The 44,586-nt window shown below is 68.3% G+C and carries 49 protein-coding genes; 7 read left to right on the forward strand and 42 right to left on the reverse strand.

Annotation, left to right across the window (positions count from 1 at the left end; all coding sequences use genetic code 11):
• Window positions 1–266: 266 nt before the first annotated feature.
• The 12 genes from ACOJUJ_RS08090 to ACOJUJ_RS08145 all read right to left on the reverse strand — a co-directional run bounded on the left by ACOJUJ_RS08090 (window position 267) and on the right by ACOJUJ_RS08145 (window position 9,321).
• A complete protein-coding gene (locus ACOJUJ_RS08090) occupies window positions 267–578 on the reverse strand; it encodes a phosphoribosyl-ATP diphosphatase (protein ID WP_069330611.1) in 312 nt (103 codons plus the stop codon).
• Entirely contained in the window at window positions 575–1,345 is a 771-nt protein-coding gene (gene hisF, locus ACOJUJ_RS08095) for an imidazole glycerol phosphate synthase subunit HisF (protein ID WP_420126356.1), read from the reverse strand. The genes ACOJUJ_RS08090 and hisF overlap by 4 nt, the downstream gene beginning before the upstream one ends.
• Complete coding sequence (gene dapF, locus ACOJUJ_RS08100; protein ID WP_420126357.1) at window positions 1,342–2,217, reverse strand: diaminopimelate epimerase; 876 nt, start codon at window positions 2,215–2,217, stop codon at window positions 1,342–1,344. Before dapF ends, hisF begins: the two co-directional genes overlap by 4 nt.
• Window positions 2,214–2,489, reverse strand: coding sequence for a hypothetical protein (locus ACOJUJ_RS08105; protein WP_420126358.1), 276 nt, complete (start codon window positions 2,487–2,489; stop codon window positions 2,214–2,216). Before ACOJUJ_RS08105 ends, dapF begins: the two co-directional genes overlap by 4 nt.
• Window positions 2,490–2,543: 54 nt before the next feature.
• A complete protein-coding gene (locus ACOJUJ_RS08110; protein WP_420126359.1) occupies window positions 2,544–2,966 on the reverse strand; it encodes a type II toxin-antitoxin system VapC family toxin in 423 nt (140 codons plus the stop codon).
• An 11-nt stretch (window positions 2,967–2,977) separates the two neighbouring features.
• Window positions 2,978–3,292: a hypothetical protein gene (locus ACOJUJ_RS08115; protein ID WP_420126360.1), complete on the reverse strand. Its 315-nt coding sequence runs from the start codon at window positions 3,290–3,292 to the stop codon at window positions 2,978–2,980.
• A gap of 165 nt (window positions 3,293–3,457) precedes the next feature.
• Entirely contained in the window at window positions 3,458–4,081 is a 624-nt protein-coding gene (gene hisH, locus ACOJUJ_RS08120; protein WP_420126361.1) for an imidazole glycerol phosphate synthase subunit HisH, read from the reverse strand.
• On the reverse strand, window positions 4,078–4,674 hold the full coding sequence (hisB, locus tag ACOJUJ_RS08125) for an imidazoleglycerol-phosphate dehydratase HisB (RefSeq protein WP_420126362.1): 597 nt from the start codon (window positions 4,672–4,674) through the stop codon (window positions 4,078–4,080). The genes hisH and hisB overlap by 4 nt, the downstream gene beginning before the upstream one ends.
• Window positions 4,671–5,792 carry a histidinol-phosphate transaminase gene (gene hisC / locus ACOJUJ_RS08130; RefSeq protein ID WP_420126363.1) on the reverse strand — a complete coding sequence of 374 codons (1,122 nt, stop codon included), beginning with the start codon at window positions 5,790–5,792 and terminating at the stop codon, window positions 4,671–4,673. The genes hisB and hisC overlap by 4 nt, the downstream gene beginning before the upstream one ends.
• A gap of 132 nt (window positions 5,793–5,924) precedes the next feature.
• Window positions 5,925–7,214 carry a hypothetical protein gene (locus ACOJUJ_RS08135; RefSeq protein WP_420126364.1) on the reverse strand — a complete coding sequence of 430 codons (1,290 nt, stop codon included), beginning with the start codon at window positions 7,212–7,214 and terminating at the stop codon, window positions 5,925–5,927.
• Window positions 7,215–7,314: 100 nt separating this feature from the next.
• Window positions 7,315–8,610 (reverse strand): adenylosuccinate synthase, encoded by a 1,296-nt coding sequence (locus ACOJUJ_RS08140; protein WP_420126365.1) that lies wholly within the window; start codon window positions 8,608–8,610, stop codon window positions 7,315–7,317.
• A gap of 147 nt (window positions 8,611–8,757) precedes the next feature.
• Window positions 8,758–9,321, reverse strand: a complete 564-nt coding sequence (locus ACOJUJ_RS08145) for a hypothetical protein (protein ID WP_420126366.1) — start codon at window positions 9,319–9,321, stop codon at window positions 8,758–8,760.
• Between the two features lie 167 nt (window positions 9,322–9,488).
• Between ACOJUJ_RS08145 and ACOJUJ_RS08150 the strand changes: the two genes are divergently transcribed.
• A complete protein-coding gene (locus ACOJUJ_RS08150) occupies window positions 9,489–11,108 on the forward strand; it encodes a hypothetical protein (protein WP_420126367.1) in 1,620 nt (539 codons plus the stop codon).
• 330 nt (window positions 11,109–11,438) lie between these two features.
• On the opposite strand, the gene ACOJUJ_RS08155 is transcribed toward ACOJUJ_RS08150, so the two are convergent.
• The 6 genes from ACOJUJ_RS08155 to ACOJUJ_RS08180 form a co-directional block, all read right to left on the reverse strand.
• The gene (locus tag ACOJUJ_RS08155) at window positions 11,439–11,888 is read right to left on the reverse strand and encodes a type II toxin-antitoxin system RatA family toxin (RefSeq protein ID WP_420126368.1); all 450 of its coding nucleotides are present in this window, start codon (window positions 11,886–11,888) and stop codon (window positions 11,439–11,441) included.
• Between the two features lie 38 nt (window positions 11,889–11,926).
• Complete coding sequence (locus ACOJUJ_RS08160; RefSeq protein WP_420126369.1) at window positions 11,927–12,310, reverse strand: response regulator; 384 nt, start codon at window positions 12,308–12,310, stop codon at window positions 11,927–11,929.
• 156 nt (window positions 12,311–12,466) lie between these two features.
• Window positions 12,467–12,784, reverse strand: coding sequence for a hypothetical protein (locus tag ACOJUJ_RS08165; protein ID WP_420126370.1), 318 nt, complete (start codon window positions 12,782–12,784; stop codon window positions 12,467–12,469).
• Window positions 12,781–13,551 (reverse strand): lysozyme inhibitor LprI family protein, encoded by a 771-nt coding sequence (locus ACOJUJ_RS08170; RefSeq protein ID WP_420126371.1) that lies wholly within the window; start codon window positions 13,549–13,551, stop codon window positions 12,781–12,783. The genes ACOJUJ_RS08165 and ACOJUJ_RS08170 overlap by 4 nt, the downstream gene beginning before the upstream one ends.
• 40 nt (window positions 13,552–13,591) lie before the next feature.
• On the reverse strand, window positions 13,592–14,992 hold the full coding sequence (locus tag ACOJUJ_RS08175; RefSeq protein WP_420126372.1) for a hypothetical protein: 1,401 nt from the start codon (window positions 14,990–14,992) through the stop codon (window positions 13,592–13,594).
• 55 nt (window positions 14,993–15,047) lie between these two features.
• Complete coding sequence (locus ACOJUJ_RS08180; RefSeq protein WP_420126373.1) at window positions 15,048–15,188, reverse strand: hypothetical protein; 141 nt, start codon at window positions 15,186–15,188, stop codon at window positions 15,048–15,050.
• Between the two features lie 113 nt (window positions 15,189–15,301).
• On the opposite strand from ACOJUJ_RS08180, the gene ACOJUJ_RS08185 reads away from it, so the two are divergent.
• Window positions 15,302–15,508 (forward strand): hypothetical protein, encoded by a 207-nt coding sequence (locus tag ACOJUJ_RS08185; RefSeq protein ID WP_420126374.1) that lies wholly within the window; start codon window positions 15,302–15,304, stop codon window positions 15,506–15,508.
• A 170-nt stretch (window positions 15,509–15,678) separates the two neighbouring features.
• On the opposite strand, the gene ACOJUJ_RS08190 is transcribed toward ACOJUJ_RS08185, so the two are convergent.
• From ACOJUJ_RS08190 to ACOJUJ_RS08200, 3 genes are read right to left on the reverse strand one after another with little or no spacing between them, the layout of a single operon-like run.
• Window positions 15,679–16,170, reverse strand: a complete 492-nt coding sequence (locus ACOJUJ_RS08190; protein WP_420126375.1) for a DUF456 family protein — start codon at window positions 16,168–16,170, stop codon at window positions 15,679–15,681.
• A gap of 8 nt (window positions 16,171–16,178) precedes the next feature.
• Window positions 16,179–17,303, reverse strand: a complete 1,125-nt coding sequence (locus ACOJUJ_RS08195) for a type IV pilus twitching motility protein PilT (RefSeq protein WP_420126376.1) — start codon at window positions 17,301–17,303, stop codon at window positions 16,179–16,181.
• Window position 17,304: 1 nt separating this feature from the next.
• Window positions 17,305–18,387: a D-2-hydroxyacid dehydrogenase gene (locus ACOJUJ_RS08200; protein ID WP_420126377.1), complete on the reverse strand. Its 1,083-nt coding sequence runs from the start codon at window positions 18,385–18,387 to the stop codon at window positions 17,305–17,307.
• 737 nt (window positions 18,388–19,124) lie between these two features.
• Here ACOJUJ_RS08200 and ACOJUJ_RS08205 point away from each other — a divergent pair.
• Window positions 19,125–19,313 (forward strand): hypothetical protein, encoded by a 189-nt coding sequence (locus tag ACOJUJ_RS08205; protein WP_420126378.1) that lies wholly within the window; start codon window positions 19,125–19,127, stop codon window positions 19,311–19,313.
• A gap of 79 nt (window positions 19,314–19,392) precedes the next feature.
• Here ACOJUJ_RS08205 and dapB read toward each other — a convergent pair whose 3' ends face one another.
• The 12 genes from dapB to trpS all read right to left on the reverse strand — a co-directional run bounded on the left by dapB (window position 19,393) and on the right by trpS (window position 28,313).
• Window positions 19,393–20,193 (reverse strand): 4-hydroxy-tetrahydrodipicolinate reductase, encoded by an 801-nt coding sequence (dapB, locus tag ACOJUJ_RS08210; RefSeq protein ID WP_420126379.1) that lies wholly within the window; start codon window positions 20,191–20,193, stop codon window positions 19,393–19,395.
• A 2-nt stretch (window positions 20,194–20,195) separates the two neighbouring features.
• A complete protein-coding gene (dapA, locus tag ACOJUJ_RS08215) occupies window positions 20,196–21,113 on the reverse strand; it encodes a 4-hydroxy-tetrahydrodipicolinate synthase (RefSeq protein WP_420126380.1) in 918 nt (305 codons plus the stop codon).
• Window positions 21,114–21,123: 10 nt separating this feature from the next.
• Entirely contained in the window at window positions 21,124–21,492 is a 369-nt protein-coding gene (locus ACOJUJ_RS08220; RefSeq protein ID WP_420126381.1) for a hypothetical protein, read from the reverse strand.
• A gap of 93 nt (window positions 21,493–21,585) precedes the next feature.
• Entirely contained in the window at window positions 21,586–22,635 is a 1,050-nt protein-coding gene (locus tag ACOJUJ_RS08225) for a TIR domain-containing protein (RefSeq protein WP_420126382.1), read from the reverse strand.
• 253 nt (window positions 22,636–22,888) lie between these two features.
• Complete coding sequence (locus ACOJUJ_RS08230; RefSeq protein WP_420126383.1) at window positions 22,889–23,359, reverse strand: hypothetical protein; 471 nt, start codon at window positions 23,357–23,359, stop codon at window positions 22,889–22,891.
• Between the two features lie 260 nt (window positions 23,360–23,619).
• Complete coding sequence (locus tag ACOJUJ_RS08235) at window positions 23,620–24,264, reverse strand: hypothetical protein (protein WP_420126384.1); 645 nt, start codon at window positions 24,262–24,264, stop codon at window positions 23,620–23,622.
• 131 nt (window positions 24,265–24,395) lie between these two features.
• Window positions 24,396–25,196, reverse strand: coding sequence for an ion transporter (locus tag ACOJUJ_RS08240; RefSeq protein ID WP_420126385.1), 801 nt, complete (start codon window positions 25,194–25,196; stop codon window positions 24,396–24,398).
• A 35-nt stretch (window positions 25,197–25,231) separates the two neighbouring features.
• Window positions 25,232–25,777, reverse strand: coding sequence for a DUF4870 family protein (locus tag ACOJUJ_RS08245; protein WP_420126386.1), 546 nt, complete (start codon window positions 25,775–25,777; stop codon window positions 25,232–25,234).
• 88 nt (window positions 25,778–25,865) lie between these two features.
• The gene (locus tag ACOJUJ_RS08250; protein WP_420126387.1) at window positions 25,866–26,369 is read right to left on the reverse strand and encodes a hypothetical protein; all 504 of its coding nucleotides are present in this window, start codon (window positions 26,367–26,369) and stop codon (window positions 25,866–25,868) included.
• A complete protein-coding gene (locus ACOJUJ_RS08255; protein ID WP_420126388.1) occupies window positions 26,366–26,842 on the reverse strand; it encodes a hypothetical protein in 477 nt (158 codons plus the stop codon). Before ACOJUJ_RS08255 ends, ACOJUJ_RS08250 begins: the two co-directional genes overlap by 4 nt.
• A gap of 35 nt (window positions 26,843–26,877) precedes the next feature.
• Complete coding sequence (locus tag ACOJUJ_RS08260) at window positions 26,878–27,279, reverse strand: DUF7079 family protein (RefSeq protein WP_420126389.1); 402 nt, start codon at window positions 27,277–27,279, stop codon at window positions 26,878–26,880.
• A gap of 68 nt (window positions 27,280–27,347) precedes the next feature.
• Window positions 27,348–28,313, reverse strand: a complete 966-nt coding sequence (gene trpS, locus ACOJUJ_RS08265) for a tryptophan--tRNA ligase (RefSeq protein ID WP_420126390.1) — start codon at window positions 28,311–28,313, stop codon at window positions 27,348–27,350.
• A 185-nt stretch (window positions 28,314–28,498) separates the two neighbouring features.
• Between trpS and hutG the strand changes: the two genes are divergently transcribed.
• Window positions 28,499–29,443 (forward strand): formimidoylglutamase, encoded by a 945-nt coding sequence (hutG, locus tag ACOJUJ_RS08270; protein ID WP_420126391.1) that lies wholly within the window; start codon window positions 28,499–28,501, stop codon window positions 29,441–29,443.
• Window positions 29,440–30,279, forward strand: coding sequence for an arginase family protein (locus ACOJUJ_RS08275; RefSeq protein ID WP_420126392.1), 840 nt, complete (start codon window positions 29,440–29,442; stop codon window positions 30,277–30,279). Before hutG ends, ACOJUJ_RS08275 begins: the two co-directional genes overlap by 4 nt.
• Window positions 30,280–30,410: 131 nt before the next feature.
• Here ACOJUJ_RS08275 and ACOJUJ_RS08280 read toward each other — a convergent pair whose 3' ends face one another.
• The 3 genes from ACOJUJ_RS08280 to ACOJUJ_RS08290 all read right to left on the reverse strand — a co-directional run bounded on the left by ACOJUJ_RS08280 (window position 30,411) and on the right by ACOJUJ_RS08290 (window position 33,951).
• On the reverse strand, window positions 30,411–31,091 hold the full coding sequence (locus ACOJUJ_RS08280; RefSeq protein ID WP_420126393.1) for an OmpA family protein: 681 nt from the start codon (window positions 31,089–31,091) through the stop codon (window positions 30,411–30,413).
• 112 nt (window positions 31,092–31,203) lie between these two features.
• Window positions 31,204–32,472 carry a GGDEF domain-containing protein gene (locus tag ACOJUJ_RS08285; RefSeq protein WP_420126394.1) on the reverse strand — a complete coding sequence of 423 codons (1,269 nt, stop codon included), beginning with the start codon at window positions 32,470–32,472 and terminating at the stop codon, window positions 31,204–31,206.
• A 291-nt stretch (window positions 32,473–32,763) separates the two neighbouring features.
• The gene (locus ACOJUJ_RS08290) at window positions 32,764–33,951 is read right to left on the reverse strand and encodes a hypothetical protein (protein WP_420126395.1); all 1,188 of its coding nucleotides are present in this window, start codon (window positions 33,949–33,951) and stop codon (window positions 32,764–32,766) included.
• Window positions 33,952–34,251: 300 nt separating this feature from the next.
• On the opposite strand from ACOJUJ_RS08290, the gene ACOJUJ_RS08295 reads away from it, so the two are divergent.
• Entirely contained in the window at window positions 34,252–35,949 is a 1,698-nt protein-coding gene (locus ACOJUJ_RS08295; RefSeq protein ID WP_420126396.1) for a RecQ family ATP-dependent DNA helicase, read from the forward strand.
• Between the two features lie 151 nt (window positions 35,950–36,100).
• Here ACOJUJ_RS08295 and ACOJUJ_RS08300 read toward each other — a convergent pair whose 3' ends face one another.
• The 3 genes from ACOJUJ_RS08300 to ACOJUJ_RS08310 form a co-directional block, all read right to left on the reverse strand.
• Complete coding sequence (locus tag ACOJUJ_RS08300) at window positions 36,101–36,976, reverse strand: isocitrate lyase/PEP mutase family protein (protein WP_420126397.1); 876 nt, start codon at window positions 36,974–36,976, stop codon at window positions 36,101–36,103.
• A gap of 79 nt (window positions 36,977–37,055) precedes the next feature.
• A complete protein-coding gene (locus ACOJUJ_RS08305) occupies window positions 37,056–37,559 on the reverse strand; it encodes a methylated-DNA--[protein]-cysteine S-methyltransferase (protein WP_420126398.1) in 504 nt (167 codons plus the stop codon).
• Window positions 37,556–38,995: an Ada metal-binding domain-containing protein gene (locus tag ACOJUJ_RS08310; RefSeq protein ID WP_420126399.1), complete on the reverse strand. Its 1,440-nt coding sequence runs from the start codon at window positions 38,993–38,995 to the stop codon at window positions 37,556–37,558. The genes ACOJUJ_RS08305 and ACOJUJ_RS08310 overlap by 4 nt, the downstream gene beginning before the upstream one ends.
• 273 nt (window positions 38,996–39,268) lie before the next feature.
• Here ACOJUJ_RS08310 and ACOJUJ_RS08315 point away from each other — a divergent pair, with 273 nt between their 5' ends.
• The gene (locus ACOJUJ_RS08315) at window positions 39,269–39,631 is read left to right on the forward strand and encodes an endonuclease domain-containing protein (protein ID WP_420126400.1); all 363 of its coding nucleotides are present in this window, start codon (window positions 39,269–39,271) and stop codon (window positions 39,629–39,631) included.
• A gap of 125 nt (window positions 39,632–39,756) precedes the next feature.
• Here the strand turns inward: ACOJUJ_RS08315 and ACOJUJ_RS08320 are convergent, their stop codons facing one another.
• The 3 genes from ACOJUJ_RS08320 to ACOJUJ_RS08330 form a co-directional block, all read right to left on the reverse strand.
• Window positions 39,757–41,835: an insulinase family protein gene (locus ACOJUJ_RS08320; protein ID WP_420126401.1), complete on the reverse strand. Its 2,079-nt coding sequence runs from the start codon at window positions 41,833–41,835 to the stop codon at window positions 39,757–39,759.
• An 8-nt stretch (window positions 41,836–41,843) separates the two neighbouring features.
• Window positions 41,844–43,193, reverse strand: coding sequence for a M16 family metallopeptidase (locus ACOJUJ_RS08325; protein WP_420126402.1), 1,350 nt, complete (start codon window positions 43,191–43,193; stop codon window positions 41,844–41,846).
• A gap of 392 nt (window positions 43,194–43,585) precedes the next feature.
• A complete protein-coding gene (locus ACOJUJ_RS08330; RefSeq protein ID WP_420126403.1) occupies window positions 43,586–44,161 on the reverse strand; it encodes a hypothetical protein in 576 nt (191 codons plus the stop codon).
• Window positions 44,162–44,586: the final 425 nt, after the last annotated feature.

Below are 44,586 nucleotides of genomic sequence, written 5' to 3' on the forward strand. Positions count from 1 at the left end.
CCCGCGGCATCGATGTGGTGGAAAACCGCTGCCCCGCCATCGAGATCCCGCGCCTCGGCCTCTGACCGATCCGGAGCGAGTGGTCCCGGCGCACGTCCCATGGTGCCCCCGTTCTTCCGGCGACGGACCGCACCGTCAAACCGGGGGATCAGGCCGAGATCCCGCCCCCGGCTTTCATTCTGGCCCAAATATCCCCGCCGGAGGCTCCCACCGGACGACCGGGCGCGAGGCCGGAGGTTCCGGCGCTCATGCAGAAGCCCGGCAGGTCAGCCCCGCCCGGCCTTCTCCGCGATGCCCGAGGTGCCCTCGCGCGTCTCAAGCACTGCCATCACCTCGGCCAGCGTCACGTCCCGCGCCGCGAGCATGACGAGCAGGTGATAGAGCACATCGGCCGCCTCGGAGGCCAGCCGGGCGCGGTCGCCGCGCACCGCTTCGATGATCGCTTCGACGGCTTCCTCACCGAACTTCTCGGCACATTTCTCCGGACCCCGGGCAAGCAGCTTCGCGGTCCAGGAACTGTCGGGATCGGCGCCCTTGCGCGCCTCGACGGTGGCGGCGAGCCGTTCGAGGACGGTCATGCGAGCCTCACGGGGATGCCGGCGGCGGCCATGTGGGCCTTGGCCTCGCCGATGGTGAATTCGCCGAAATGGAAGATCGAGGCCGCGAGCACAGCGGACGCACCGCCTTCGGTCACGCCCTCGACGAGATGATCGAGCGTTCCGACCCCGCCGCTCGCGATGACCGGGATCGGCACCGCGTCCGAGATGGCGCGGGTGAGGGGGAGGTTGAAGCCCGCCCGTGTGCCGTCGCGGTCCATCGAGGTCAGCAGGATCTCGCCCGCGCCCAGCGCCTGCGCCCGCGCGCACCACGCCACCGCGTCGATCCCCGTCGCGTTGCGGCCGCCGTGGGTGTACACCTCCCACCCGCTCTCCGCCGCCTCCGACCGCCGCGCGTCCACCGCCACGACCACGCACTGCGAGCCAAAGTGGTCCGCCGCGCGCTGGATGAGGTCCGGATCGGCAAGGGCGGCGGTGTTGACGGCCACCTTGTCGGCCCCTGCGCCCAGGATGGCGTTGAAGTCGTCGATCGACCGGATCCCCCCACCCACCGTAAAGGGGATGAAGATGCTGTCCGCCGTGCGCCGGATCACGTCCAGCATGGACGCGCGCCCCTCGTGGCTGGCGGTGATGTCCAGAAAGCAGAGCTCGTCCGCCCGCTCGGCGTCGTAGCGCACCGCCTGCTCCACGGGATCGCCCGCGTCACGCAGCCCCACGAACTGGATCCCCTTCACCACCCGCCCGTCCTTGACGTCCAGGCAGGGGATGATGCGCTTGGCCAGGCTCATCCCAGCATCTCCAGCCGCCGCCGCATCCCGTCACTGAAGGTGCCGCGGTAGACGGACTCCACCGGGCCCCGCAGCACCAGGCTCCAGTCGTCGCGCACGTGCACGTGCAGCGTGCCGCCGGGCATGCGCACCTCTACCTGCCGCTCGCTCACCATTCCCCGCCGCACCGCCGCCGCCGCGATGGCGCACGCGCTGCTGCCGGACGCGCGCGTTTCGCCCGCGCCGCGCTCCCACACCCACGCGTCGATGCCATCCGGCTCCACCGGGACGGCGAACTGCACGTTGACACCACGGGCGAACTGCGGGTGCGTGCTGATCTGCGGGGCGCGGCGGCGCAGCGACTCCACGTCCAGCTCGTCCTGAAAGATCACGCAGTGCGGGTTGCCGATGGAGACGGTGTTTACGTGCACCACGTCGCCGGAATCCAGTTCCAGCGGCTCGTTGTCGGTTTCGCGGTCCGGCCCGCCCAGCCCCACGTCGGCGCTGCGGAAGGTGGCGGTCCCCATCTCCGCCTCCACCGACAGCACGCCGTCCGGCGACTGCGCCAGGATCTCCATCCGCACGATGCCGCCCGGCGTCTGCACGGTGAACGGTGTGTTCAGGGCCGCGTAACCGCCTTCCAGCAGGTACGCGGCAAAGATGCGCAGCCCGTTGCCGCTTTTCTCCGCCTCGCTGCCGTCGGGGTTGAAGATGCGCAGCCCGAAGTCCGCCGCGTCGCTGGGCACGCGCGCCAGGATGCCGTCGGACCCCACGCCCGTGTGCCGGTCGCAGATCAGCCGCACCGCCAGCGGCGTGAGCTCCAGCCCCAGCCCCTCCATCTCCAGCGCGATGTAGTCGTTGCCGAGCCCGTGGCCCTTGAAGAAGTCAGTCATCCGTCTCGCCGGTCCACGGGTGGTGTGAGATGCTGATCCGGATTCTCGTCATTCCGCGATAGAGGCTCCTCGTCGAGGTCGGCCCACTCGTCACCATCGAAGCGGATACCGTAGTCAAAGAAGCGCCTGTGGAGATCAGGGCTGATGATGTACGCATCTCCACCCGGACCCGCCACCCGCTGTGGCCATCGATCCGCTTCAACGATCAGTTCACTCCAGCAACGCTTCACATCCTTCAATGCCCATACTTTCTTCTGCCATTCCTGCTGCATCTGGCATCCTCCTTTACCCGCTATGCCTGAGATCCACGTCGCGCCCAGCGCAGGTCAGTCCCTCGTTTCCCCGGACCACGGGTTGATCGTCGGCGCACCCCATCCGGCACAATGCCGCACGTTGCGGGTCACGATGGTGAGGCCTAGCACCAGCGCCGTCGCCACCAGCAGCAGGTCCACGAAGTCGACCGAACGGCCCCTGCGCTTGCCTTCAGCGGTGAGGCGGCCCCATTCCAAGGCAATCGATTCATCGACAGACAACACACGTCCGGCGAACTGCTCCGTTCGCATGTGTTCGAGCCACTGCCGCAGTCCCGTTTTCTTGCGTCCTTCATCCATCATGAGCATGCCTGCCCGGATTTCGCCAAAGCTGAGCGTGCTGACAACCAGTTCCTCCTGCGGCTGCGACCCGATCCATTCTTTGACCCTGACGTTAGGCGCATCCTTCGTCAGTTCCGACAGCAGATTGGTGTCCAAGAGGAACCGCATCAGGCAGCCTGCTCGACCCAGCTGCGTGTCTCATCGTCCCACTCCCACGGCCAGTCTCCATCGCGAACAGCCTCGGCCCACGGAGAGTTCTGCATGAACTCCAGGAGTGAGGCTCCCGACCTGTGCTTGTCCGTCTCTGACCCGTTGCCGTTCCCGGGAGGCGCTTCGCCCGTCAGCCGCGCGTACTCCGCCCCGCTGAGGACTACGACGTCGAGACCTTCTCCCAGCGTCACTCGCTGCGGTGAGTGGTGGACCGCCTGCCGCACGATCCGCGTCAGCTCTTCATCCGCATCCGCAAGCTGCCAACTCTTCATCACGCCTCCCCCTCACTCGATGTGGCCCGAATCGACGGAGCGAAGGCTAATCATGCCTAACGCGATGCGCAACGGGACCTTATCCGCCACAGGCGAACAAACCGAACAGCACATCCGGCGCATTCGGAGCGGGGGCGCTCCCATGCTTCCACACGCGTGCACGCGCTACAGCCGCGCGAAGTTGGCGAGCAGGCGCAGGCCGTCTTCCTGGCTCTTCTCGGGGTGAAACTGGATGCCCCACACGTTGTCGCGGCCCACGATGCTGGCGAACGCGGCGTCGTAGCGGCTGCGGCCCAGAACGTTCTCGTTGTCGTCGTCCAGCACGGCGAACGAGTGCACGTGGTAGAACCAGCGCGGCTCGGGGCCGGCCACACCCGCCAGCACCGGATCGGCCTCGGCGCGGCGGATGAACTCCACGGCGTTCCAGCCCACGTGCGGCAGCGGCAGGTCGGTGGGGAATCGGCGGACGGTGCCGGGAAGCAGCCCCAGCCCCGCCACGCCCGGCGCCTCTTCGCTTCCCTCGTACAGCAGCTGCATCCCCACGCAGATGCCGATGAACGGGCGCCCGGCGGCCACGTGGTCGCGCACGGCATCGGCCAGTCCCGTCTCCTCCAGCCGCGTCATGCACTGGCCAAAGTGCCCCTGCCCCGGCAGCACCAGCCGGTCCGCCGCGCGCGCCACGGCCGGATCGTCCGTCAGCACCACGTCGGCGCCCTCGTGCTCGAAAGCCTTGGCCACGGAGCGCAGGTTGCCGGCGCCGTAATCCAGCAGAACGACCTTCGGCGTCACAGCGCGCCCTTGGTGGACGGAACCTGGTCCGCGCGGCGCGGGTCCAGCGCGGTGGCGGCGTCCAGCGCGCGGGCGGCGGCCTTGAACGTGGCTTCGACGACGTGGTGCGCGTTGTCGCCGCGCAGGCCGTCCAGGTGCAGCGTGATGCGCGCCTCCATGGCAAATGCGCGCCAGAACTCCGCCGAGAGCGCGGCGTCGAACTGGCCGATCGTCGGCTGATCGGCCGGCAGCGGGACGTCGAAACGGATGAACGGCCGGCCGCTCACGTCCACCACGGCGCGGGTCAGCGCCTCGTCCAGCGGCACGGTGGCGTCGGCGTAGCGCACGATGCCGCGCTTGTCGCCCAGCGCGTCCAGAAAGGCGCCGCCCAGCACGATCCCCACGTCTTCCACCGTGTGGTGCGCGTCGATGTGCAGGTCGCCGCGGCACTCCACCTCCAGGTCGAACATCCCGTGCCGCGCCAGCGCGTCCAGCATGTGGTCAAAAAAGCCGATCCCCGTCTGCACCTTTGCCTCGCCCGTGCCGTCGAGGTCGATGCGGACGTGGATCTCCGTTTCGCGCGTGCTGCGCCGCCGCTCGCCCGTCCGGCTCATTGCGCCGTCTCCATGATGCTCCGCAGCCCGTTCAGAAAGGCGTCGTTCTCCTCCGGCGTCCCCGCGTTCACGCGCAGGCACCGGCCCAGCATGGGGTACTTCGACACGTCGCGCACCAGCACCCCGTCGTCGTGCAGCAGCCGCTCGAACACCTGCGTATGCGTGATCGCCGGCGCCTCGACGCGAAAGAGGATGAAGTTGGCGGCGCTGGGATACACGCGCAGGCCGGGGATCGCCGCCATCTCCGCCGCCAGCCGGTCGCGCTCCGCGGAGATGGCGGCGACCAGCGGCGCCAGCTCGCCGCGGCTGCGCAGCACGTGGGCGGCGGCGCACTCGGAAAAGAAGTTGATGTTGTACGGCAGCTTGGCCTTGTTCACCTCCGCCTGCAGCGCGGGGTCGGCCAGCATGTAGCCGGCGCGCAGCCCCGCCATCGCCATCGCCTTGCTGAAGGTGCGCAGCACCATCATGCGCGGGCGCCCTTGCAGCAGCGGGATGGCGTCGTATCCGCCAAACTCCACGTACGCCTGGTCCAGCAGGATCAGCGCGTCCGTCTCGTCGTGGATGCGCTCGATCTCCTCGCGAGTGAGCGCGGAGCCCGTGGGGTTGTTGGGCGTGCAGAGAACCACGACGGCGGCGTCCGTGTCCCGCGCGGCGCGGATGATGGCGTCCACATCGAACGACATGTCATCCGTGAGCGCCACGGAGACGGCGGTGCCGCCATTGACCTCCGTCATCAGCCGGTAGAGCGTGAACGTGGGCTCGGGGATGACGACGGATATGCCCGGGGCCACGGTGACGGCCAGGACGGACTGGATGAGCTCGTTGGACCCGTTCGCCACCAGGATGCCGTCCGCGGGCCAGCGCGTGGCCTCGGACACCGCCTGGATGAAGTTGCTGGCGACGAACGGCGGATAGCGGTTCCACGGACGGCTGCCGAGCTCCGTGTGGATGCGCTCCTTGATCGCTTCCGGAACGTCGTACGGGCTTTCGTTCTGGTTGAGCTTGATGCGCGGCTCGTACGCCTGCAGGGTGTACGCCCCTAGCGCCCGCACCGACGGCTTTACGCGCCGCAGGGCAGACTCGACGTCGTTCGCGGGCTCCGATCGGGTTGTATCCATCACGTCGGTTCTGATTTTCGTCTCGTGGAACAGGCTCCGGGGGCATCCCCACTAAGCTCGTCAACCCCGCCCACCTCCCCCAGGACTGCCCAGGGAGGTTGAGCTTCAATGGCGCACGTCCGTCGTCTCTCGTCAGCCCGGGTCGGGAACGGTGACGCGGGAGATGCGCTCGCCGCGGATCACGACCCTGCGCCCGTCGCCCAGCACGGTCACCTGCTCCATGGTCACGGACCCGTCCGGCCGCAGCAGAAAGCGCCCGGGGATCACCACCGGGCCTTCATTCCTCTCCCCGGCCATGATGCGCTGCGACATCCGCTGGTCTTCCGCGCGGTTGAGCCGCACCAGCACGGAATCGAAGGGGAAGGCGTCGGCGAGGAGGCCCAGCTCCATCTCGCCCCGCCACAGCTGGACGCCATCAGTGACGGAATCCGGCGCGGCCAGGACGGAAACGTATCCCTCGCGGCGGATGTCGCGGTCCGGCCCGCAGACGATAGGGAGCGAGTCCGCCGTGGTCGTGGCGGTGAGCAGCAGCGAGTACCCGCGCAGCGGAGCGTCCACGCCGGGAAAGTACGGATCATCAAGGCTGCGCCACGGGTCCCACTCCGTCGTGGGCGCCGAGCGGGTGCGGGCGAAGAACGTCCGCGGTGCATCCCCATCTACCGAGACGGTGAACCGGTAGCTCCCCGCCAGAGGCGGCTCCACGCGCTTGAGCCGAGTGTGCCGAAGTCCGTATTCCACGTGACTCACCGACATGGACGCGGGAAAGCGGCGCGCCAGGTCAGGGTGCTCCCGGGCCCAGGCCAGGAGGGACAGCGCCGCCGCTTCCTCGTTCGCCTCGTGCTCCTCCCAGAGCGGCAGGACACCCAGAAAATCGAACGCCTGGTCCACGCTCATCACGGCGGGAACGTCCGCGCCGGCCTGCTCGTTCTCCGCCTCCCGCAGCGCCACCTCGAACGTATAGGGCAGGTGGTACGGATTGCCGACGTCCATCGTCGGCAGGCCGTTCACCCACTGCTCCCGTGGGCGCAGGCCGGCCCAGAACAGCCCCCGCGTGCCCGGCTGCACCCAGCGCGCGGTCTCCGTGCGGACCACCGTGCGGCAGTCCGGGCCGTAGTCCCACGCCACCAGCACCACGCGGTCCGTGCCCGCCGGCAGCGAGGCCGCCCGCGATCCCCCCAGCCGCTCCACCCGCACCACCTGCCCGTAGACGGCGCGGTCGCCGCCGGGGCCGGAATGGCCGGGCCCCGTCCCGTACTCCCTGCCGCCGGTGCCGGCAAGCAGCGTGTCGGCCATGGCCGTGCCCACCAGGTACACACCGGGGCGCGACGCGGGAAAGGGCGCAAGGCTGCATGCGTGCGCGCCGGCCGGCACCAGGGCGGCGGCGCAGGCACAGGCGGCGGCCAGACTGCGGATAAGGTTCATCGGGTCCCTTCAGGCGTATGGTTCGCCCCGTCTCTGCAAAACGACGGCGGGCGCAATGAATGCGCCCGCCGTCGGCAACCCACGTCCGGCGGCGGCGCGGCTACCGTTCCACGTGGATGATCTGGTCGCGGCGCGTGCCCACGGAAACGTACCAGATCGGCGTCTCCGTAAGCTCCGACAGGCGGTCCAGGTAGCGCCGCGCGTTCTCCGGCAGGTCTTCCCACCGGCGCGCGTCGGCCGTGGACGTTTTCCACCCCGGCAGCGTCTCGTACACGGGCTCGGCGGTGGCCAGCAGGCCCAGGTCGCCGGGAAAGTCGTCCAGCTCCTCCCCCTCGGCGCGGTAGCTGACGGCGATCTGCAGCTCGTCCAGCGTGTCGAGCACGTCCAGCTTGGTCACCGCCAGGCCGGTAAGGCCGTTGACGCGCGCCGCGTAGCGCACCACGACGGAGTCGAACCAGCCGCAGCGGCGCGGGCGCCCGGTCGTCGCGCCGTACTCTCCGCCCAAGGTGCGGACGCGCTCCTGCAGCTCGTCCATGAACTCGGTGGGGAGCGGTCCCTCGCCCACGCGCGTGGTGTACGCCTTGACCACGCCGATCACGTCGTCCACGCGGGTGGGGCCGATGCCCACGCCCAGCGCGGCGCCGCCGGCGGTGGTGTTGGACGAGGTGACGTACGGATAGGTGCCGTGGTCCACGTCCAGCAGCGCCCCCTGCGCGCCCTCCAGCAGCACCCGCTGGCCGGCCTTGAGCGCGTCGTGGATCACGCGGCCCGTGTCGACGGAGATGGCCAGCAGGCGGTCGCGGATGGACATCAGCTCGTCCACCAGCGCGTCCGCATCCACCCGCTCGTCCGTGTCCAGCAATTCCAGCCGCTGGTTCACGCGGGCGGCGGCGCGGCGAAGCTGCTCCTCGGCGCGCGCGCGGTCGCGCAGGTCGGCCAGGCGAATGCCCTGGCGCGCCACCTTGTCCTCGTACGCCGGCCCGATCCCCCGCCCCGTGGTGCCGATCTTTCCGCTGCCGCGGCTGGCTTCCTGCGCGCGGTCCCACGTCTTGTGGTACGACAGCAGCAGGTGCGCGCGGCCGCTCACGCCCACGCGCCCCTCGGCGTCGATGCCGCGGGCGGTCAGGGCGTCCAGCTCCTGAAAGAACTGGAAGGGGTCGAACACCACGCCGTTGCCCAGCAGGCACCGGCGCCGCGGGTGCAGAATGCCGGACGGGATCTGGTGCAGGATGAACTCTTCCGATCCCACGTGGACGGTGTGTCCCGCGTTGGAGCCGCCCTGGTAGCGCGCGACGACGTCCACCTGGTCGGCGAGCACGTCCACGATCTTGCCCTTCCCCTCGTCGCCCCACTGCGAGCCGACGATCACCACGCACTGGCTATTCCGGTCCCTCATCGCTCCCGTTCTTCCGTCGTCCGTACCGCCGCCGGCCCGGCACCGCACGCAAAAACGCGGTCCCGACCGCAAAGGTGGGACCGCGCCTGACGTATCCTGTGCGCAATCTGCGCCGCGCCGGAGCGGGTGTCAACCAGTCAACCGGGGCTACTCGCGTGGGAGCAGGAGAGCGCGGTAATGGTCTATGGTGCGTACCGTCTGCCGCTGCTCACGCTCGGCGGCACGAATGATCCGCATGATGTCGTCGCCGTGGGTCCCGTTGATGACGGCGGCATGAAGGGATTGGAGCTGGATCGTGGCGAAGAAGTGATCCTTGACCTCTTCCTCCACGACTGGTCCAACGTGGAACACGCTCGCGAAGATCAGGTCCCACGCCTCCGCGCGGGCACTGTCGGCCTGCGTCATCAGTTCGGTCAGCCGTGCGCGCGTGGCGGCCGAGTCCTCCTTCAGCACTCCATAGCCGAACTGCGCGACTGGGGACGCCTCCGCTACCAGCCGCGTCACGGCACCGTCGTAGATGTACACGCCCTCCCAGACCCGGGCGATGGCGTCCATTCGGCTTTTTCCCACATCGCGGTGGACGGCGATCTCAGTCTTGAATACCTCCATCCGCTGGTTCATGAAGAAGGCAAGGATCGCCATCATCAAGGCGATAAGCAGCTTGTCCAGCCAGAAGCCAAACGTTTTCCACGTGGGAGCCGATGCGCTCATAGACGTATCTGAACGGTGCGTGCGTGGGCGAATGTGAACAAAGTCTCTCCTGCGCGCGCCACGCACAAGCGGAAGGCGCGGCGGGCCATACTGTGACAACCTGTTGGCAAGGTGCTATCTTGCGCGCCGACGATCCCACTCCGCCACATCATCCCACTCGCGGTTCCATGCGCGGTAGACGATCCATCATTCCGCTTCTGGCGCTCTTCACTGCGTCCGCTGTTCCCGCCGCCGCGCAGCACCACGGCGGCGGCCAGGCGACGACGCCCGACGACGCGCCGGTCACGCTGTACACCGAGGCGCTGGGGGCCTGGACGTGGCCGGTGAGCACCGCGTCGGCGGACGCGCAGGCGTACTTCAGCCAGGGCGCCAAGCTGATGTACGCGTTCACCCCGCCCGAGGCGCGGCGCGCGTTCGAGGAGGCGCGGCGGCGTGATCCGCAGTGCGCCATGTGCTGGTGGGGCGAGGCGTGGTCGATGGGCCCGTACCTGAACGGCCCCATGCGCCCCGAAGACGCCGCCGCCGCGCACGCCGCCGCCCGCCGCGCGCGCGAGCTGGTGGACGCGCGCGGAACGCCGGTGGAGCGCGCGCTGGTGGAGGCCATGCTCTCGCGCTACGCGGAGACGCATCCGGAGGGCGGTCGTAAGGGGCTGGACTCCGCGTTCGCGGCGGCCATGGAGGGCGTGTACGCGCGCTTCCCGGACGACCTGGAAGTGGCGACGCTGTACGCGGACGCGCTGATGGTGCTGGAGCCGCGGCGCGGCATCTGGCCCGTCAGCAAGCCGTCCGTGGCGCGCATCCACCAGGTGCTGGCGGGCGCGCTGGCGGCGGACGTGGCGCACCCCGGCGCCTGCCACCTGTACATCCACGCGACGGAAACCACGCCCGCCGCGGGCGAAGCCCAGACGTGCGCGGACCTGCTGGTGAACGCCATGCCCGGCGCCAGCCACCTGAACCACATGCCCTCGCACACCTACAACCGCATGGGCCGCTGGGACGACGCGGTGGTGAGCAACCAGATTGCGTGGGCATCGGACCGGCGCGCGGCGGAGGGGACGGCGGTTTCCGTTTATCCCGCGCACAATCTGCACATGCTGCTGTTCGCCGCGGCCATGGACGGCCAGGCGGCGCGCGCGGTCGAGGCGGCGGACGCGTACGGCGCGCTCACCCCCAGCGGCGACGGTGCGTCGCTGCAGGCGCTCACGCGGGTGCGCTTCGGCCGCTGGGACGAGGTGCTGTCGCTGGCCGCCGCGCCGCCGCACGCCATTCACCGCGGCCTGTGGGCGTTCGCGCGCGGCCACGCGCACCTGCGCCTGGGCCGGGCGGACAGCGCGGCGGCGTACCTGGCGCAGGTGGATTCGCTGGCACAGCACACGCCGGAGACCCTCACCTTCCGCGGCCACACGGCGCCCGCGCTGCTCGGCGTCGTCGGCGGCATTTTGCGCGCGGAGTTGCTGCGGTCGGAAGGGCGGATGGAGGATGCGATCGCGGCGCTGGAGCAGGCGGTGGTGCGCGAAGACGCGCTGACGTACGACGAGCCCGAGCCGCTTCCGTTCGCCGCGCGCGACTGGCTGGGCGCTGCGCTGCTGGAGGCGGGCCGCGCGGCGGATGCGGAGCGCGTCTACCGCGCCGCGCTGGACGACCGTCCGCACAACGGGTGGAGCCTGTTTGGCCTGGAGCAGGCGCTCCGCGCGCAGAATCGCACGGCGGATGCGGACGAGGCGCGCGACCGCTTCTACCAGGCGTGGGCGCGCTCCGACGTGTGGCTGCAGGGCTCGCGGTACTGAGTTCACAAGGAGGGGCCGGCTCCGCCGCACGGAGCCGGCCCCTCGATCCTACCGGGTACCTCCACAGGTCAACACGCCATCGCTTCGTCGGACGCCGCGGAATCATCCACCGATCCGCATCTTATCCCCAACAATGCGGATGGCGCCCCGCCGCATTCCATCTGCCTCCCGTTTTTCGACCGCCAAGCCGGCGCGTGGCTCGCCGACCGGCGCGCGAGCGATATCACCTACGATGGCTCAAGCCCCCGCGTGAGCGTTGAGGAAACGGCACGAGAAAACTCCGTTGACCCCGTTGACTCCGTGTGATACCCATTCTGTTGCGGACCTCGATCAGCGCGTCGGCGTCTCCACGAAGCTGCGCAGCCCCTCCAGCCGCTTCCGAACCTCGCGGCTGAAGACGCGCACCAGAACCGGGTTCAGCAGCGGCTGCAGCCAGCGCGGACGCGCCTGGACGGAGTAGCGAAAGATCACGCGCGTGCGCCCGTCCGCCTCGGGCATAAAGCGCCAGGAGCCCGCGAAGCCGCCAATGAACCACGGCCCGCGCGTCATCTTTACCGCCGCGACCCTGGGCGGCGTGAACGACACGTACTCCGTTTCCATCCCCAGCCGATTGTGCGCCACGCAGTACGCGCGCACGCCCGGACCCGCCTCCACCGCGCCGCCCACAAGCTCGGCGGAGCGCAGAAACGGGTCCCATTCCAGCCGCCGCCCGTAATCCTGCGTAAGGGCAAACAGCGCGTCCGGCGTGTCGCGGATGAGGATGGAGTCCTCGAACGTCATCGCTTTCGGGATGTGCGAGGCGAGGCGCGGATCAAGCCTTACGCGGCGGGAGCACCCTGCAGCAGCCGGTTCACGCACTCCAGCAGGTGCGTGGGGTCCACCGGCTTCTTTACGAACAGGTCCGCGCCGGCGCGCCGGGCCCGCACCTGGTCGTGCTCAAATACGTGCACGGTGCAGACGATGAGGGGGATATGCTCGGTGGCGGGGTCGTCGCTCAGCTCGTCCAGCACGCCAAAGCCCGGCCCGTCCGGCAGGCCGATGTCCACCACCACCACGTGGGGGATCAGCTCACGCGCCTTTTCCACGCCCTCGGCGCCGCTCTGTGCAGTCGCCACCTCGTAGCCGCCGTGACGCAGGATGGTCTCGAAAATATCCAGGCTCGCCGGGTCGTCCTCGACGATCAAAACGGTCTTTGTGCTCAACGCCACTCCAGGCGGGGGATACTCATTCGACGACGGAAGGACATCTGCAAGGGCGTGGCCGTTGGCGGGCCACCCGGCGGTGCGGAGCGGGGCCCACCGGGGGAGTACCCGCGGCTGGCGCGGGGGCTCCCCTCTGACGACGTCCGGCGCCTTTCGTCATTCATCCGCGGCCAGCTCGTACTCGTCCACCGGCACATGGTGGCTCACCGTCTCCAGCACCTCCACCTCCACCCCGTCGGAGGCCAGGAAGTAGTAGCCGCAGTGCTCGGTGAACACCGCCACCTCGCGCAGCGCCTCGTCGCGCAGGCAGAAGGCGTCGCGGAAGAACGCGTACGACCCGTCCTCGAACGCCAGCCGCACGCTGGTGTCGCCAAAGTCGTACGCCAGCAGGTGGCCGCGCTCCTCGCCGCGGGTGTCGCGGACGTGCTGGCGGACGGCCTCCATCCAGCGTGCGGGGATCTCGTGAGGATTCATGGCGCTCCTTCGCAGCCGGTGGTCCGGCCCGTAAAGGTGACGGTGATCATCTTCCACGCGCCCTCCACGCGGACGAACTGAAAGGCGTCCATCCCGCAGTGGCTGAAGCGCTCGCCCACGTGAAAGTCGTACGGCGCCCACAGCGTCGCCAGGTCGCCGTCGACCTGCACCCGCGGGTCCCACATCCGCTCGATCAGCTCCCCCGCGGTCAGACTCAGCCCACCGATCCACTCCGCCGCGGACCGCACGGACACCCGGCCGTCGCGGACGGCGACGATCTGGGCGCGCGGGTGCATCAGCGTACGCAGCGCCGCCGTGTCCCGGGTTCGCATCGCCGCGAACAGCGCCTCCGTGGCCTGGATCACGGCGCCCCGCTCGTCCGCCTCGCCCGTCTCTGCGGCGAGCAGCGTCCGCAGGTACACCACCCGCTCGCGCGTCCGGTCCGCGCGGCAGAACGAGTGGATCATCGGCTGCATACTGCCGCCCTCGAACTCCGCGGCCTCCAGCGCGCAGTCGGCGTCGCGCAGGCGGATCCACTGCCGCTGCGCCTCGCGAAGCAGCGGCACGCGCGCCGAATCCAGCCCGGCGATCACGCGCGGATACACCTGGTTCAGCACCGAGTCCGCGGCCTGAAACGCGATGCCTGCGCAGATGTTCATGTCCGTCTGCGTCCGGGGCTCTTCGCACGACGGCGCGTCGTCCTGGGCGCGCAGCACGGCGGGGGCGCAGGCGGCGAGGAGCGTGGCGACGCAAAGGGTGCGGATCATGGCGGACCAGGTGGGTGACGGATGACGATCGGGCGGCGGCTCACGCGGGCGGCGTGCCGGCGCGGGCGTGCTCCCGCGAGAGCGCAAGCTCCCACTTCATCGCGTGCTGGCGAATCTTGCCGTCGTCGCAGGCGCGGCAGAGGGTGCGCTGCGGGCTGCCGACCGTCAGCAGCACGTCCGTGGAGCCGCACGTGCCGCACCAGCCCATGATCCCCCGCCCTTCCGTGGGCAGGAACGCCTGGCGGGGAATGCCCTCCGTGTGCGGCAGCGCCGCGGCCAGCGCGGCCACCTCCTCCAGCGGAAAGCGGTCCGGCACCCTCAGCGTCCGCAGCCCCTTGAGCACGTGCAGCGGCCGCAGCGATCTGTCCTTCACGCGCAGGTGCCCCACAGTCAAGTGAAGCAGCCCCGTCAGCCCGGAAAGCGGCGCCAGGGTGGGGATGGTGTTGAGTCCGCTGGTGACGAACAGGCTGCGCAGCTGCGTGAGCCCCGCGGCCCAGTCCAGCGCCCGCAGCCCCGACACGTCCATCCACACCGCGCGCAGGCTGTCGATGCGCTCCAGCGCCGAGGGATCGCGCAGCGCCGACGCGCCGGGGAACAGGAAGAGCTCCAGCTTCGACAACGCCTCCAGCCCCTCGAGGGTCGGGATACGGCTTTCGTGCAGGTCCAGCGTCCGCAGCCCGGAAAGCTGGCTGATGACGCCCATCGCCCTTGCGTTGGCGCGCCAGAGCACCAGCGTTTCCAGGTGCGGCATCTCCATCAGCCGGGCCAGATCGCGCGCCTTGCCTTCGATGCGGATGAAGCGCGCATCGAGGGGAACGTCCTTCGCCCTGTCCGCCGGCAGGCCGTAGAAGCTGCCGGGCACGGGCCGCGCATACCGCACCCGCCGGTCCTCGGCGGAGCAGGCGGACCAATCGTGGAAGCGGCCCGTATCCGCCGCCGCTGAGAGCGCCTGCGCCAGGTACGCCGGCGGCTGGAACAGGCGCGTCTCGTCCTCCGTCACCCACGCCAGGTCCACGAACACCTCCGCACCCCCGGCCCGCTCCACCGCCCCCTCGCCCAACCACGCGACGGCGGCACGGGCCACGGCCGCGGAACGCTCGGCGAACGCCTCCCACCGCTCGTCTTCCTCGCGCGTGCAGTCCCACGTGCCCGGCCCAAAGCCGAGCAGCGCGGCGAACTTCTTCGCTCCCCCGGCATCCGGCTCCCCCTGGGGATCGGGCACCGGCACCGCCGCGCCGTCCAGCGCGTACACCAGCTGCCCACGCACCACCGCCGCGCCGCCCGCCGCGAGCGCATCGATCACCTCACCGGCGCCGTCCAGCCGGAACGTGGGCTTGAGATCGGTGCGCGGCGCCTCCGTGAGCAACGCACGCGGCCCCGTCAGCTCGGCGCCGGGGACGAGCAGGTGATGCCAGAGGTTTTCCGGCGGCTCGAACCACATCCTGCTCAGGTGGCTGAAGGAGAGCCCGGCGGTCTCGCCGCGCCAGGCGACGGTGTCACACCAGCGCGGCAGTGATGTCCCACATCGATACGACATGAAGGGACAGCCGGCCCGCCGCTTCCGGGTGCAATCGCGCGGCACACGAAGCCGCCCACGCAAGCAATGCCTTTCCGGACAATGACTTGCGGATGCGCATCCTGCTACGGAATGCTGGGGCGAGACACGGCACAGCCGTTGCTTTGGATACGGGCGAACACGGACCGGGGGCAGCCCCGCCGCACAGACGACCGCCCCATCCAAAGCATCCCAATGAAGACCCGTCCCTCTGCTCCCAAGCCCGCGCCCATGAGCGCGGACGCCTACGCCGGCTTTCTGAAGCTCTGGCTGACGCCCACGAACAAGCTTCCCAGGCTGGACGAAGAGATCCGGGCGTACCTTCGCCATGTCAGCGACCGCGAGCCGCTTTCCGGCGACGTGCGCGAGACACTGGGCCAGCCCACGCGCAAAGCCGCCTGACCTTCGCCGATTCCGCCGCCTCGACAGACGTCAGGGCGGATCGGATACGGGGGAGATCAAAGAGGACGCGGAGCGCTGATCCAGACCTTGCTCCGCGTCCTCTTTCTCGTTCAGCGAACTCCCTCCACGTACATCCTTCAGGACCCGCAAACGGCCACCCCGCGCCTGGATCAGCCCAGCGCGGAGAGCAGCGCGACGGCGGCGATGGCGACGCCGATGGCGGATTTGGCCGCGATGGCCACCATCCGCCCCACGAACGCGCCCCACCCCACCCGCAGCGCCGCGCGAATCTCCGGCGAGCGCGTGTACTCCATCAGCGCCGCGCCCGCGAATGCCCCCACGAATGCGCCGATCACGCTGCCGATCAGGAACACCGGCACGCCGATGATGGCGCCCGCGATGCCGCCCAGAATGGCGCCCCACGCCGCCCGCCGGCTGCCGCCGTACTTGCGCGCGTAGCGGCCGCCCAGCGTGAACTCCACCACCTCGCCCAGCGCCGCCAGCACCAGGACCATGGTGAGGGTGGCCCATCCCACCGTCTGAAAGTCCGTGGCAAACGCATAGCCCACCACCCCCAGCACCTGCACCCAGGTGCCGGGCAGGCCAAACGGCACCAGGAGCAGTCCGGCCACCTGCGACAGGGCCAGCAGCGCGTACGCCATCCGCCGCCTTAGAAGTAGTCCTGCGACAGCCCCGCCATCGCCGGGGTCTGCGTCATGGTGCCGGAGCGCGCGGAGAGCATGTTCATCTTCAGCTCAAAGTCGCCGGGGTTGGTGGCGGCCGCCTTGCCCACCGCGTAGTCCACCTGCCCGCTCATCACCAGGTCCATCAGCGCCTGGTCGAAGGTCTGCATCCCGTACGTGGTCTTGCCTTCGGCGATGTGCTCGGGGATCTCGCCGGTGCGTTCGGGGTCGGCGATGCAGTCGCGGATGGTGCCGCTCACCACCATCACCTCAGCCGCCAGCACGCGCCCCTTGCCGTCCTTGCTGGGGAGCAGGCGCTGCGAGATGACGGCCTGCAGCTGCTCGGCCAGGCGCAGGCGCACCACCTTCTGCTCCTCCGGCGGAAAGGTGGCCACCAGGCGGCTGATGGTGGCCGCCGCGTCGCGCGTGTGCACGGTGCTGATGACCAGGTGCCCCGTCTCGGCGGACTTGAGCGCGATGTCGATGGACTCGGTGTCGCGCATTTCGCCGATCAGGATGACGTCCGGGTCCTGCCGCAGCGCCGCGCGCAGCCCCACGCGAAAGTCGTCCGTATCGATCCCCACCTCGCGCTGGGTGATGGAGCAGTTCACGTCGCGGTGCAGGAACTCGATCGGGTTCTCCAGCGTGACCACGTGGCGCCGCATGTTCTGGTTCATGAACCCGATCATCGCCGCCTGCGTGCTGCTCTTCCCCGATCCCGTGACGCCGGTGACCAGGATCATCCCCCGCTCCAGCGCCGCCACGTCCTGCACCACCGGGGGAAGCCCCAGTTGCTCCAGCGTGGGGATCTCGAACGGGATCACCCGCATCACGATCATGAAGCTGCCGCGCTGGCGCAGGATGTTCACGCGAAAGCGGCCCACGCCGGGAAGGCCCCAGGAGCAGTCGTAGTCCTGGATGTCATCCACCCGGGCCCGGTCGCGCTCGTGCGGGATGAGCTTGAGTGCGATGGCGCGCGTCTGCTCGGGCGTAAGGCGCTGCTTGGTGAGCGGCACCAGCGCGCCGTTGATGCGCGCGCGAAACACGTCGCCCGCCTTGATGTGAAGGTCGCTGGCCCCGCGCTGCACGGCGGCCTGGATGATGTTTTCCACCCTAATATCCCGCGTTCTTGTCGACGGTGTTGCGCAGGGGCTCGCCCGCCGCGTACCGCCGGAGGTTGTGCATGATCAGGTCGGTCTGGCGGCGCCAGTACCGGTGTGACGCGCCCGAAACATGGGGGGTCACCAGCACGTTGGGAAGGTCCCACAGGGGCGAGTCCGCCGGCAGCGGCTCCGTGGCGAACACGTCCAGCCCCGCCCCTCGCAGCCGCCCGCCCCGCAGCGCGTCGATCAGCGCCGGCTCGTCCACCAGCGCGCCGCGCCCCACGTTCACCAGCACCGCGCCCTCCGGCAGCATGGCCAGCTCGCGCGCGCCGATCATCGCCCGCGTCTCGGCGGTTTGCGGCACGGCCAGCACCAGGTAGTCGCTGCGAGGGAGGATGCGTTCCAGCGCGCCGGGCCCGCTCAGCACCTCCACCCCGTCCGGCCCCTCCGTTCCCCGCCGCCGCGTGGCGACGACGCTCATGCCCAGCGCCACCCCGCGCCGCGCCACCGCCCGCCCGATCCCTCCCAGGCCCACGATGCCCAGGGTGGATTCCGACAGCTCGCGCACCGGGGCGTCCGTCGTATCGTACGGCGCCTGGTTCCACCGCCGCTCCGCCTGCGCCCGCACGGCGATGTCCAGGCCGCGGGCAAAGTGCAGGATCATGGCGAGCACCGTGTCGGCCATGGGCTGGGCGTAGATGCCCGCGGAGTTGGTAAAGACCACGTTCGACGCGCGCATGGCCGCGTGCAGCGAGCCGCCCACGCCCGCGGAGCCGCTGTGGACCCAGCGCAGCCGCGCCTCCGCCCCCTCCGTCGCCGCCGCGAACAGCGGCTCCGGCACCCCGAAGCCCAGGTAGACCTCCGCGCCGCGCACCGCATCCATCGCCGCGCGCGCGCCGGGCGAGTCGTCGGCCCCGTCGCCGCGCCCGTCCGCCGGCTCCTCGACCACGGTCATCTCCCACCCCGGCGGCAGCGCGGCGCGGATCTCCTCCACCGCCCACTGCGGGATGCTGTACATCGGCCGCTCCTCGGCCATGTTCAGCACCAGCCGCCGCGGCGCGGACGGTTCCGTGGGATTTGTAATGTCGTTCATCAGGAGAATCTACCACCTCCCGCGGGAGCGAGTAAACTCGCCGCAACGACGGCGGAAAGCCCCGCAAACGGCGCGGGGCTTCAACCGCCAGGGCCTCGGCACCGGGTTATCCTGGCGAGAACATGGCGTGGACTCCCAGAGGTGGCGCGGGCGGCAGGCGGTGGCGTGGCTCCCTCGGACTTTACTGCCAACTCACCTGAACCGCCTGCGGCCCACTGTCATCCTGAGGGAGCGCACACCCCTAACTCTCATGACCGCAGAAACTTGTGCGCGACCGAAGGATCTCTGTCGGGTCGTGCAGGTCCCAGCCCTCGGGAGCCGTTCAAGTCGCAGTCAGGCAGACGAGATCCGTTGGTCGGCGTCCAAGATCCTTTGGAAAGGCGAGATGCGGCGCGACTCCTCCCCTTCGAGAAGTCAACGTTGTGGACGGATTGGCAGCACCATCTCGCGCAGTAACGTTCTTCGTCTTGCGTGGGACCGGACCACCAGAATCAGAAGGCTTGTCTTTCGCGCCTTTAATCAACAGAATTGAGGTGCAGGCCCGAGCCCCCATATTGTCCTAAGCAGTTGATCAGGGCGGCTGAACCTGCGGCGAATGCTCGGCGCATCGTACGCTCACATCGTGACTTCGCGGTTCATGTACGCGAACGCCGTGTTGATGCGGATGTGCAGTTGGCATCCGGACGATCCGCGGCCGGACGGCCGCGGAGACTTTCTCCCCACGCAAGGAGATTCGCATGAAAAAGCTGATGCTGGACCCGGACCTGCTGCTCGTCGCCAGCTTCCCCACCACGATGCGCGCGGCGGACCTGCGCGGCACCGTGCGCGGCCACGACGACACCATCGAGAGCGAGTGGTGCACCCAGTACAGGACGTGCAGCCAGCCGCCGTGCGACACCCTGCGCGAGACCTGCGCAACCTGCTGAGCCTGCCATTGGTTGGCGGATGAAAATCAGGGGCTGGGCTCACTGCCCGGCCCCCGATTTCGCCGCCGAAACAGAGGAGCTACAGCCCCAGCACGTCCTTCATGGTATACGTGCCAGGCTCCTTGTCCGCGATCCAGCGCGCGGCCCGCAGCGCCCCTTCGGCAAACAGCGCACGGTCCTGCGCCACGTGACCCAGCGTGATCCGCTCCCGCTCGCCGATCAGCATCACCTCGTGTTCGCCCACGATGTCGCCGCCGCGCACGGCGTGGAACGCCACCTCGCCCCGCGGCCGCTCGCCGGGGCGCCCGCTGCGGCCGTCCACGCGCACGTCCGCCAGCTTTACCGCCCTCCCGCGCGCCACCGCCTCGCCCAGCGCCAGCGCCGTTCCGCTGGGCGCGTCTGCCTTGCGCCTGTGGTGGGCTTCCACGATCTCGATGTCGTAATCATCGCCCAGCACGGAAGCAGCCTGCTCCGCCAGCGCCACCAGCAGGTTCACGCCCACGCTGAAGTTGGCCGCCTGCAGCACCGCGGATCGCCGAGCCTGCGCGCGCAGCAGTTCCGCCTCGTCCGGCGTGAGCCCGGTGGTGCCCACGATGATGGCCTTTCCCGCCAGCGCGTCGCCGTGCATCTGCAGAAGCCGCCGCAGCAGTTCGGGCGCGGAAAAGTCGATGACGACGTCCGCCTCGTCCATCCAGGCGCCCGCCGTCTCCGGCGTCTCCACGATGGCGCAGCCGATGTCGCAGCCGCGCTCCGGCATTCGCCCGATGCCGCCGACCAGCTGCATCCTCCCGTCCTCCGCCATCAGCGCCGCCAGCGTCTGGCCCATGCGGCCCGTGGCGCCGCTCAGCACGACGCGGACGGGACCCTCTTGATCCGCCACGGTCAGCTCCCTCCCAGCAGTCCCAGCGCGCGCATCTCCCGCTCCAGCTCTTCCTTGACCGCGTCCGACACCGGCACCAGCGGCAGCCGCGGCTCGCCGACGCGGAAGCCCAGCATGGCCACGGCGGCCTTGACGGGGATGGGATTGGACTCCCGGAAAAGGGCCGCGATCAGCGGCAGGTAGCGCAGCTGCAGCGCGCACGCCTCACGCGTGTTGCCTTCCAGGAACGCCCTGGCCATCCGCGAGGTGTCGCGCGGCGCCACGTTGGCCAGCACCGAGATGACGCCCTTGCCGCCGAGGGCCATCAGCGCCACCACCTGGTCGTCGTTGCCGCTGTAGAGGGCCACGCGGTCGCCCACGCGGCGCGCGATCTCGGCCACCTGCGAGATGTCGCCGCTGGCCTCCTTGATCCCGGCGACCCGCTCGTCCTCCGCCAGCTGCTCCATGGTTTCGGGGAGGATGTTCACCGCCGCGCGGCCGGGCACGTTGTAGATCACCGTGGGCAGGTCGCCCGCGTCCATTACCGCGCGAAAGTGGGCCAGCAGGCCGCGCTGGGGCGGCTTGTTGTACGGCGGCTGCGCGACCAGCAGCGCGTCCGCCCCCGCCTCGCGCGCCTGCGACGCCAGCCGCGAAACCACCGCCGTGTCGCCCCCGCCGCACCCGGCGATCACCGGGATGCGCCGGTCGCCCGCGCGCACCTCGGCCGCGGCGACCTCTACCACGTGCCGCTGCTCGTCCGGCGACATGGTGACCGCCTCGCCGGTGCTGCCGTTGACGATGAGCGCGTCCGTCCCCTCGCGCAGGTGAAAGCGCACCAGCTCGCGCAGGGCCTCGTCGTCCACCCCGCCGTCCGCGCCAAAGGGCGTGACCAGCGCCACGCCCGCCCCCGTGAAGAGCGTCCTGCCGTTGGGTTCCGTCATCGTCCGCGCGTCAGATGTTGTTCAGGTCCATCACGTCGCCCGGCATCACGTCGCCCTCTGCGTCGTCGGGGTCCAGGTCGCGCTCGGTGCTGTCGCGAAAGTCGTCGGCCGCCTCGTCGCCCACGTTGTCGTGGAACGAGCGGAATACGGTGCCGCCGCACTTTTCGCACGCCATGCCGGGCTCCGGCTGAGTGCCGTCGAAAAAGTAGTCCTTGCCGCAGGTTTCGCACACCAGCGTAAGCACCGTGCCGCGCGGCTCTCCCGCGTCGCCGGCGGGGTTGTCGCGCGGCTGGTCGGCGGCGCCGGCGGCCTGGGCCGGGCCGGCGTCGGTGCCGGAATCGTAGCGTCCCTGCTCGTGGGTCGGGCTAGCGTCAGACATTGTGTCTCCTCGTGAGAAATCGGGTCGGCGGCGAGGGTGCACAACGTGTACCGGGCGTGTGGAGGGGACGGACAAAGCCGACCAACTAGCCTTTTACACCGCCCAGGCTCCACCGCTTTCTGCCGTGCCCTGCAGCGATCCGGCGCGGTGACGCAGCGACCGCAGCAGTTTGTTGAAGCCGCGCGGTTCGAACAGGTTCACCCAGTGCCACGGCGCCAGACGATCCGGGACTGGGCATTCTTCCAGACGTGCAGGGATGATGTAGATCGTACGTTCCGGCTGCTCGCGCGCGGCGGCGATCGCGTAATCGATCTCCTTCTGCACGAACCCCCGCTTGGTGACCGCGTCCGCCGAGAGACAAATGATGGCCACGTGCGCTTCGGAGAGCGCTCTGGAAATTTCCTTTTCCCACTCCCATCCCGGCAGCAGATCCTCTTCATCCAGCCAGGGCAGGTACCCCTCGGCCTTCAGACGCCGATAGAGATGGCGGACGGCAGGCTGATCGGACCTGCCGTGGCAGATGAACACCTTCAGACCTAGCGTGCGACCCTGCAGATTCAACAACGTACCCAGCGGCACGTCCAGGGCCTCCGCGATCTTTTGGAGGTGAAGCACGTTGGGCGAATCGACCCGATTTCTCTCGAGCTTGCTGATGTAGTTTTGCGCGACATCCGCTCGACGGGCGAGCTCCGCCTGGTTCCACTCGCGCTGATTTCGCAGTTCCAAGAGCTTGGCCGCATTGTACGTCCGCACCACGTGCTCCCTACGGCGGAACCTGAGGATGGACCAATCCTCATCGAGCGCGACCTGCTGCGTGCTATCGAACCCCGCTGCGATTACGGGAGCCCAGCCGTGTCTGCGATCAAACTCGCACCTGTACCGCTTCGATGTGCCTTTGGGATACGCGAGATACACCAGCGGATCCCCCGGCGCTTTGAGGAGAACGTTCTCCACAACATTCGCGATCTCCGCGTCCGTCATCACGAACGCCACCACGCATTCCACGCGTTTTAGCCGGGTCACATCCCGGTGGATCGTGACGCCATCGAGCGCATCCAGCTCACGTGCAAACGTCTCAGGGGCATTGAGGACGACGATCTCCTTTTGCCCCTTGAAGGATAGCCCGCTCAGCATCGGCGTCATGGTTGTTCCTGGCGAGACGATGGGTTGCGACCAGTGCGGGAGTTCTCCCGGGCTCAGGATTGCGGATCCTTCTCCGCCACGCGCCCCCCTCACCCTGCTCGGCGGCGGCGCGGCTGGCGTCGCGCTTTATGTTCTTGGTGTGCTCCACAGACCCATCAGCGCCCCGCTAGTTGTGGCGGCTGAAGGCTGGTTCCACCAGTGGAACTTCCACTGGTGGAACTTTGAGCATTGGAACCATGGCAACTAGGCAGGCTCAGGATTGCGGACCCTTCTCCGCCACGCGCGCCCGACCCTGCTCGGTGGCGGCGCGGCTGGCGTCGCGCTTCATCGTCTTGATGTGCTCCACGCGGCGAAAGCGGAGGGCGCTCCAGTCTTCATCGATTGCGACCATGCGCACGCCCTCGAAGCCGGCCGCGCCCATCGGCGCCCAGCCCGTGTCGCGGTTGAACTCGCACTTGTAGCGCTTGCTCGTGCCCTTGGGATACGCGAACCACACCACCGCGTCGCCCTGCGCCTTCGGCAGAATGGCGTCCGCGGCCGCGGCAACCTCCGCGTTGGTGATCACGAACACCAGCGCGAAGTCCACCCCCTCCAGCGTAGTCGCGTCGCGGTGCACCGTCACTCCATCCAGCGCCTCCAGCTCCCGCTCGAAGCTCTCCGGCGCGTTGAGGACGACGATCTCATCCTGCCCCTTCAGGTTCAGCTTGTTGAACAGCGGCGTCATGGTGGCACTCCCGGAGGTTTCCATCGTTCGATCCGACCACACAATACGCGTGCACACGGACGGCGACAACGGACCTTCCACTCACCCGGCCCAAGGCCATTTCCGTCTTCAACGCCTCGAACCAGACTCCGTTAACTCCGTTGACTCCGTGTGAGGCCATTCTTTTTTTCCGGAGCCGGTCGAATCCTCCTACCAAGCCACAGCGGCGCGGAGCCGAAGCCCCGCGCCGCCGGTCCGTCACCCGAAAATCAGCCGCCGCGTCAGATGAAGCGGTACAGCTCCACCCGCCCGTTGCCGGTGATGGTGCCTTCCACGCGAACGTTGTCGCCCGTTCGCAGGCGGTTGAAGTAGTCGGTGGTCACGTTGCCGGGGTTGTACGGCAGCGTCACCACGTACGTGCCCTGCTGCGTCTGCAGCTGAAAGATACCGCGCGCCTGGTCAATCTGCCCCACGCGGCCGTACATCTGCTGCAGCTGCCCCACCGGGCCCGAGCCGCCCACGGTGCCCTGGCCACCCTGCCCCGTGCGCTCCTGCACGCTCTGCTGCACCACGATCTGGCTTACGTACGTCTGCCCCTGCTGCGTCTGCTGCAGCTGCATGGCCACCACGTCGCCGCGCTCCAGCGCCGTGACCGGGTACTGCTGGTTCTGGTAGACCACGGTGGTGTTCTGGTCGAACATCACGTTGCCCTGCTGCCCCTGCTCGGTGCGCACCTGGATCACCTGCTGGCGCGTGTCCACACCCTGCACCTCCACCACCACCTGCCCCTGCTGCCCGCCGCCCATCCCGCCCATGGCGCCGCCCAGGATGTCACCCAGCGCACCCAGGTTGCTGCCCGCACATCCGGAAAGCGCCACGACCGTGAACGCCGCCGCCGCCAGATGGCGGATCGATTGCCTCATCATCGTCATCCCCTGCCTTCAAGGGTTTCCCATCCACCCGTGCGAATGAGCGGGGAGCCAGGGCAAAAGGGATGCCGCGCTACGCCTATCCTGTTGCAGATCCGGAAGATGCCGGTTCGTCCGGCACGCCGGCGCTACAGTTCGGTGCCGCAGTGCTTGCAGAAGGTGGCGTCGGCGTCGTGGCGCGTTACGCCGCAGCCGGGGCACTCGCGCCGCGGGGCCTGCGCGCGCGAGGCGCGGTCCAGCTCCAGCGTGACGATGCCGGTGGGCACCGCGATGATGCCGTAGCCCATGATCATCAGCGTGGCGGCCAGCGCCTTGCCCAGCGGGCTGGCCGGCGCCACGTCGCCGTAGCCCACGGTGGTGAGCGTGACGATGGCCCAGTAGACGCTCTGCGGGATGCTGGTGAACCCGCTGGCGGGGCCCTCGATCAGGTACATCAGCGAGCCGACGATGATCGTCACCGTGATCACCGTGGTGACAAAGACGGTGATCTTGTAGCGGCTGGCCCGCAGCGCCGCCGAAAGCACCGCCCCCTGCTCCACGTATTCCGCCAGCTTGAGGATGCGGAACACGCGCAGCACCCGCAGCGCGCGCAGCACCACCAGAAACCGGCCCGGCGGAAACACGATGCTCAGCCAGGTGGGAAGCACCGAAAGCAGGTCCACGATCCCGTAAAAGCTGCGCGCGTACGCCAGCGGCCGTTTGGCCGTCCACAGCCGCAGCAGGTACTCCACCGTGAACAGGATGGTAAAGAACCACTCCGCCGCGTACAGCGCGCGGCCGTACCGGGCAGAGATGGCGGCGACGCTGTCCAGCATTACCACCAGCACGCTCAGCATGATGGCGACGATCACCACCACGTCGAACGCGCGCTCGGCGGGCTCGTCGTGCTGAAAGATGGTGTCGTGCAGCCGCTGCCGAAGAGATCGCATGCTCAGAAAGTTCGGGTCCGGTCGTCAGGCGCCGGTCAGGAGATCGGCCGCCCGTCGTACAGCGCCAGCGCGCCGCGCACCACGCGGTAGATGTACCAGATCACCAGGCCGATCCCCGCCACGTACAGCAGAAGCGTGCCCAGCAGGGGCGAGTCGGTGATGAACATCAGCGCCGCGGCCAGCATGCCGCTGCCCAGGGCGGTCCAGAAGCTGTTCCAGAAGGTGGCGATCTGCCAGTCAAAGTGCGACTCCACCCAGGTTCCCCGCGCATCGCCGCGCTTTGCGTACGCCAGCACCAGCGCCACGATGCCGGGGACAACGTAGGCGAACGACATCAGCTGCAGCGCGTACCCCACCATCGCGACCGGCTTTGCGGCGGCGGCGCGCGACGCCCGGTCCGCTTCGCGCCGGGCCAGCGGATCGATGGCCACCGCCCGCGCCGCGGCAGGCGCGGCGTACGATGGCGCGGCGTAGCGCGAAGCCGCCGGCGCTGCCGGGGCCATCGGGCGGCCGCAGTGGATGCACGCGGGCGCCGCGTCGGAGACGGAGCGTCCGCAGTCGGCGCAGGTGATCAGGGCCATTCGCGCAGCTCCGCGGCCAGGAAAACGCAGGACGGTCCACACCGGACCCGTCGGGCGCGGAGAGTACGTGGGCAGGGCGAAAAAAGCTTCAGCCGGGAAGGTACTGCCCGGGGATGGGGTTGTCGGCGTGCTCGGAATCCCAGAACACGTTCACCACCCACCAGCGCGTGCCGTCGTGGTACAGCTGAATGCTGTTGATGCCGCGCGCGAACGGCTCCGGGGCGTCCGGCGCGTGGCGGGAGTCGTAGGTGCTCCACACGTGCGCGATGCACCCGAAGCGCTCCACGCGCATGGCGATCTGCACCTCGTGAAAGTCCATCGGCTCCAGCACGGGCGCCGTGGTGCGGATGAACGTCTCGATGTCCATCACGTCCGGCGGGTGCCCGCCCTGGCCGTGGTGGATGGCGCGGTTGGTGGGGATCATCCGGGCGCCGGGAAGGAACAGCGTGCGCAGCCGATCCCAGTCACGCGGCTGCCCCGCCGGCGCCGAGACGGCCGCGTACATGGTGTTGATGATGCCTTCGATGGTGCCGACGTCGGCGCTGGCGGCTACGGGTGTGGCGGCGGGCATGGGGCTGGATACGGGCGTCATGGCTCGGGGGTGATGCGAAGGGAGTCCAGGGCCAGGTGGATGAGGTAGACCCGCTCCTGGCGGACCAAATCGCGCTGGTACTGAAAGATGTCGGGCGGATAGTTCAGCACCACCACGCGCAGGCGCGGATTGCGGCCGCGATCGGCCAGGACGCGGGCGCGGGTGATCTCCCCCACCTCGCCCAGATCGAACACGGCCTGATCCCCCGCGACGCCCTCTTCGGCGACCGCGAGAAAGTAGCGGTGCGTGCAGACCATGTGCGTGTCTTCCACGCACCCGCCTTCATGAGAGATGGAGTACAGCCGCGGGATCAGGTACGGGCTATCGGTGAGATTGCTGATCGCGACCTCCTGCCCGTCGTTCAGCAGCAGGACGAGCATCGAATCCGCCAGCGGCGTGGCGGAAAGCTTCGTCTGCGCGGCAGCGGCGGCCGGCGACATTGCCGCCAGCAGCAGGACCAGGAGGATGCGCATGAAGTTGGATGGCGGGACGAGGATGCAGAGTGGGATCAGCCCGGGGCGCGGATCGCGGCGACCTGGAGGATGACGGATTGGAAGTCCGCCCGCGTCTGGAACGTGTGCCACCGCCGCCCCAGCGGGCTGGCCGACCACCCGTGGAACAGCCAGCTGCCGCGCGCCAGGTACGCGGGGATGCGCTCGCGGAGCCACTCGCGCCCGAACCCCGCCCATTCCCCCGCGACGATCTTCAGGTTGCGGTGGACGACCGGCGCCACCTCGAACAGGTAGATCTGGCGAAGCTCATCGATCGAGAACGGCGACCGCGCCAGCTCGTCCGCGACGCGCTGCAGCATGGGCGTATCGACCACCGTATCCAGGAACAGGTCCGCGATTGCATCCCACACCGGCAGCCGCACCTCGACTTCCACCGCCGACAGCGCCCGCCGCGTCACCCGTTCACCCGTTCACCCGTTCACCCGTTCACCCGTTCACCCGTTCACCCGTTCACCCGTTCACCCGTTCACCGCATCCCCACCGCCTGCCACACCCGCTCCAGCGTCGGCTCGGCCACCGCACGGGCGCGGCGGGCGCCTTCCTCCAGCACCTCGTCCACGTAGCCGGGCTTCGCCAGGATCTCCTCGCGGCGGGTGCGCATGGGGGCGTAGTACTCCCAGATCGCCTCGAACAGCCGCTGCTTGAAGTGCCCGTAGCCCACGCCGCCCGCGCGGAACTCGTCCTTCATCTGCTGCACCTGCTCGGGCGACGCGAACAGGCGGTAGAGGTCGACGATCGTGGAGGAGTCGGGGTCCTTGGACGCCTCCAGCGGCGTGCTGTCGGTGACGATGCTCATCACCTTCTTTCGCAGCGCCTTTTCCTCCGTGAAGATGTCGATGGTGTTGCCGTAGCTCTTGCTCATCTTGCGCGCGTCCAGCCCCGGCACCACCGCCACGTCCTCGCTGATCTTGGCGTCGGGCAGCTTGAGCGTGCCCTCGCCGTACGCCTCGTTGACCTTGATGGCGATGTCGCGCGTGACCTCCAGGTGCTGCTTCTGGTCCTTGCCCACCGGCACCAGGTCCGCATCGTACGCCAGGATGTCGGCGGCCTGCAGGATGGGGTAGGTGAACAGCCCCACGTTGGCGGAAAGGCCGTTCGCCACCTTGTCCTTGTACGCCACCATGCGCTCCATCAGCCCCATCGGCGTAACGCTGGTCAGCGTCCACATCAGCTGCACGTGGGCGGGCACCTGCGACTGGCGCCAGTACACCGTCTGCTCCGGGTCAAGCCCGCACGCCAGCAGGTCGATGGAGGCGGTGCGGATGTTCTCGCGCATCGCCGCGCCGTTGCTGGAGGACGTCAGCGCGTGCAGGTCCGCCAGAAACACGAAGACCTCGCCCTGCCCCTGCAGATCGAGGACGGGCTTGATGGCGCCGAAGTAGTTGCCGATGTGCAGGATGCCCGAAGGCTGAATCCCGGTCAGAATGCGCATGTTGGATGAATGTCGAAGATCGCGATGACGGATGTTGATGCGGCGCGCACCGAATCTGGCCTGGCGCGCCCCAGTATCCGTAAGTTAGCAAGCCGTGCCGAACCCAGACAACCCACGACCTGCGCGAAAGCCGGTCGCACGGGTTTTCTACTTTCGCACTCTCGCACTCTCGCACTGGCCGTCTCGTGACCGATCCCGTCCTCGACCCGCTCGCCGGCCTGCGCGCGAGCCCCGACCCGCGCGATCCCCGCGCGCCCACGCTGCTGCGCCCGTGGGCGGACGGCGAGCCGCTGTACGGCCGCACGGTCGTCCTTGGTTTTCCGTACGACGGCGGCATTCCGTCGCGCCCCGGCGCCCGCTTTGGCCCGCGCGCCATCCGCGACGCCCTCGCCTCGTTCGGCACGTTCGACGGTGAGCGCCACGTTTCCCCCGCGCTGGACCTGGGCGACATCGCGCTGCCGACCATGAACGGCGCCGACGCGCACGCCGCGATCGAGCAGGCCGCGCGGCAGGTGTTCGCGGCGGGCGCGCGCCCTGTATTTCTGGGCGGCGACCACGGAATCACGGGCTCCATCATCCGCGGCCTGGCCGCCGCGCGGCCGCACATCGGCCTCGCCATCGTCAACGTCGATGCGCACCTGGACGTGCGCGAATACGACGACGAGGCGCACCTTTCCAGCGGCACCCCGTTCCGCCGCGCAATGGAGACGCCAATCGTCGACGGCCGGCACGTGGCGATGATCGGCATCCGCCGCTTCGCCAACTCGCAGTATTACATCGAGTTCGCCACGGGCGAGGGCGTGCACCTGTCCACGGTGGAGGACGTTGAAGCGCACGGCGCGGTGACAGTTTCTCGCGCCGCCCTCTATCGTGCTACAAGCGGGGCGGACGCGCTCTACCTCAGCATCGACATGGATGCCGCCGACACGGCGTTCGCCCCCGGCGTAAGCGCGCCCGGCACCGGTGGATTGTCCGCGCGGGAGATGATCGACATCGTCCGCACCGTCACGGCGGACCCGCGCCTGGTCGCCGCCGACATCATGGAAACCTCGCCGCCGTACGATCCCGACGGCCGCACCGCCCGGCTGGCCGCGCGGCTGCTCCTCGAGATTTTGGCCGCCCGCCCGTGAGCGCCGCGCGCCTGATCGCCGTCCCGTACGACAGCGGCATCCGCGGCTGGCGAATGGGCGCCGGCCCGGACCGCCTGCTGGCCGCCGGCCTGGAGGACGCGCTCCGCGCCCGCGGCCACACCGTTTCCGCCGAGCACGTCGAACTCCCCGCCGACATTCCGTCGACGGAGATCGCCTCCACCTTCACCCTTGCAGCGCGGCTGGCGGATCGCGTCCGCGCCGCCCGCGCGGAGGGTGCGCTGCCGGTTGTCCTGGCCGGCAACTGCGCCAGCGCCATCGGCACGCTGTCGGGGCTGGATGGTGCAGCGCCCGCGATCATCTGGCTGGACGCGCACGCGGACCTCAACACGCCCGAGACGACGCGCAGCGGCATGCTGGATGGGATGGCGCTCGCCATCGCCACCGGCCGCTGCTGGGGCCCGATGGCCGCCACCGTCCCCGGCTTTCGCCCCATCCCTGACGAGAACGTCTGCCTGATCGGCGCTCGCGATCTGGACCCCGCGGAGTCAGAGTATCTCGTCCGCTCCGACACGCCGGTGCTCTCGGTGGTGGATTATCCCGAGTGGCTTGCCCCTGCGCTGGAAAGCCTGCGCACCCGTGCAGACACCGTGTATCTGCACATCGACCTGGATGTGCTGGATCCGTCCGAAGGCCGCGCCAACTCCTTCGCGACCGACGGTGGACTGATGCTGCGCGACGTGCTGAAGGTGATCGAAAGGATCCGCGAGCGCTTCCAGATCGGCGCCGTCGCCCTCACCGCCTACGACCCCACCTGCGACCCCGATGGCCGGATCTCGTCCGCCGCCGGAGAAATCATACGGAAAATCGCCGGCTGACGGAGCGCCGACCCAACCGCAGTCCCGTACCTTCGTACTCCCGTACCTTCGTACTCTCGTACCTTCGTACCAAAGAAGATCGCCCCGGCGCCATCCAGGCGCCGGGGCGATTCCGTCCGCGAAGGAGCCGCTTACTGACGGTTCTCGCGCAGGATCTGCTCGCGGTACTCCTCGCTCGCGAAGATGGCGATCTCCACGCGGCGGTTCTGCTGGGCGCCGGCCGGGGTGCTGTTGTCGGCCACCGGCTCCGACTCGCCGCGGCCTTCCACGCGCACGCGGCTGGCGTCGATGCCCTGCGAGGCCAGGAAGTTCCGCGCGCCTTCGGCCCGGCGGTAGCTGAGCCCCATGTTGTACTCGTCCGAGCCCGACGAGTCGGTGTGGCCCACGATGAGGACAGTGGTGCCCGGGTAGTTGCGCAGGCTGGTGGCCAGCTGCCGCAGGTTCTCACGCCCGGCGGGAAGCACGTCCGCCGAGTTGTACGGGAACAGCACGCCGCTCTCGAACGTCACCGCGATGCCCTCGCCCACGCGCTCCACCTCGGCCGCGGGCAGGTTCTGCTCCAGCTCCTGCGCCTGCTGGTCCATCCGCCGGCCGATCACCGCGCCGGCCGCGCCGCCCACCACCGCGCCGATGATGGCGCCGCGGGCCGTGTTCCCCGTCTGCCGCCCGATGATGGCGCCGATGGCGGCACCGGCGCCGCCGCCGGCGGCCGCGCCCTTCTCGGTGTTGTTCATCGAGGCGCAGCCGGTCATCCCGGTGCTTACGGTAAGCGCAGCCAGCGCCACCGTGAACTTGCGATTCAGTGCGTTCATCACCCTTTGCTCCGTCTAGAGACAAGCCTTCTCACATCAGCCACGTTGGCGACATCGGAGGCCGGTCATCTGCAAGGGCGGTGCCGGGTGCTCACTCGACGTGACTCGCTTCTCAATCTTGGGTAAAGATCCGATTTCGCCCCTCAGATTTTGCTCGATAGAGTGCTTCATCAGCCCTACGGAGTATGCGCGCGGCATCATCTCCTTCTAGCTCCGATGTCGCTGCCGCGGACACTCCGCACGACAATGTCACGCGCAACTCTTGGGGTACCGCGCCAACCTCAGCTTCGGGGGATAACCACTCAATTCTTAGTTTCTCAACAGCCTTTCGAACTCGTTCGGCAATAGCGGCCGCCTCAGCGAGCGTTGTATCTGTAAACACCAGTGCTATTTCTTCGCCTCCGTAACGGTATATCCGTCCACCGCGCGCTGCAACTATGCCGATTATAGTATCGCACACTCTACGCAAAACCAAATCTCCCGCTTGGTGTCCATATACATCATTGAACGATTTGAAGTGGTCAATATCCGCCATGCATAAGGCAAGAGGCTGTTCATCCGATGCAGCAGCAAGCGCCGAGGGGAGTTCCCGGTCAAAGTCCCGACGAAGTTGTGCTCCGGTCAGATCGTCCAAGCGCTCTGGGCGGAATCCCCCGGCAGCACTAAGACGTCCACGTACGCGATCATTGGGACACTTACATTGCACGAAACCGCAGTGTTTGCATCTACCGGGATAAACATCCCAGCAGACTTCGGCCAAGTTGATAGACTCCAATCCGAACCACTCCGGAAGCAAATTGGCAAGCGCGAAAATCCACGCCAAGACATCGGCTGCCTCGTTCCTAACTCCCGCTGCCTCTACATGCTCCAAACGACAGGCTTCAGCGAGTTCACCGAGTTCTTCAAGTAAACGAAAAAAGGCATGGTGAACACGGTGTTCAATGGAACTCTGGATGTCCTGCGGCGGAATACCCTGTCTGCCATAGATGTACCTGAACATCCTCTGCCACTCATTCAAATTCCTCGGACGATCAAGGTCGTGAGCTATAGACATTCTCTCAAGCCACTCCACATCTATACTCTCCCGATGAGAGCCACAGCGGCATTGCTTACCTTTGCAATACGGACAAACAAGTGGAAACTTATCCCACAACAGTCGTTCCAAGTCCTGAATCTTTAGCTCTCGTGACAACGCGCAGAACCACGCCAACATCTTTGCCAAAAACTCCTTGGCAGCTTTGCGATCCTCATCTTTCCGTATATGTCGTGCAAAACCCGCAACAACTTCTACTAAGTGCGCGAATAGCCTATACCGGTCACGCTCGATGTTCTTGAGCCCGTATATTTCGTAGAACATCGCATGCCACTCGTTTAGCGGCATGGCAGCCCGGGGAGCAGCAGTAATCATAGATCGTTGTGCCTGAGGTGAATGAGTAAGTTCCTAGTGTCCAACTACAGCGTGGAAATAGGAGTTCATCTCTCGGGAGCCGTAGAACATACCATGAGGAGTCAGCAGCACAGACTGATACTCGAGAGCGGGCAATACCCTGACCCGTGAACCAGAGGCTCGAATATGCTGAAAATACCGCTCCAGCGTACCTTCCAGCAAAGCGTCGCTCGTGAAGAGAATAAATTCCGCCGATTGGGTCTGGGACATAGTTACCTCCTCTAGTTACGGTTTGAAAGTAGAGAGCGCCGAAAACCAGCGCTCTTCCTCTTGGTACGACACACCGAAGTCAGCGAAGAAAGCCCCTGATTTGTTACCATCTTCACTAGGCCAATACGTGAGCCTTCGGCGGGGCGCAGCATATGTTGAAAAATGCGCCTCGGCAGTAGCACCAACGGAGAGACGCCCTTTATATTGAGGACGGTAGATCGCTAGAAATTGCGCTTGGGTGCAGAGAAGAAAATCTCGGCTACGGATATGATCTTCGATCGGTGTGCGTGGTCGAGTCGAAACTCCGATGAGTTCCGACACCATGGACCTAGGGATTGAAATTGGCACGGCATCGGGGAAGACCGCGAGTCGCTCGTGCACATCATCAACAGGCCACCTAGTGCCTTGGCTAATCACCACTGGCCCGTCAAGATCATTATGCTCGAGGAGTCTATTGTGCTCGGCCACTAGGATCATTTCGTCTATCGTTAGTGGATCAAACGCGGTAGCAATTTCCGATACACGCCGCCGCATCCGATCTATGATGGCTCTCGCACCTGGATCACTCCGGATGTTCGTTATGGGAAAGCTCAGATAGCACCGGGGAATTTCTGGTTCGAGCAGAAGGCGACGAAGTGTCTCTTTGTAGTGCTTAACAGCAAACGCCCAAACGTCAATAGTTCTACCTGGAATAAGGTTTTCGCTGAGACTGGTTGCTTCCTCATACTCTAACGTTCGCCATGCCAGCAGTTCGCCAAGAGTATAGTGGCTGTAGGTGTCGTTGTGCTCATTTTTCTGCTCTATTCGTTGCCACACATGGTATATGTCATCAATCAATACAGTAATCGCTCTCGGATCTAAAGCGGCTATTTCACCCCAAGGATGGACCAATCGGATCTGATGATCGCGGTAGAACGTTACGTGAAATCCAACAAGCGCTATCATCGGCCTGTCCGCCTCAATCTTCTGGCGAAGTTTTTGCCAAGCGCCACTCAGCACTCGCTTCTGCTCGGAACGATGAAGCGATAAAAAGGTAGCGGCATCTCTGAACTCCTGAAAATCATGTACATCATAAACCCGGACGTGCTGCTTCCTACTGGACTCTGGAATACCAGCGTAGTCGCAAAGGTAACCCGCAAACGCTTCCAGCACCTCGCGCTTGCCTACGCCTGCAGTGCCTGCAAACAAATAAACAGCAGTCATTGTTGCTCTGTGCTCTGGAAGGAGATGTTGGAGATCATGTTCGACCGAACAATGCGATCTCCCAGCTTAGCTGTCAAGATTTCCCGACTTACGATTAAAAGTAATTCACAACTGAGCCGCGGTTGTTTGGGGCACGAGCATCAGTGCGGCAACCCGGCAGCTCTATGTGCTCGTCGACACCATTTCAGTTCACATGCTTTACACAGGCACGAAGAGGGGTGGGGTCTGTGTGGCCCGGTGCTTGCCCCTCCGCCGCCCGTTCACATGAGTGCCTGATCTACCCCGCGCCACGAGTACGATTTGCCAACCGCTGCGCCGCAGACCGACGCGAACGCGAACCTGCTTCCGTTCCTGAAAGAGCACTTCTCGCTGGACACGTTCCGGGCGGGGCAGGAGGAGACCATCCGCGCGGTGCTGGCCGGGCAGGACGCGCTCGTCGTGCTGCCGACGGGGGCGGGCAAGTCGCTCATCTACCAGCTGCCGGCGCTGCTGCTGCCCGGGCTCACCATCGTCGTCTCTCCGCTCATCGCGCTGATGAAGGACCAGACGGACAAGCTGGACGAGCTGGGTGTGGACGCGTGGACCATCAACTCGGCGCAGTCGGCGCGGGAGCAGCGCGCGGCGGAAGAGGCGGTGGAGGGCGGCGGCGGAAAGATCCTGTACGTGACGCCGGAGCGCTTTCGCGACCGCGAGTTCTTCGAGGTGCTGCTGGACCGCGAAGTGTCGCTGTTCGTGGTGGACGAGGCGCACTGCGTGAGCCAGTGGGGCCATGACTTCCGGCCGGACTACATGATGCTGGGCGGCATCGCCGAGCGGCTGGGGCGGCCGCCGGTGATGGCGTTGACCGCCACGGCGTCGCCGCAGGTGCGCGACGACATCATGCACCAGATGCGGATGCGCGACCCGTTCACCTGGGTGGGCGACCTCATCCGCCCCAACCTGTTCCTTGAAGTTCAGCCCACCGTCAACGAGTCGCAGAAGGACGCGGCGCTGGAGCAGGTGCTGCGCAAGGCGCAGGGGACGGGGATCGTCTACGTGGCGACGGTCAAGGAGGCGGAGCGCATCTACGAGGAGTTCGGCAAGCGGCACAGCCTGGCACTGTACCACGGCAAGCTGGGATCGAAGGAGCGGCACGAGGCGCAGGACCGCTTTATGGGCGGCCAAGTGAAGGCGGTGGTGGCGACGAACGCATTCGGGCTGGGGATCGACAAGCCCGACATCCGCTTCATCGTGCACTACCACTTTCCCGGCAGCATGGAGTCGTACTACCAGGAGGCGGGCCGCGCGGGGCGGGACGCGGAGCCGTCGCGGTGCGTGATCCTGTACCGCGAGGAGGACCGCGGCGTCCAGGGCTACTTCCTGGGCGGCAAGTATCCTGACCTGGACGAGGCCATCGCCACGGCGCGCATCGTCAACCGCATGCCGCTGGAGGAAAAGCGGCCGCTGGACGAGATCGCGGACATGGCCGAGGTGCCGCGCCGCAAGGCGCGTATCGTCCTTACGCTGCTCAAGCGGCACGGGATGGTGCGCGAGCACCGCGGCGGGCTGTGGGAACGGCTCAAGCCCGACGTGGCGGCGGCGGACCTGAGCCGCGAGCTGCAGGACTACGAGTCGCGGCGCGCGCAGGACCGCATCAAGCTGGAAGAGATGGTGCGCTACTGCCGCACCGCAAAGTGCCGCACGCGGATGATCCTGGAGTACTTTGGCGAAGAGCAGGCCGAGGACTGGATCTGCGGACACTGCGACAACTGCGTGGCGCCGCGTGTGGAGGGGATGACCGCCGCCGCCGAGGCCCCCGCCATCGCGATGCGGGATGAGGCCGGGTCAACGGGGGCTTCGGTAGACGACAGCGCCTCCGTGGGCGTGGGGGACGAGGTGACGCACGGCACCTTTGGCGAGGGGCTGGTGCTCGCGATCGCTGGCGACAAGGCGGAGGTGGACTTCGAGCGCCACGGCACGCGGATGATCCGGCTGGATTTTCTCAGCCGAGTCGAATAGCAACGTCTCACGGGCACGGATCTCAAAAGAGGATGGGGTACAGAGGAACACAGAGAAAAAGAGAGATGCAGAGGCCCGAACACGGGTTTGCTCTGTATCTCTCTTTTCTCCTCTGTTCCTCTGTACCCCATCCTCTTTCAGGGATCGAGATTCACGTCGGATCCGGCGATTTCGCGCCCACGCTGGAGAACAGGGCGTTCGCCTCCGGAAAGGTGAGCCCGCCCTGCATCGCCGCATACGTCCCCTGCTCCAGGATCTCCGCGGCGGCGCGGCGGATCTGCGCCATCACCGCCAGCGTGAGCGACGGGCCGATGCTCACGCGCACCACGCCGAGCGCCTGCAGTTCCGCGATGGTGGGACCGGCGCCGCGGCCCGCCATCACGTTCAGCGGCGCGCCAATCGCGGGGACCAGCGCGCGGATGATCTCGGAATCCGCCACACCGGGGACGAAGATGCCGTCCGCACCCGCGCCAGCATAGGCCTGCGCGCGCCGTACCGTCTCGTCGAAGCGGCCCTCCGGCGGCCCGGCTTGGGCGAGATAGGTGTCCACGCGGGCATTGATGAACAGTTCCACGCCTTCGCGCGACGCGGCCTCGCGGGCGGCGGCGATCCGCTCCACCTGCTCGTCGACGTCCATCAGCGTGACGCCGTCGCGGCCGGGCGCATCTTCCAGGTTGATGCCGACGGCGCCAGCGCCGATCACACGGCGGACGGTTTCGGCGACGTCGTCAGGAGTGCCGTCGCCGTATCCGCGCTCCACGTCGGCGGTTACGGGGACTTGGACGACGCGGGTGATCCGCTCGACGGCGTTGATCATCTGGTCGCGCGTAAGGCCCTCGCCGTCCGTGCGGCCCAGCGCCCACGCCACGCCCGCGCTGGTGGTGGCGATGGCGCGCGCGCCCGCGTCCTCGATCAGGCGCGCGCTCATAGCGTCCCACGCGTTCGGCAGGACCAGGATGCGGCCCGAATCCGGCTGGTGCATGCGGCGGAAGGCGTCCGCCTGGTCAGGCTGGTTGGTCCGGAACATCGCTCACCCGTCTGGAAGAAGAGGCGGACGCGGCAATCCGGTGCCGCGTCCGCGATTGAACCTATCGGCCGCGAACCGCTCAGGCAGCCACCGCCCGCGCGATCCGCCCGTCGCGAACGTCGTACCCCTCGAGCCGCAGCAGCACCTGCTTGGCGTCCAGCCCGCCCGCGTAGCCGGTCAGCGTCCCGTTCGCGCCGATCACGCGGTGGCAGGGGATGATGATGGGAATGGGATTCGTCGCGTTGGCGCGGCCCACGGCGCGGGCGGCGCCGGGGCGGCCGATGCGCGTCCCCAATCCACCGTAATCCACCACCTCGCCGTGTCCCAGCGTCCGCAGCGCATCCCACACCGTGCGCTGAAAGTCGCTGCCCGCGGGCGCCAGCGGCAGGTCAAAGTCCGTCCGCTGGCCCGCGAAGTACTCGCGAAGCTGCGTGGCGGCCGCGGCGCAGCGGTCCGCATCCCACGAAACGTCCGCGGGCGGCGCCTGGTGCGCGAAGAGGACGTGGGTCAGCGCGCCGTCCGCGTTCACCACCAGGGTCAGCGGGCCGATGGGCGAGTCGAGCGTGTGCGCGTAGGCCTTCATTGCGGGTCTCCCAGGCTGCTCCAGAGGTGAACGGTTCCCAGGCTGCGGAACGGGGCGAACGGCTCCATCAGTTCGCGCGTCTCCGCGGTCCCGGGGCGGTGGTCGAGATGGTGAAAGCGCTGCAGCGCGGCCGTCAGCCCCGCGTCGCCCACGGGGACGCAGTCGGCGAATCCGCAGCCGCGCATCAGAAAGTAGTTCACGGACCAGGGGCCCAGCCCGCGCACGTCCAGCAACCGCCGCTCCACCGCAGTCGCCATCTCCCGCTCCGCGTCGATCGCCAGCTCGCCGCTTGCGATCATCCGCGCCACGTCGATCAGGTACTCCGCCTTGCGGCCGGAGAAGCGGCGGCTGGTGAGGTCCGTGTAATCAAGCGCGGCGACGGCCCGCGGTGTGGGATGCGCGTACAGCCCGTCCCCCACCGGCTCCCCCGCCAGCTCCGCGACCGCGGCGCGCAGCGCGTAGGCGAAGGGCAGGTTCACCTGCTGGCCCACGATGGTCCACACCAGGCACTCCCACGCCGTCGCCGTCAGCGGAATGCGCATTCCGCGGCGCGGCGCGATGAGGCGCGCATACTCCGGCTGTCGCGCGATCTGCCGTTCGAAGGAGGATGAATCGCTCGCCAGGTTCAGCATACGCACGGCGGCCGCGTGCGCCTCTCGCATCTGCCCGGCACTCAGCGGACCGGCCGCATCCACCGCGCAGACGGCGGAATCCGCATCGAACCGCATCCGCAGCACCACGGGTGCGTCGCCCAGCCGCATCGCCTTCGCCAGTTCATCGCCCCGCACGCGTTCGATGACGCTCGCCGGATCGCGCCCCTGGTAGCCGAGCACCGCGTCCGCGCGATAGCCCTCCGGCAGCGCAATGGTGAAGGATGGCGACCCGCCCAGCGCGCGGTAGTCGCCGGGCGTAAGGCCCGTCAGCCGGCGGAAGTTGAGGTGAAAGGCGGACAGGCTCTCGAACCCCGCGGCGTACGCGGCCTCCGACACCGTCGCCCCGCCGGCCAGCGCGCGGCTGGCGGCGGCCACCCGCTCGCGCGCCAGGAACGCGGCGGGCGTCAGGTGAAAGTGGCGGCGGAACAGCGCATTCAGCTTGGTCGCGCCGATGCCAGACGCGGTGACCAGCGCCGCCGCGTCGGCAAAGCCAGATGGATCGCGGCGCACGTCGGCGGCCAGTGTCTCCAGCAGATGGACGTCGGGATCGTACTGCTGGTAGAAGTTGTCGGGCCGGCAGCGGCGGCAGGGGCGCAGCCCCGCGGAGCGCGCTTCGTCCTCCGAGCCGAAGAAGCGGACGTTCTCCGGCAGCGGCTTGCGTGCGCTGCACGAGGGCAGGCAGTAGATGCCCGTCGTAAGCACGCCGGTGATGAACCTGCCGTTGCTGGCGGTGTCGCGAGCGTAGAACCGCTCCAGCATCCATTCGCGCGTCATCATGATCATGGCCCCAATCTACGCACTCGCCACCGCCGTGTCGTCCTGATCTCTTCGCGGGAATTTCATGTGGCGGATCGCGGGTGGGTGGACGAGCGCGCGGGCGGGTATTCTTCGTTTACTTTGTACACCTCGGCATCCGACGGGGTGCCCCGCCCGACGGTTGGGCGGCTCGGCGAAGGGCATCGAACTGCGTCCGACGGGGTGCCCCTCCCCCGACCCCTCCCCGTTCGTTCCTCACGGAGAGGGGAGAAAAGATAGACGGCTTTGAAGGAGATGTGTATGGGGAAATACATCAGCCGCATTCAGGCACCCATTCTGGATGCGGCAAAAGTGCACCGGCAGGATCCGACCGCGGCCGAAGCCGTGCTGTGGGCAGCGTTACGAAGGCAGCAGCTGGGTGGATTGGGATTCCGGCGACAGCACCCCGTGGGGCGCTTCATCCTGGACTTCTACTGCCCGCGTAAAAAGCTGTGCGTCGAGTTGGACGGACCGATACATGAGGGACGGGAGATGATGGACCAGGCGCGGACGGAAGCCCTCGGCACCCTCAACATCCGCGTCATCCGCTTCCGCAACGAGGAAGTCCTGACCGATCTCCCCTCCGTGCTGAACCGCATCGAAGCGGCAGCCGCCCAGCCCTGACGTGCCGTTCTCCCCCTCTCCGTGAGGAACGAACGGGGAGGGGGCCGGGGGGAGGGGCACCACGCACCGCGGCCCGGGCACGCGCGCGCGCACCCGGGCCGCCTTTCATCTACCCCAAACGTGCTTTACTGAATCGACTTCAGCTGCACGACGATCGGCTGGCCGACCAGCTCCTGCTTGAGCACGATGTGCGGAGCATCCGCGCGCAGCCACAGGGTCATCGCCGAGGAGCCGCCCGTGGACGACACGCGGTATGCCTGGAACGTGCCCGCCGGGACCGTCACGCTCTCGATGGCGCCCACCGCGTAGGTGACCGGGGCCACCGCGCCGGTGCTGGTGTTGAAGACGGGGATCACGATCGTCTTGCCCTCCGCCAGGTCGGCGACCGAGAGCATGGCGTCTTCCATCTGGCTCCACGCGGAGCCCGCGACGGCCTCCACGTCGAACGTCTTGCTGCCGCCCGCCTGCGCCGGCATCTCCCCCGTGCCCACGAAGCGGCCGTTCTCCACCCGCACGTCCATCCGGCCATCAAAGGCGCCGGCGTACGTCTCGTTGTACGTCCGCGGCTCCCACGCCGGGCCCCACACGCCGGTGATGGTCTGCTGCACGCCGCCAAAGGTGCCGGTCATGCTGTGCTTCCACCCGTCGCCCTCGCGCGCCAGGACGTTGTTCATCCGGCCGATCGGGTTGCCCCGCGCCAGGATCTCGTACTCCGCCGTGTGCGGGTGCAGGCGCGAGATGTCGAACGAGGCGCCCGAAGCGCGCACCTCCAGCGCGCCGCGGTCCATCGGCCGCCCCTCCCCGTCCACCAGCTCCACGGGGGCAATGCGCTCCAGCCCGGCAAGCACCCGCCCCGCGTCGCCCACGACGGTGACCACCAGGCTGTCGGGGCGAAGGTAGCGGGCGGCCACGCGGCGCACGTCATCCACCGAAACGGCGGCGATGCGCTCGCGGCGCTGCAGCAGGTCCTCGATGGGCAGCCCCTTGAGCCGGGTGAGCGCCACCTGCGAGGCCACGTCGTTGGCCGTCTGGATGCCGATGGGGAACGAGCCCACCAGGTACCCCTTGGCCGCCTCCAGCTCCTGCGCCGTCACCGGCTCGGCGGCGACGCGGCGGAACTGCGCCAGCATCTCGGCCACGGCGCTGTCCGTCACCTCGCTGCGCACCTCCATCGCCGCCAGCAGCCGGCCCACGTCGCGGGGGCGGTCCACGTCGGAATAGGCGCCGTACGTCCACCCCTTCTGCTCGCGCAGGATGCTGAACAGGCGCGAGTCCGTGCCGCCGCCCAGGATCTTGTTCAGCACCAGCAGCGCGGGGTAGTCCGCCTCCGCGGCGCGGATGGTGTTGCGGCCGGCGCGCACGTTGCTCTGCACGGCGCCGGGGCGGTGCACCAGCAAAATGCGCGTGGGCGCGGAGGCCGGGATGCCGCCGTACGCCGGGCGCGGCGCGTCCCCGCCCCGCCATCCACCGAACCGCGTGCGCGCCATCTGCTCCACCCGCGCCGCGTCCACGTCGCCCGCGACCACGAGCAGGGCGTTGCGGGGGGTAAAGTGGGCCTGGTGAAAGGCGACCATCGCATCCCGGTCCAGCGCGGCCAGCGTCTGCGCCGTGCGATAGCGGCCGTAGGGATGCTGCCCGTACAGCCGCTCGCCGAAGCGGCGGTTGGCCAGGTAGCCCGGATCCGCCATCCACTGCTGCAGCTGCGACAGCGCGCGGTCGCGGGAAGCGGCCACCTCGTCATCGGGGAACGAGGGATTCAGCGTGACGTCGGCCACCAGCTCCATGGCCAGCGGCAGGTGCTCGGCCAGCACGGAGGCGTACACGCTGGTGTAGTCCTCAGCCGACCCGGCGCCGATGCTGCCACCCGTGCGCTCGATGGCGCCGGACAGCTCCGCGCCGCTGCGCGTGGCCGTCCCCTTGGGAAGCAGCTCGGCGAACAGGCCGGCCAGGCCCACGCGCTCCGCGGCAACGGACGCGGAGCCGGAGCCCACCAGCAGGTTTACGCTCGCCACCGGGTGCGCGTGGTTCTCCACCACGATCAGCCGCAGCCCGTTGGGCAGCGTGGTCTCGCGAAAGGCGGGAAACTGCAGCGGGCGCGCGGGGAGCGGCGCCGGCGGGGCCTGGCGCTGCGCGGCGGCGGGCGCGGCCACGGCCAGGGCGGCCAGCGCGAGGGCGGCGCGGCGCATCATCATCGACTTTCTCATGGCGGCGCTCACTCCTGCCTGGCGGCGGTTGCGGGGACCACGTTGATGACGGCGCGGTTGCGGACCGAAAGCCAGCGCTCGGCCGCGCGGCGCACGTCGCTGGCCGAGACGGCCAGGTAGCGGGCCAGCTTGGCGTCCGCGTCCCGCGGGCCGCCATGGAAGTGGACGGCGTGCTGCAGCGCCTCGGCGGTGCCGTGCGGCGTCTGCCGCTCGAAGATCGCCTGCGCGCGGCGCTGGTTCTTGGCCTTCTCCAGTTCCTCCGCGGTCACGCCCTCGCGCGCCACCTTCGTGATCTCCTCGTCAAAGATCTGCAGCAGGCGCTCGTTGGTCGTCCCCTGCGCGGCGCTCAGCCAGAAGAAGGCCTCGCCGGGGCCGCGGTGCTCCAGGAAGATGGATTCCACGCTGAGCGCGGCCTTTTCCTGGTCCACCATGCGGTCCTGCAGCCGCGACGTTTCGCCCACGGCCAAAATGCCGTTCAGCAGCTCCAGCGCGTAGAAGTCCGCCTCGTCCTGCGCGGGAAGCCCGTAGACCACGAACACGGCAGGCAGCGGCGCGCGCGGGTCCTCCACCGTCTTCGTCACCGGCAGGTGCGAGAACGGCTCGGTGCAGCCGGGGCGCTGCGGGGCCGGCGCGCCGGGGATGTCGGCAAAGTACTGGCGGATGAGCGTGCGCGTCTCCGCCGGATCAAAGCCGCCGGCCACGACCAGCGTGGCGTTGTTGGGCGCGTAGTAGGTGCGGAAGAACTGCCGCACGTCCTCCGTGGGCGCGGCCTCCAGATCTTCGAAGCTGCCGATGATCTCGTGCCCGTACGAGAAGCAGGTTTGCGGATTGAAGACGCCGATGAGCCCCTGCCACATGGCGCCCACGTACGGCTGGTTGTCGATGCGCTCGCGGCGCTCTTCCTTTACCACCAGCCGCTGGTTGTCGAAGTTCTCCTGGGTGACGGCCAGGGAGCGCATGCGGTCCGCCTCCAGCCACAGCCCCAGGTTCAGCCGGTTGGAGGGGAGCGTCTGGTAGTAGTTGGTGCGGTTCCAGTCGGTGGTGCCGTTCTGCAGGTCGCCGCCGGCGCGCTCCACGAGGACAAAGTGCTCGCCCTTTCCGACGTTGGCGCTCCCCTGGAACATCATGTGTTCAAAGAGGTGCGCAAAGCCGGTGCGGCCCGGCCGCTCGTCGCGCGAGCCGACGTCGTACCACACGTTGACGGCGACCGTGGCGACGGCGGGATCGGGCGCCAGGATGACGCGCAGGCCGTTGTCCAGGCGGAACTCCTCGTACGCCAGCCGGCCGCCCTGCGCGTGCGCGGGCGTCGCCAGCAGGGCCAGGGCCGCCAGCCCGGTGAGGGAGACGCGGCCTCTCATGCCGCCTCCATGGGGTTGATCTTCATCGATGTGCCGTGGTTGCTGGTAGTGGAGGTTGTGGATGGTGATGGTGGATCGGGATGATGATGTCGATCGTTGGAAATCTCGGTGATGTACTGGCTTTGGAGCGGGCTGACGGCGCGGTGCGCCCCCTCCGCTCGCTTGGGCTCGCACCTCCCCCGAAACTGCCGGGGGAGGTTGGTTGTATCCGCAGGGGCAGGTGCGTAGAAATTAGCACCGCCGCGCGGCAAAGCGAGATCGACTTCTCCCCTCTCCGTGAGGAACGAACGGGGAGGGGCCGGGGGAGGGGCACACCGCCGGACGCAGTGCGATGCCGCTCGCCTCACCCCGATCCATCGGTTCCGCTGGCGGAGCGTCCGCCTCGCGCGGAATCAGTGCAGGAAGCGCGGGCCCTCGCGATCCTCCGGGCCCACGGCGAAGCGGCGGGGGCGGCGCGGCAGGTGGGAAGCGGGGGGCGGCGGCGCGGGCGCGTCGTCGGGCTCCGTCCAGCTGAGCAGGGAGACCGGCAGCAGGCCGATGGCCACCGCCACCGCGGCGAACGCGCCCACGGCGGAGCGCGGATCGGCGGGCAGCCATAGCGCGTCGATGCGCAGCGCCAGCTCCGCGTAGACCACCACCGCCAGCAGCAGCCATCCGGTGCCGTGAAACGCGGCCGCGTACGCCCGGTCGCGGGCCGCCAGACGGCTGGCGTCCAGCGGCAGCGCGCCGCCCCGCAACACCGACGCCTCCGCGAGCGAGAACAGGCAGAGGATCCCCGCGAACAGCGTCACGAATCCCAAAAACCCGGCCAGCTCGCCGTCGCCCGCCAGCGCGCTGATGGCCACGTGCGCGGCGAAGGCTGTCCACAGCCCGGCGACGGCCGTGCGGCGGTGCCGCTGGGTGGGGAGCTTGAGCCAGGCGAACGGGCGCTCGTGGCGGATGCGCAGCAGAACCTGGAGCAACTTCATTTCGGTGGATCGGTGCTGGTGGAGCGGCGTCCTCAGGCGCTCCAGTCCTTCGGGTGGACCAGGGGACGCGTCGGGATACGGGAAGGAGGCCCGGCGAGATTCAGAGGCTCGGCCGACCCTCACGGGCCCTCACCCGCTCGCTCAGGCTCGCACCCTCTCCCGCACGCGGGAGAGGGTATAAGCTGCGTGAGCCTCCGTGCGCTACGACCGCATGTCGCGCGAGGGGCGGGCGACCCCTCCGGGCGCGCACCACTCGCCCCAACCCCCCCAAAACCCCGCAAAACCCTTGGGGGAGGTTGGGGATGCCGCGGGCACGCGGTGCTCCGAACCCATTCGACCGCGCCCGCGGGGGGGGCCCGCCGCCCGCCCCCCCCCCCCCGCGCGCGCCCGCGCGGGGGGAGGGTGGGACCGCGACGCGCGGCGGG

The sequence above is a fragment of the Longimicrobium sp. genome, assembly GCF_048594345.1.
Taxonomy (GTDB): Bacteria; Gemmatimonadota; Gemmatimonadetes; order Longimicrobiales; family Longimicrobiaceae; genus Longimicrobium.

Bases quoted from the DNA above. Each gene is read 5' to 3' on its own strand.
- ACOJUJ_RS08230 (WP_420126383.1), bottom strand. From the start codon at position 23,359: ATGACGCCGCTGTTCAACAAGCTGAACCTGAAGGGGCAGGATGAGATC.
- ACOJUJ_RS08200 (WP_420126377.1), bottom strand. From the start codon at position 18,387: ATGAACGACATTACAAATCCCACGGAACCGTCCGCGCCGCGGCGGCTG.
- ACOJUJ_RS08115 (WP_420126360.1), bottom strand. From the start codon at position 3,292: ATGAAGAGTTGGCAGCTTGCGGATGCGGATGAAGAGCTGACGCGGATC.
- ACOJUJ_RS08300 (WP_420126397.1), bottom strand. From the start codon at position 36,976: ATGTTCCGGACCAACCAGCCTGACCAGGCGGACGCCTTCCGCCGCATG.
- ACOJUJ_RS08180 (WP_420126373.1), bottom strand. From the start codon at position 15,188: ATGCGCATCCGCAAGTCATTGTCCGGAAAGGCATTGCTTGCGTGGGCG.
- ACOJUJ_RS08225 (WP_420126382.1), bottom strand. From the start codon at position 22,635: ATGACGCCGATGCTGAGCGGGCTATCCTTCAAGGGGCAAAAGGAGATC.
- ACOJUJ_RS08190 (WP_420126375.1), bottom strand. From the start codon at position 16,170: ATGGCGTACGCGCTGCTGGCCCTGTCGCAGGTGGCCGGACTGCTCCTG.
- ACOJUJ_RS08255 (WP_420126388.1), bottom strand. From the start codon at position 26,842: ATGCGCATCCTCCTGGTCCTGCTGCTGGCGGCAATGTCGCCGGCCGCC.
- ACOJUJ_RS08090 (WP_069330611.1), bottom strand. From the start codon at position 578: ATGACCGTCCTCGAACGGCTCGCCGCCACCGTCGAGGCGCGCAAGGGC.
- ACOJUJ_RS08165 (WP_420126370.1), bottom strand. From the start codon at position 12,784: ATGAATCCTCACGAGATCCCCGCACGCTGGATGGAGGCCGTCCGCCAG.
- hisC (WP_420126363.1), bottom strand. From the start codon at position 5,792: ATGGATACAACCCGATCGGAGCCCGCGAACGACGTCGAGTCTGCCCTG.
- ACOJUJ_RS08220 (WP_420126381.1), bottom strand. From the start codon at position 21,492: ATGTCTGACGCTAGCCCGACCCACGAGCAGGGACGCTACGATTCCGGC.
- ACOJUJ_RS08245 (WP_420126386.1), bottom strand. From the start codon at position 25,777: ATGGCCCTGATCACCTGCGCCGACTGCGGACGCTCCGTCTCCGACGCG.
- ACOJUJ_RS08305 (WP_420126398.1), bottom strand. From the start codon at position 37,559: ATGAAGGCCTACGCGCACACGCTCGACTCGCCCATCGGCCCGCTGACC.
- hisB (WP_420126362.1), bottom strand. From the start codon at position 4,674: ATGAGCCGGACGGGCGAGCGGCGGCGCAGCACGCGCGAAACGGAGATC.
- dapA (WP_420126380.1), bottom strand. From the start codon at position 21,113: ATGACGGAACCCAACGGCAGGACGCTCTTCACGGGGGCGGGCGTGGCG.
- ACOJUJ_RS08170 (WP_420126371.1), bottom strand. From the start codon at position 13,551: ATGATCCGCACCCTTTGCGTCGCCACGCTCCTCGCCGCCTGCGCCCCC.
- ACOJUJ_RS08155 (WP_420126368.1), bottom strand. From the start codon at position 11,888: ATGACGTTCGAGGACTCCATCCTCATCCGCGACACGCCGGACGCGCTG.
- ACOJUJ_RS08315 (WP_420126400.1), top strand. From the start codon at position 39,269: ATGGGGAAATACATCAGCCGCATTCAGGCACCCATTCTGGATGCGGCA.
- ACOJUJ_RS08250 (WP_420126387.1), bottom strand. From the start codon at position 26,369: ATGACGCCCGTATCCAGCCCCATGCCCGCCGCCACACCCGTAGCCGCC.
- ACOJUJ_RS08240 (WP_420126385.1), bottom strand. From the start codon at position 25,196: ATGCGATCTCTTCGGCAGCGGCTGCACGACACCATCTTTCAGCACGAC.
- ACOJUJ_RS08310 (WP_420126399.1), bottom strand. From the start codon at position 38,995: ATGATCATGATGACGCGCGAATGGATGCTGGAGCGGTTCTACGCTCGC.
- ACOJUJ_RS08205 (WP_420126378.1), top strand. From the start codon at position 19,125: ATGAAAAAGCTGATGCTGGACCCGGACCTGCTGCTCGTCGCCAGCTTC.
- ACOJUJ_RS08105 (WP_420126358.1), bottom strand. From the start codon at position 2,489: ATGCAGCAGGAATGGCAGAAGAAAGTATGGGCATTGAAGGATGTGAAG.
- trpS (WP_420126390.1), bottom strand. From the start codon at position 28,313: ATGCGCATTCTGACCGGGATTCAGCCTTCGGGCATCCTGCACATCGGC.
- hisF (WP_420126356.1), bottom strand. From the start codon at position 1,345: ATGAGCCTGGCCAAGCGCATCATCCCCTGCCTGGACGTCAAGGACGGG.
- ACOJUJ_RS08235 (WP_420126384.1), bottom strand. From the start codon at position 24,264: ATGATGAGGCAATCGATCCGCCATCTGGCGGCGGCGGCGTTCACGGTC.
- ACOJUJ_RS08140 (WP_420126365.1), bottom strand. From the start codon at position 8,610: ATGAGGGACCGGAATAGCCAGTGCGTGGTGATCGTCGGCTCGCAGTGG.
- ACOJUJ_RS08280 (WP_420126393.1), bottom strand. From the start codon at position 31,091: ATGAACGCACTGAATCGCAAGTTCACGGTGGCGCTGGCTGCGCTTACC.
- ACOJUJ_RS08175 (WP_420126372.1), bottom strand. From the start codon at position 14,992: ATGTGGTTCGAGCCGCCGGAAAACCTCTGGCATCACCTGCTCGTCCCC.
- ACOJUJ_RS08150 (WP_420126367.1), top strand. From the start codon at position 9,489: ATGCGCGGTAGACGATCCATCATTCCGCTTCTGGCGCTCTTCACTGCG.
- ACOJUJ_RS08330 (WP_420126403.1), bottom strand. From the start codon at position 44,161: ATGAAGTTGCTCCAGGTTCTGCTGCGCATCCGCCACGAGCGCCCGTTC.
- ACOJUJ_RS08290 (WP_420126395.1), bottom strand. From the start codon at position 33,951: ATGACTGCTGTTTATTTGTTTGCAGGCACTGCAGGCGTAGGCAAGCGC.
- dapF (WP_420126357.1), bottom strand. From the start codon at position 2,217: ATGACTGACTTCTTCAAGGGCCACGGGCTCGGCAACGACTACATCGCG.
- ACOJUJ_RS08320 (WP_420126401.1), bottom strand. From the start codon at position 41,835: ATGAGAAAGTCGATGATGATGCGCCGCGCCGCCCTCGCGCTGGCCGCC.
- ACOJUJ_RS08145 (WP_420126366.1), bottom strand. From the start codon at position 9,321: ATGAGCGCATCGGCTCCCACGTGGAAAACGTTTGGCTTCTGGCTGGAC.
- ACOJUJ_RS08185 (WP_420126374.1), top strand. From the start codon at position 15,302: ATGAAGACCCGTCCCTCTGCTCCCAAGCCCGCGCCCATGAGCGCGGAC.
- ACOJUJ_RS08135 (WP_420126364.1), bottom strand. From the start codon at position 7,214: ATGAACCTTATCCGCAGTCTGGCCGCCGCCTGTGCCTGCGCCGCCGCC.
- ACOJUJ_RS08325 (WP_420126402.1), bottom strand. From the start codon at position 43,193: ATGAGAGGCCGCGTCTCCCTCACCGGGCTGGCGGCCCTGGCCCTGCTG.
- ACOJUJ_RS08285 (WP_420126394.1), bottom strand. From the start codon at position 32,472: ATGCCGCTAAACGAGTGGCATGCGATGTTCTACGAAATATACGGGCTC.